The sequence below is a fragment of the uncultured Mobiluncus sp. genome, assembly GCF_902488535.1.
Classification (GTDB): Bacteria; Actinomycetota; Actinomycetes; order Actinomycetales; family Actinomycetaceae; genus Mobiluncus.
Genome location: NZ_CABTWO010000017.1, coordinates 1 through 45369, shown reverse-complemented (window position 1 = coordinate 45369; position 45369 = coordinate 1). Strand labels below are relative to the sequence as shown.

General features: G+C 58.2%; 39 protein-coding genes and 3 tRNA genes. 26 read left to right on the top strand and 16 right to left on the bottom strand.

Annotated elements, in window-relative coordinates; translation table 11 throughout:
* The coding region (locus RDL66_RS07065) for a histidine phosphatase family protein (protein ID WP_308536150.1) at nt 1–528 on the top strand (528 nt) is incomplete at its 5' end.
* On the opposite strand, the gene RDL66_RS07060 is transcribed toward RDL66_RS07065, so the two are convergent.
* The 12 genes from RDL66_RS07060 to RDL66_RS07005 all read right to left on the bottom strand — a co-directional run bounded on the left by RDL66_RS07060 (nt 518) and on the right by RDL66_RS07005 (nt 16473).
* On the bottom strand, nt 518–790 hold the full coding sequence (locus RDL66_RS07060; RefSeq protein ID WP_308536148.1) for a hypothetical protein: 273 nt from the start codon (nt 788–790) through the stop codon (nt 518–520). The two genes, RDL66_RS07065 and RDL66_RS07060, sit on opposite strands and share 11 nt — an antisense overlap.
* A 561-nt stretch (nt 791–1351) precedes the next feature.
* Nucleotides 1352–1424: transfer RNA gene (locus RDL66_RS07055), tRNA-Ala, on the bottom strand.
* A 581-nt stretch (nt 1425–2005) separates the two neighbouring features.
* The gene (locus tag RDL66_RS07050) at nt 2006–7018 is read right to left on the bottom strand and encodes an InlB B-repeat-containing protein (RefSeq protein WP_308536146.1); all 5013 of its coding nucleotides are present in this window, start codon (nt 7016–7018) and stop codon (nt 2006–2008) included.
* Between the two features lie 219 nt (nt 7019–7237).
* On the bottom strand, nt 7238–8794 hold the full coding sequence (locus tag RDL66_RS07045; RefSeq protein WP_308536145.1) for an ATP-binding protein: 1557 nt from the start codon (nt 8792–8794) through the stop codon (nt 7238–7240).
* 42 nt (nt 8795–8836) lie between these two features.
* Nucleotides 8837–9520 (bottom strand): winged helix-turn-helix domain-containing protein, encoded by a 684-nt coding sequence (locus RDL66_RS07040; protein WP_297724265.1) that lies wholly within the window; start codon nt 9518–9520, stop codon nt 8837–8839.
* A gap of 28 nt (nt 9521–9548) precedes the next feature.
* Complete coding sequence (gene phoU, locus RDL66_RS07035) at nt 9549–10214, bottom strand: phosphate signaling complex protein PhoU (protein WP_308536142.1); 666 nt, start codon at nt 10212–10214, stop codon at nt 9549–9551.
* 85 nt (nt 10215–10299) lie between these two features.
* The gene (gene pstB, locus RDL66_RS07030; RefSeq protein ID WP_308536140.1) at nt 10300–11103 is read right to left on the bottom strand and encodes a phosphate ABC transporter ATP-binding protein PstB; all 804 of its coding nucleotides are present in this window, start codon (nt 11101–11103) and stop codon (nt 10300–10302) included.
* Nucleotides 11104–11109: 6 nt separating this feature from the next.
* Entirely contained in the window at nt 11110–12177 is a 1068-nt protein-coding gene (pstA, locus tag RDL66_RS07025; protein ID WP_308536138.1) for a phosphate ABC transporter permease PstA, read from the bottom strand.
* Nucleotides 12174–13244 (bottom strand): phosphate ABC transporter permease subunit PstC, encoded by a 1071-nt coding sequence (gene pstC, locus RDL66_RS07020; protein ID WP_308536137.1) that lies wholly within the window; start codon nt 13242–13244, stop codon nt 12174–12176. The genes pstA and pstC overlap by 4 nt, the downstream gene beginning before the upstream one ends.
* 24 nt (nt 13245–13268) lie before the next feature.
* Complete coding sequence (locus RDL66_RS07015) at nt 13269–14195, bottom strand: phosphate ABC transporter substrate-binding protein (RefSeq protein WP_308536136.1); 927 nt, start codon at nt 14193–14195, stop codon at nt 13269–13271.
* A 150-nt stretch (nt 14196–14345) separates the two neighbouring features.
* Nucleotides 14346–15050: a TrkA family potassium uptake protein gene (locus tag RDL66_RS07010; protein ID WP_308536135.1), complete on the bottom strand. Its 705-nt coding sequence runs from the start codon at nt 15048–15050 to the stop codon at nt 14346–14348.
* 10 nt (nt 15051–15060) lie between these two features.
* A complete protein-coding gene (locus RDL66_RS07005) occupies nt 15061–16473 on the bottom strand; it encodes a potassium transporter TrkG (protein ID WP_308536134.1) in 1413 nt (470 codons plus the stop codon).
* 75 nt (nt 16474–16548) lie between these two features.
* Here RDL66_RS07005 and prfB point away from each other — a divergent pair, with 75 nt between their 5' ends.
* The 5 genes from prfB (at nt 16549) to smpB (ending at nt 21750) form a co-directional block, all read left to right on the top strand.
* A complete protein-coding gene (prfB, locus tag RDL66_RS07000; protein ID WP_297724288.1) occupies nt 16549–17679 on the top strand; it encodes a peptide chain release factor 2 in 1131 nt (376 codons plus the stop codon).
* A gap of 172 nt (nt 17680–17851) precedes the next feature.
* A complete protein-coding gene (gene ftsE / locus RDL66_RS06995) occupies nt 17852–18640 on the top strand; it encodes a cell division ATP-binding protein FtsE (RefSeq protein ID WP_308536133.1) in 789 nt (262 codons plus the stop codon).
* A complete protein-coding gene (ftsX, locus tag RDL66_RS06990) occupies nt 18640–19554 on the top strand; it encodes a permease-like cell division protein FtsX (RefSeq protein ID WP_308536132.1) in 915 nt (304 codons plus the stop codon). Before ftsE ends, ftsX begins: the two co-directional genes overlap by 1 nt.
* Nucleotides 19555–19653: 99 nt before the next feature.
* Nucleotides 19654–20985, top strand: coding sequence for a peptidoglycan DD-metalloendopeptidase family protein (locus tag RDL66_RS06985; RefSeq protein ID WP_308536131.1), 1332 nt, complete (start codon nt 19654–19656; stop codon nt 20983–20985).
* A gap of 225 nt (nt 20986–21210) precedes the next feature.
* Nucleotides 21211–21750, top strand: a complete 540-nt coding sequence (gene smpB / locus RDL66_RS06980; RefSeq protein WP_308536130.1) for an SsrA-binding protein SmpB — start codon at nt 21211–21213, stop codon at nt 21748–21750.
* 154 nt (nt 21751–21904) lie between these two features.
* Here smpB and RDL66_RS06975 read toward each other — a convergent pair whose 3' ends face one another.
* Nucleotides 21905–22888 carry an O-acetyl-ADP-ribose deacetylase gene (locus RDL66_RS06975; protein ID WP_308536129.1) on the bottom strand — a complete coding sequence of 328 codons (984 nt, stop codon included), beginning with the start codon at nt 22886–22888 and terminating at the stop codon, nt 21905–21907.
* A 246-nt stretch (nt 22889–23134) separates the two neighbouring features.
* Nucleotides 23135–23208, bottom strand: a tRNA-Ile gene (locus RDL66_RS06970).
* A gap of 131 nt (nt 23209–23339) precedes the next feature.
* Between RDL66_RS06970 and RDL66_RS06965 the strand changes: the two genes are divergently transcribed.
* Nucleotides 23340–23837 carry a hypothetical protein gene (locus RDL66_RS06965; protein WP_308536128.1) on the top strand — a complete coding sequence of 166 codons (498 nt, stop codon included), beginning with the start codon at nt 23340–23342 and terminating at the stop codon, nt 23835–23837.
* A gap of 62 nt (nt 23838–23899) precedes the next feature.
* Nucleotides 23900–23971, top strand: a tRNA-Asn gene (locus tag RDL66_RS06960).
* A gap of 565 nt (nt 23972–24536) precedes the next feature.
* On the opposite strand, the gene RDL66_RS06955 is transcribed toward RDL66_RS06960, so the two are convergent.
* Complete coding sequence (locus RDL66_RS06955) at nt 24537–25766, bottom strand: amidohydrolase (protein ID WP_308536153.1); 1230 nt, start codon at nt 25764–25766, stop codon at nt 24537–24539.
* 224 nt (nt 25767–25990) lie between these two features.
* Here RDL66_RS06955 and RDL66_RS06950 point away from each other — a divergent pair, with 224 nt between their 5' ends.
* Together RDL66_RS06950 and RDL66_RS06945 are read left to right on the top strand one after the other, a co-directional pair.
* On the top strand, nt 25991–27100 hold the full coding sequence (locus tag RDL66_RS06950; protein WP_308536126.1) for a DUF1524 domain-containing protein: 1110 nt from the start codon (nt 25991–25993) through the stop codon (nt 27098–27100).
* A 67-nt stretch (nt 27101–27167) separates the two neighbouring features.
* Nucleotides 27168–27539, top strand: coding sequence for a S4 domain-containing protein (locus tag RDL66_RS06945; protein WP_308536125.1), 372 nt, complete (start codon nt 27168–27170; stop codon nt 27537–27539).
* A gap of 147 nt (nt 27540–27686) precedes the next feature.
* Here the strand turns inward: RDL66_RS06945 and RDL66_RS06940 are convergent, their stop codons facing one another.
* Nucleotides 27687–28241, bottom strand: coding sequence for a hypothetical protein (locus RDL66_RS06940; RefSeq protein ID WP_308536123.1), 555 nt, complete (start codon nt 28239–28241; stop codon nt 27687–27689).
* A 29-nt stretch (nt 28242–28270) separates the two neighbouring features.
* Here RDL66_RS06940 and RDL66_RS06935 point away from each other — a divergent pair, with 29 nt between their 5' ends.
* The 16 genes from RDL66_RS06935 (at nt 28271) to RDL66_RS06860 (ending at nt 45295) form a co-directional block, all read left to right on the top strand.
* Nucleotides 28271–29680: a pitrilysin family protein gene (locus RDL66_RS06935; protein WP_308536122.1), complete on the top strand. Its 1410-nt coding sequence runs from the start codon at nt 28271–28273 to the stop codon at nt 29678–29680.
* An 88-nt stretch (nt 29681–29768) separates the two neighbouring features.
* On the top strand, nt 29769–30650 hold the full coding sequence (gene dapA / locus RDL66_RS06930; RefSeq protein WP_308536121.1) for a 4-hydroxy-tetrahydrodipicolinate synthase: 882 nt from the start codon (nt 29769–29771) through the stop codon (nt 30648–30650).
* Nucleotides 30651–30699: 49 nt separating this feature from the next.
* Entirely contained in the window at nt 30700–31443 is a 744-nt protein-coding gene (gene dapB, locus RDL66_RS06925; RefSeq protein WP_308536120.1) for a 4-hydroxy-tetrahydrodipicolinate reductase, read from the top strand.
* Between the two features lie 138 nt (nt 31444–31581).
* Entirely contained in the window at nt 31582–33276 is a 1695-nt protein-coding gene (locus tag RDL66_RS06920; RefSeq protein ID WP_308536118.1) for a ribonuclease J, read from the top strand.
* A 16-nt stretch (nt 33277–33292) separates the two neighbouring features.
* Nucleotides 33293–34228, top strand: coding sequence for a PfkB family carbohydrate kinase (locus RDL66_RS06915; protein ID WP_308536116.1), 936 nt, complete (start codon nt 33293–33295; stop codon nt 34226–34228).
* A 62-nt stretch (nt 34229–34290) separates the two neighbouring features.
* Nucleotides 34291–37029, top strand: coding sequence for a DNA translocase FtsK (locus RDL66_RS06910; protein WP_308536115.1), 2739 nt, complete (start codon nt 34291–34293; stop codon nt 37027–37029).
* Nucleotides 37030–37042: 13 nt separating this feature from the next.
* Complete coding sequence (pgsA, locus tag RDL66_RS06905; protein ID WP_308536114.1) at nt 37043–37642, top strand: CDP-diacylglycerol--glycerol-3-phosphate 3-phosphatidyltransferase; 600 nt, start codon at nt 37043–37045, stop codon at nt 37640–37642.
* 231 nt (nt 37643–37873) lie between these two features.
* Entirely contained in the window at nt 37874–38209 is a 336-nt protein-coding gene (locus RDL66_RS06900; protein WP_308536151.1) for a helix-turn-helix transcriptional regulator, read from the top strand.
* Nucleotides 38209–38475, top strand: coding sequence for a DUF3046 domain-containing protein (locus RDL66_RS06895; RefSeq protein WP_299295943.1), 267 nt, complete (start codon nt 38209–38211; stop codon nt 38473–38475). Before RDL66_RS06900 ends, RDL66_RS06895 begins: the two co-directional genes overlap by 1 nt.
* 97 nt (nt 38476–38572) lie before the next feature.
* Nucleotides 38573–40444, top strand: coding sequence for a proline--tRNA ligase (locus tag RDL66_RS06890; protein WP_308536112.1), 1872 nt, complete (start codon nt 38573–38575; stop codon nt 40442–40444).
* A gap of 30 nt (nt 40445–40474) precedes the next feature.
* A complete protein-coding gene (gene def / locus RDL66_RS06885) occupies nt 40475–40969 on the top strand; it encodes a peptide deformylase (protein ID WP_308536111.1) in 495 nt (164 codons plus the stop codon).
* Between the two features lie 143 nt (nt 40970–41112).
* Complete coding sequence (locus RDL66_RS06880; RefSeq protein ID WP_297724341.1) at nt 41113–41610, top strand: DUF3145 domain-containing protein; 498 nt, start codon at nt 41113–41115, stop codon at nt 41608–41610.
* An 89-nt stretch (nt 41611–41699) separates the two neighbouring features.
* Complete coding sequence (locus RDL66_RS06875) at nt 41700–42155, top strand: DUF3052 domain-containing protein (protein ID WP_308536108.1); 456 nt, start codon at nt 41700–41702, stop codon at nt 42153–42155.
* A gap of 141 nt (nt 42156–42296) precedes the next feature.
* Nucleotides 42297–43730 carry a trigger factor gene (gene tig, locus RDL66_RS06870; RefSeq protein ID WP_308536106.1) on the top strand — a complete coding sequence of 478 codons (1434 nt, stop codon included), beginning with the start codon at nt 42297–42299 and terminating at the stop codon, nt 43728–43730.
* Nucleotides 43731–43979: 249 nt separating this feature from the next.
* Complete coding sequence (locus RDL66_RS06865) at nt 43980–44588, top strand: ATP-dependent Clp protease proteolytic subunit (RefSeq protein WP_295028013.1); 609 nt, start codon at nt 43980–43982, stop codon at nt 44586–44588.
* Nucleotides 44589–44614: 26 nt separating this feature from the next.
* On the top strand, nt 44615–45295 hold the full coding sequence (locus RDL66_RS06860) for an ATP-dependent Clp protease proteolytic subunit (protein WP_374042911.1): 681 nt from the start codon (nt 44615–44617) through the stop codon (nt 45293–45295).
* Nucleotides 45296–45369: the final 74 nt, after the last annotated feature.

Genomic DNA, 45369 nt, shown 5'->3' with positions numbered 1-45369 from the left:
GCCAGAGACGCTGCAGCCGGGTTGGTTCGTTTTCCTTTCACAAGGGTGGTTTCCTCACCTTTAGGCCGCGCCCTCGACACCGCCCACGCGTTGGCCGACCGGCTCGGCTTGCCCGTCGAAGTCGACCAACGCCTGATGGAACGCGCTTTTGGGACTTGGGAAGGGCTCAACGCCACGGAAATCAAGGCGGGCTGGCCCGATGATTTCACCTCGTGGCGCGATTTCGGCGATCCCGACCCGGAAACCACCAAAGTGGAGCCGCGCCGCGAGGTTGGCTTGCGAGTGTCTCAGGCTTACCGCGACTGGGCTGACAAAATTGCTGATGGTGAAACCATCTTGTTTGTTTCCCACGGCTCTGCCACCACGCAGGGAATCGTGACTTTGCTGGGACATGACCCGGCTCAGTGGTACGGGCTGCGCGGTTTGGACAACTGCCATTGGGCGGTGGTTCAGTCCGAGCATCGCGCGCCATACTGGCGGATTGATTCGTATAACGTGGGCGTGTCGGATACCGCGGTTAAGGCGTAGTCGGCCGGGCGGCTAGCGCGTCTAGCATGTCTTGGTAGTATTCCTCGTCAAACACTGGTTCGAGTGCGAGGATTTCGTCAAGCAGTTCTGGGGGAATGGCATTTGGGTCATTCTGTACCACAGCGCTTATACCAGCCAGAGCAGTCAAAGTTCCGTCATACTTAATGGCGGTACACATGCCCGTAAACTCTTTTTCGCTGATTATCTTTTGCTCGTGCATATGCTGGAGAACCAAACGTATTTCCGCTTCGCCTTCATCCATGTGTAGCCCTCCAATCTGCAGAAAGTACTCACCTCTACTTTACCGCGGGAATGCTGTATTCTAACGTCTTAGCTCCGACTGAATTCGCCACGGCGATACTCGTGGTGTGTTCTACTGTTCCCAAGGGCGTTGGGGGAGGGCCTCACGTAACACGGCGCGAAACGTGGTACTAACGCAGGTTTCCTTATAACTGGCCTGGTTGCAGGGTATTTCGCGCTGAGCAAATGAGCGACAGTTCCAAGGTTGTGTTCTTTCACGGGGTTAGGTGAAACCCGGGACGCTTCCGGGCGCAGCTCTCTCGGGTTCGAATCCCCTATAGGGTTCTTAAATGTTTGAAAATCCGGGGACTTGTTGTCCTCGGATTTTCAAAATGTGGAGCATAGGGGATTCCACGATTTTCTGCGAAAATCGTGTCTCGCTCGGAATCTTCGATTCCTCGCGCTGGCACCTGAAAACGCTGTCGCGTTTTCGGGCGGTGCCAGCCCTCTCGGGTTCGAATCCCCTATCGGTTCCCTAAATGCCAAAATCGCGAAAACCAAAGGTTTCCGCGATTTCGTCACGTGGAGCATAGGGGATTCGAACCCCTGACCTCTTCCATGCCATGGAAGCGCGCTACCAACTGCGCCAATGCCCCGAAGTGCCTAAACAGTATATATAAACCGGGCGGTGACAGCAAATTAATGGCGTGCCTCACCTTTATCGACCGCACAAGGGGTGTGGGTGGGGTGCGGACGGGGGGAGGGAGCGTTGCGCGGGTCTGAATCAGAAGGGGGGTCGGTGGGGCGTAGGGTACGGCCGGGGGCAGGGGTGTCGCGCGCAAAGGCCAAGGGGGGTGCTGGCAGGGCAGGGAGTAAGGCCGGGGGGAGGGAGCGTTGCGCGCGCATGGATCAGAAGGGGGTGCTGGCGTATGTCCTAGACCAAGGGAGGGGTGTCGTTGTGGGTGAGGTGGGGGGTGCGGGCGGGGGCGAGGGGGCGTTGCGCGCGCATGGATCAGAAGGGGGTGCTGGCGGGGCAGGGGGTGCCACTCGCGCATGGGGCAAAAGGGGTGAGCTGGTGGGGTGTGGAGTAAGGCGTAGGCAGAGGGCGTTGCGTGCGCCTGGACCAAAAGGGGTGTGGACGGCGTCATGGAGGGCAGGCGCGGGTGGGTTGCGGCTGCCCGCCATGACGGCGCGACACCGGAGGTGTGCGCGTGGTTGTACGGCTCAGAGGTATGCCCTAGTCTTGGGCACGTTTCCGGTTGATTCGTAGCACTAAGGCACCGGTTAGGGTCAACAGAACCGCCGCATACAGGTAGAGCAGCGAATTGGCTCCGGTCGCGGGAAGTTTAGCCAAGTACGACTTGTCCTTATGGTCGGGACTGCTGGGCGCACTCGGCGAACCCGGCACAGCGGGGAATCCACTAGGTAAGCTCGGGGTTCCACCCGGTGTGCCAGGTGTACCGGGTGTGCCCGGGGTTCCCGGAGTCCCCGGTTTACCAGGTGTACCCGGTTTACCAGGTGTACCCGGTGTGGTGGGGTTAGGTGTTGGTTTGCCCGGGGTTCCAGGTGTGCCTGGGGTACCACCAGGTGTGCCCGGGTTTCCGCCCGGCTTACCCGGAGTACTGCTACGGGTAAATACTGGCTCGATAATCGTGTCTGCGGTGAACTTGTGACGCTTAGCAAAGTCATAAACTCCACCTGCAGCTTTATTATCATTTTGGGCAATCTGATCCGCTGTCCAGTGCTTGAAGCCGGAGGCGGCTTTTTCTTCAGGATCTATTGTCATTTCGGGGATATCTACCCAAGCCTTGGGGTTAACCCAGTAGGTCTTAGGTTTTAGACCCAGTTTAGTCGGGTTCACGGTCACCTTGACGTAGTTCCGAGTAGCGGTGTCCTTTAGTAGATTCACCAGGTCACCGCTAGGCCCGGTTGTGGCCGTTTTCAGCTGGTCAGGCATTTCGCCAGACGGCTTGGCCTCGTAGCGGTTCTTATAAACCCGAATCGGGACTGGCAATTCCCTCTCGGTTCCGTTCTTAAACAAAACTTTCGCCTTGAGTTTTATGACACGAACAGGTTCTTCCGTATCGGGCTTTCCGTTTTCCTTTACTAATTCGTAGATAGCATCACGGGTTGTGATTTCGCTGCCGTGTTCATCAAAGAGTTGAACAGTTGCGCCATCCGGTAAGTCCTTCCGCTCACCGTCTTCTTTTAGCCTAATAGATCCCTTTAGCGCTTCAAGAGTGGGCGCAAAATCATTGGTCCAAGTATTATTCGGATCCGCAAAGGATTCAGTGGTCACGACGCCGTCAGTGACGACGATAGGAGGCTCCTCAAACTGTGCGGTAAAGACGTAGGAAGCTTCGTCTGCTTTCTTAAGGACAGTTCCGGCAGGCAAGAGGATATTCTTATCCCACCTTGCGAAGCTATAGTTTTGATCCGGGGTGACGTAGTATTTACCAGTAACCGGATTAGCACCCTTTTCTTGAGGAACGGGAAGCTGATCCGACTTGGTGCCCTCCAAGACATCGTAAGTCAGTTCTTTGACGGAATTTCCATCTTTATCTGTAAAAGAGCCGCCATCGCTAGCCTTAAATGTCACTCTGACATAGCCTGTGGGTGTCTTACCAGTCTTTGGCACTTTGAGGATTCTCACGTCCTTATAATAGAAAGTGATTTCATCGGAACCGGTGCCGTTGATACCTTTGAATTCGTTGGTAGCTTCATCTACATCGTAAAAGAGCTGTTGCTGCGGCTTGGAGGTGAGCTTCCACCCTTTGATAGGCTTGTAGTTCCGAGCATCATAATGCCTGGCTTTACTCTCAACCCTCTCTTGGTCGAGGATGCGGTATTTATCAATAATTTTCTGCTTCTCAGCCGGGTCGTTGGTCTGTGCCAATTCAGCTTTGGCTCTTTCGTCCACGTAGTTAACCTTGTAGTTGCGGGTTCTAAATGGAACATAGAAGAAATGGAAGACATTGTTCTTATAATTGGGATTAGCAACCAACTTACCATTTTTCATGATCTTCTTTGGTTCGACCCGAAGCACTTGGAAATAGCCGTTATTAAATCCTAGGCGACCGTTATATTCATTATAAAGATCCTTGACCTTCTGATCTGGGGAATTTTCCAGTCCACCATGGGCAGCAAGAAGCCAGTCATCGTTTTGTGCAGCGAATGTTCGTACTAATTGGCCAGCACGTTGGTTCGGAATAGTTCTTGATATAGGGTTACGTTTCAGAGTTTTTTCAATATGGTATCCTTTGTCCAAGTAGTGGTGGTAAACAGTTACGTTTTCCAAGTTATTCGGAACCCAGATAGCCTTCAGATAAATCGGAGCCACCACATCGTTGCCGAAGCCATACAGTTCGGGAACGCGGTGAGTGGTGGTGTCCAACTCATCAGTGTAGTTGCCGTATTTGTCCTTCTTGTAATGCAGAACCTCCCAGCCACTAAAGCTATAGCCCTTCTTGGTCGGTTTGGCATTGCCTTGAAGTTCTACGAGCTTTTGGCGATGCAGGACGGTGAAAATTTGCTTGTCACCTTCATTAGCTTTTTTGACCGGGTAGGTGACGTTTTGTTTTTGACCAACGTCGCCCTCAGAGATAGTTTTTGTTCCCGTGGCTACCGTTGTGTCACTGATAGCAGGCAGCTTCCCGCCGTCGGGATCAAAGGTAACCTTCCACTTGAAGTCCTGCTCCTCCCAAATGGCGTAGAGGACAAGGGCATGGTGCGGCATGGTTTCATTGTTAGTTGAAACCATTTTCAGCCCGGCAGGGTCTAAAGCCCAGCCCTTGAATACCTTATTAGGCGCGAGTCCCTTTGGCCTTTTGATGCGAGTTTTTCCATCGCTATCCGTTTCTAAGAGATCAGTTAGACCCAGGTTCGACAAAGAATTAACATCATCGAGTCTCAGCTCCTTTAAAGGCTTTTGATAAAAGATTTTTGTTTGTTCTTTTGTGGTATATTCACTGTCGCCCTTTACTTTCGTGGGGTCGGTGTTGAAACGTAATGGATACTGAATGCGTTTGTAATGAAAGCGAATATAACCATTTGTTTCAAATGCGTCGCCGAATTCTGGGTCGCCAAATTCATCGGCGCGATTAAAGAAAGTATGCATAAATTGTATTTGACCCTTGTGAAGTGTATTTCCATAGATGTCCTCTATCTCTCCATCCGGAAAAGGTGTTGTGGCATTCCGCTCATCGTTAATTCCTTTAAGTTCATCTGCGGTCAGCTGTTCCGAAACTACACCGCCTGGCTCGTAGGGTTCAAAGCCTTGGATAACCGGAGGTTTATGTCGATAGGTGGTACTATTTGTATCAGACTTGCTTCTATAAAGGTCGTAGTCTATAATTTTCTTACTGCTCAGGCTTGGATTTTCTTCGAAGCCATCCATCCAAAAATCCATGTGGTGAGGAATCGGAATACTGCCTTCTCGGGTACCACCTCGTTGCTCGATACCAAAGGAAAGCGTCGTGAAAGTTTTTGGATCAGCGTTCAAATTAGCCTGTATTTTGACACTTTTGCCAGCATCAATTTCGCTGGTGTAGCCGCCATAATAATCATCGGAGTGTTCTATGTCTACGAACTCTTTAGCCGATAGCCGGTAGGGAGGAGTGTCGCGGTATAGCCAATGTGGTTTTGTGAAGTTCGGCCCCCACCCAAAACTTTGCTTGTCTTTATCAAATCCCTTGGTTTCTAAGGCGTCATTCGGCCACTCTACCATGCGCTGGTTAAATCTGGCTTTGAAGTGGTAGGGGTCTCCTGGTCCCCCTAATTTTTCGCCATATCGCCAAATTTCAGGATAGAAAGAATCCTTCTCAGTGTTGGATTTCGTAAAGTACAGGTCATAGACCTGCCGGTCGTAATAGATGTTATAGACGGTCTTACCGGTAGCGGAAACAGTTTTATCAGCGTTTCGTTCATCCGTTAACGTCTTATTGTAGGTGTAAAACTTATTGAGATATAGGAACTTGCCTCGATAAAATTTATCACCCTTCCAAATTTTATCTAAACGAGCTTGATCCAAATCGGGGAATGCCAGGCCATTTACTGGCTCATCCTCTAGTTTCGGGCGGGAGCCCACTTTCTGGTCCTTGTACACGCGAGTGCCCATGAATTCGTACTTATCCACCCGCTTAGCGTCCGCAGGGTGGTCAGCTTTTTCCGTCCAGAATTGAATCGCATAATCCGCTTTCTCTTTATCCTTCCAGACAGCGGTAAACTTTACATTACTAGCCGGCAGTATGAGTTTGGCATCCAGTTTCTTGATCGCGTTTCCGGAGTCATCTTTCATGAGTTGCCCCGCCGGAAAAGTAGTTTTCGTTCCGTTCACGGTGCCTTCAAGTTCCACAGAGGGCGTCCAGCCCACAAACGTCCCCCCAATTTTGGTGGGGACATCAGAATCCGCAAGCGGAGGAATAACTTGTCCATAGTAGAGGGTACGAGCCGGAATCGACGTGCCATCAACCGTGTTGTATGTGACATCAAAATGGGCAAGGTTGTACCGTTGGTCTACGATAATCGAATCTTTCGCAATCACAACTTTCATGTCCGTTTTTTCAGGCACAAAACCTTCTGTTTTTTTGTCAGGTAAAGGCTTGATAGGAACAAGGTCACCAACATTACCCGTTACCTTGGTGATAATGTCTTTTGTCTCGCCGGGCTTTTTGCCGTAACTACTGAAATCTTTTAAGTCTTGGAACACGTGCCTGACTTGAATGCTCCCGGATACTCCTTGATACAAGTACTCTTTGAGAGCATTGTGTGTGATACCATACTCAGGGTCGCCCGATTGTTTTCCCGCTTTTGCGGCATCAACAATTCCTTGATAGGTGATTTTGTAGTCGTTGATTGTACTACCACCGTCTTTTGGTTTGTCATAGCCTGCGAAATCGGGGAGCGTAATCGTCTTGCTAACCTTGCCTTTTTCAGCTGGGGTAGCGGCTTCTCCTACCGTTGCGACATAGGGTTGGTAGTTAATCTCTTTTTTACTATTCCCATCTTCACCTACTCTGGTAACTTTGTAGTCGTTACGCAAGGTGTAAATATCTGGCTGCGCCGGATTCTTTATGAATTCCTCCGCAGTTTTATCCGCTGGCACCTTTACCGGCTCCGCGGGGAGGGAGCCTGCATGGGTGCTGGTTTCAGCGGCGCCAGCCTCTAAGGGTGAGGAAAGAATCATCGCCCCGGGCAGTACTAGAGCCACTGCCAGTAGCCAAGACACGGTTTGCTTTACGGAAACTCTCATGGGGACTCCCTAATCTTTGAGCGAAACATTCAGTTTAGAAAGCTAAATGTTTTCCAGTTTAATCTCCACATCTCTGAGGAAAACTACCGAACCAAGTGTATCTGACACGACCCGGAAAGACCAGCTTACACACACTTTTAACTATGACAAGCACCAGAAAGTAGTGACATGGGCACCACGCGTCAGTGGCCATGTCTGTCACGCTAAGCGGAGCCGGATTCAGGCCGCGTCCGGGAAGGTCACTTCGATGCGCGTGCCCTGGCCCGGGGTAGAGTTCACCGTGATTTCCGCCGAGTGCAGGATGGCGGCGTGCTTAACGATAGAGAGCCCCAAACCGGTACCCCCGGTCTGTCGCGAATGGGACTTATCCACCCGATAAAACCGCTCAAACACGCGTTCCTGGTCCTCATAAGGAATCCCGATACCCGTGTCGGTCACGACCAGCTGGGGCCTGCCCAGGTGCGTCCCCGCCCAAACGTTCACCTCGCCACCCTCGCGATTGTACTTGATCGCGTTGTCTACCAGGTTATACACCATCTCACCCAGGAGCGGCTCCACCCCGGTGAGCGTCGTGTGCGAACCGGAGAGGGTCAGCTTCACATCGAAAGACGCGGCACGAGGCTGCAGCCGCTCCACCACCGTGCGGCACAAATCAAACAACTCGACCTCCCCCGCTTCTGACGGCAGACCACCCTCGTCCAGCCGAGACAGCTCCATGATGTCGCCAATCAGGTCCAGCAGGCGGGAGGACTCCTGGTGAATACGCTCGGCAAAACCCGGAATGTCCTCGTCTTTCACCAAACCGTTGCGGATAATCTCGGCATATCCAGAGATGGAGGTCAGCGGGGTTTTCAACTCGTGAGACACGTTAGCGGAAAACTCGCGGCGAGAACGCGCGGCCGCTTCCTTATCCCGATTCTGATGTTCCAGACGTTGCAGCAGCGGCAAGAACTCGGGGTAAATCGGGACCGTTTCGTGGTCCTTGCCGTAGGCCTGGAGCATAGCGTGGGGCAGGGGGGGCTCCGCCGACTCAGAATGGCTCGGCTCGTCTTCCGGTTTCGTGTCGGTGTAGGCTCCCGAACCGAAGACCCCGCCGCCGCCGAAAACGCTGGAGTTTCCGAACACCCCGGTGTGCCGCCCAATCTCGGGCAGCCGGTCGCGGTCATAAGGAGTGCCCGAGAGCGGATGGTTCAGGTCAATCTGTTCCAGCGGCTCGACGATGAGGCGGGCCTGACGCCGTGCAATCAGGAAAGACAGCCCGAACACACCTAGGGCAATGCCGCCCAAAATTGGCAACCCAGACAGGGCCGTGGCATAAAACGTGCGGACGGGACGCGCCACCCGGACGATTTTGCCCGACGGGATAGCCCGCGCGTAGTAGCACATATCCTCACTGAGAGTGTCAGAATCACGCACCACGATATCGGAGCCCAACCCGTGCGCTTTGCGTTTATTGGCCGAGACAATCTCAGGCCGGCTCGCGTGGTTAGCCATCTGAGCGGCGGGAACTTCGGAATCATAGAGAACCTCACCGTCACTGGCTACCAAGGTCAGGCGAACCCCGGGGGTCTGACGGTGAAAGTCGGTGAGCATCTGGGTCTGAATATCATCGGTATGGTGTTCCAGGCTCAGCGCCAACAGGTCGCCCTCTTCGGTCAGGGCATCCAAAATGTTGGTGCGATTGACCCCATAAAAGAACACGACAGAGCCGACATAAGCAAGCACCAGAGCTATGGCGGAAATACCTGAGATAGCCCCCAGGATCTTGCGTCGCATGAAATCTCCCTTGATTCGGTGGCGGCTGGGCTAAGAGCGCCTTTATTCGGAAATCTTATATCCAACGCCGCGCACGGTCTGAATGTGTTTCGCGGCCGCGCCGAGTTTCTTGCGCAGCGTGCGAATATGCACGTCAACCGTGCGTGTCTCGCCGTGGAAACTGTATCCCCAGATGGAATCCAGCAGTTTGTCGCGGGAAAACAAAATCCCCGGCTGGCTCATGAGTTCCTCCAGTAGCTGGTACTCCTTTAGAGTCAGTTTCACCTCTCGGCCCTCAACAGCGACCGTGTGGCGGGGAAGGTTTAGGTCAATAGTGCCGATGGTGAGGATTTCCTCATCCTCAGCAGCGGGGTCGGCGGGTCGAGACACGCGGCGCAACACTGCCCGGACTCGTGACACCAGTTCCATCATGCCAAACGGCTTGGTTATGTAGTCGTCCGCACCCAGATCCAAGGACTTGACCTTGTCGAACTCGGCGCCTTTCGCCGTGACCATGATGACCGGAATGCCCTCGGTTTCCGGGTTGGCCCGAATCCGACGCAAAATCTGGATGCCATCAACGCCAGGCAACATAATGTCCAACAGAATCATTTCCGGGAGCAGCTGTGCCATCGCTTCGCGAAATTCCCGATAATCAGCGAAACCCCGAGCGGTAAAACCGGTGGAACCGAGGGTGTAAACAACCAGATCCCGAATGTTGAGGTCGTCCTCGACAAAATAAATCACACTCCCATTATTCCAGGGAGCGCCCGATTCAGGCGGATTTTGTGTCGAAGATGACATCGTGTACCCCCGTAATTGCGAAATCCACCCACTCAGCGATGTTCGTGGCGTGGTCGCCGATACGTTCCAAGTATTTGGCAATCATGATGACGTCGATAGCCTTTTGGGCGTCCGCCGCGTCAGCATGCACAATGAAATCAATCATCTCGGTGGCGACCTCATCGAACATCCGGTCTACCGCGTCGTCCGCCGCTTGGGTGGCGGTAGCCAAAGCTAGGTCGCGGTCGACAAAAGACTTCACTGCGTCGTGGACCATCTCGGCAGTTTTCGCCGCCATTTGAGGGATTTTGGGGAATCCTCGCACCAGGGACATATCCGTAGACTTCACGATTTCCGCAATGTCTGCGGCCTGGTCGCCGATACGCTCCATGTCGGTAATCATTTTGAGAGCGGCGGAAACCTGGCGTAAATCCCCGGCCACCGGTTGCTGTTGCAACAGCAATTTCAGGCACAAGTGCTCAATGTCCCGCTCCATCTGATCGATTTGGGCATCAGCCCGGATCACTTCACGGGCGATTTCATCGCTGGAACTGGACAGAGCCACCATGGTCTGACTGATGGCCTGTTCGCAGAGCTCTCCGGTCTCAACCAGCATTTCGTTGAGCTGCATGAGTTGTTGATCGAATCGGGAACGCATTACCTCTCTACTTTCTGTTTCATAACTCAAAACTTTTTTCCCTGACGTACCCCGCGGAATCTGCCGGGCGCGCGAAACCACGGTGTTAGCTGAACCGACCCGTGATGTAGTCCTCGGTGCGCTTGTCCGAAGGCACGCTGAACAGAGTTTCCGTATCGTTGTACTCCACCAGTTCGCCCAGCAGGAAGAACGCCGTGTTGTCGGCGATGCGCGAAGCCTGCTGCATATTGTGGGTCACAATCACGATGGTGTAATCCCGAGCCAGATCCACGACCAGTTCCTCAATCTTGGAGGTAGAAATCGGGTCGAGAGCGGAGGTCGGTTCGTCCATCAAGATAACGTCCGGTTCGGTAGCCAAAGCGCGGGCGATGCACAGACGCTGCTGCTGACCACCGGAAAGTCCCACGGCGGACTTTTGCAAGCGATCCTTTAGCTCGTCCCAAATCGCGGCTTGACGCAGGGAACGTTCCACGATGTCGCTCAGTTCCCGATGATTGCGGATACCGTTGATGCGCGGCCCGTAGGCGATATTGTCAAAGACCGACTTGGGGAACGGGTTAGGCTGCTGGAACACCATGCCCACCCGCTTGCGCAGGGCGATGGCATCCATATCCTTGAAAATATCCGCGCCGTCGAGCAGTACCTGTCCGGTGATGCTGACGCCCTTGACCAGGTCATTCATCCGGTTCAAGGTTTTCAGGAAGGTCGACTTGCCGCAGCCGGAGGGGCCAATCAAAGCCGTAATCCGATGAGGCAAAATGTCGATGTTGACTCCCTTGAGAGCCTCGAAGTCGCCGTAATGCAGGTGCAGGTCACGTGCGGAAAACTTGGCGGTGGTGGAAATTTTGGGCGCTGCGGGGGACTCCAAAACGTTAGTTTGCCCAGTCATGAGTGGTTATTCCTTTCCTTTAGGGTGGAAACGGTCGGTGAAGTTCGACGCGTCAATAGTCGGTTCGGCATGGTTCACCGTGTCGGTAGTGGGGACGGGAGTGTCGGAGTTAGCCTTACGCCACTTGCCTTTGCCGCCCTTGGGAGCCTGGTCAGACAGGCCCGCCAGGCTGGCGTGAACCCGCTTGGTGATGGTGCGAGCCAAAATCGAGAACAGGAGGGCAATCAGCACCAGCACCGCGGCAGAGAAGTTAGCGATGTCCACCGCGTTTGGTTCCACCGCTTCGGTACGCATCGCCCACACATGCAGCGAAAGGGTTTCGCCGGGACGCATGGGGTTGAACGCGTTGGTGGGGGAGGTAATGTCTGTGGAGGACCAGTTGATGTTGGTGGACATACCGGCGGTGTAGAGCAGGGCGGCAGCCTCCCCGAAACCACGCTCTGCTGCCAGCACCACCCCTGTCATCAGGTGGGGGAGGGCCGCCGGGAGCTGCACCCGCACGATGGTGGTCCAGTGGGTGGCGCCCAAGGCCGCCGAACCATATTTCAGGTCCGAGGGCAGTGCCCGGAGAGCCGACTCGGTGGACGTGGTGACCAAGGGCAGATTCAGAATCGAAACCGCCAAAGCGCCAGCCAGCAAGTTCCACTGTTGGCCCACCATGAGGATAAAGACCAAGTAACCGAACAGGCCGACCACGATGGAGGGCAGGGAGGACAACGACTCGATAGAGATGCGGATGAACCCGGTCCAGCGATTTTCTGGAGCGTATTCAGCCATGTAGATTCCGGCGGGAACACCGAGGGCGACGGAAACAATCAGGGACAAAAACACCAGGTAAACGGTGTTGAACACCTGGTTCATGATGCCGTCACGGCTGAAACTGAGGAACACGGGGTCAAAACTCAGCAGGCCGCGAACCACGATGTAGGCCGCCAGCGCCACAATCAACATCAGGAAGAAACCCCCGATAGCGCCAAAGACACCGGTCATCAGGTTGTTGACGCTCTTGGCACGGCGAATACGGTGTTCCATCTGGGCGGAAAGACCCGAAGCGGTAGTCGTAGCGGTACTCATTGATTCTGCTTCCTTTCCGCGCCGATGATGTGGATCACAAAGATAAAGAACATCGAGATGAGGAACAGCAGCAAAGCCATGGTCCACAGCGCCGAGTTGTGTTCCCCGCCGTTGGTGGTGTTGCCCATGTCGGCGGTAATCGCCGTGGTCAGCGAACTGGTCGGAGAGAGGATGTCTGCGGGCAAGGCGCGAGTCTTGCCGATGACCATCGCGACCGCCAGAGCTTCGCCAAAAGCCCTGGCCAGACCGAGGATAATGCCGGTCAAAATGCCCTTCTTGGCCGCGGGCAGGACAATGTGGTAAATCGACTGCCAGCGGGTAGAACCCAAGCCGTAGGCCGCCTCGCGATAATCGTAAGGAACCGCGGTAATCGCGTCGGCGGAAACAGTGGTGATGGTCGGGAAAATCATGACCGCCAGGACGATGCCCGCCGCTAGGACCGAATAGCCGCCCAGGGGGGCGTGAAAAAAGTCACGAATAAATGGCACCAGGACGGTCAAGCCGACCCAGCCGTAAACCACGGAAGGGATGCCGAGGAACAGTTCCACCGCGGGACGGAACAGGCGCTCACCCGCGCGGGGAGCAATCTCTGTAATGAACACGGCGGCTCCCAACGCGAAAGGCGTAGCGATGGCCAGGCCCAGGAAGCAGGTCATCAGCGAACCCAGAATAAAGATGAGGGCGCCGACGCTGCCGCGCAGAGTCAAGTCCGGGCTGTCCTGCGGTTCCCAGTTCGGGGAAAACAGGAATTCCCCCACCGTGTGCTGGAACGCGGTAAAGGTGAAAGAACCTTTGTACAGCAGGAACAGGCCAATAACGACCGTTAGCACAATCAGGAAAACACCCGCAATCGCCACGGCAGAACCGCCGATTTTGTTTGCCAAACGGAAACGTTTGTCCGCCCCGCTCGAGTCGAACCGCGGCCGGGCCAGAGATGGATCCGCCGCGGAATTACGCGCCTGCGGGAGCGCTGAATCTGTGGATTCAAGACGAGTGGACACGTTAGGTTCAGTCATCATTGTTTCCGTCGATTCAGGCTCCCGCACCGAAGAAGCTGTGGTAGCCATTTGTTCAGTTGCGCCTGAGCCTCTTTAGGCCGCGGGGTCAGGGTGAGAAGCGGTGGCTTCCTTGGACATCTTAGAAGACACGCCGTAGCCCATCTTTTCCAGGTCGCCAGCGAACTTGTCGCCCATCATGTAGTCAAGGAACGCCTTGGTTACTTCATCAGGCTCACCCTTGGTGTACATGTGCTCGAAGCCCCACACCTTGTATTTGCCGTTGTAGGTATTTTCCAAGGTCGGTTCCACGCCGTCGATAGCGACGGGCTGAACTTCGTCCTTGCCAGCCAGGTAGGACAGCGCCACGTAGCCGATAGCGCCCTTGTTCTGGGTCACGGTCTGGAGCAGAGTACCGGAGTCGTCGGTCTCGAGGGACTGGTTGGAGGCTTCCTCGGCACCGTTCAGCGCCCAGGTCTTAAACAGGGCGCGAGTACCGGAGGAGGACGGGCGGGTGACCAACACAATCTTTTCGTCCGGGCCGCCAACTTCTTTCCAGTTTGTGGTCTTGCCGGTAAAGATGTCGGTCAACTGGGCGGTAGTGAGGTCTTTCACACCCAAATCCTTGTTGACCACCGGAGCCATCGTGATGGTGCAGACCTTGTGGTCGACCAAGTCGGCGGCCTGGGTCGCATCGAGCTTCTCAGAAGCGAAAACGTCAGAGTTACCGATGTTTACGGAACCGGCCGCAACCTGCTTGAGACCCTCACCGGAGCCGCCGCCGTTCATCGTGACGGTCACATCGGGGTTGTCTTTCATGAAAGCATCGGCCGCGGCTTTTGCCAGGGGCAGCAGCGCGGAGGAGCCGGAACCGGTGACGGTGCCGCTCAGGGTCGAAGTCGGTTCACTGGACTCGGTGTCAGTACCGGAAGCGGCCTTATCGCCACCGCCCCCGCAGCCGGTCAGCAGAGACATGGAAAGCAAACCAGCGCCAAAAATTGCGCCAATACGAGAGATTTTCATTGTGTTCCTTTCATACATCGAACTTTTACTCCCAAGTCAGATAGTAAGAAAGGATTGTTAAGGCTAGCGCGGGGCAGATGTTAAGAATACGTAAAACAATTTTACTTTACGGTTGTTACCCTATTGCTTTACGATTACATGGATTTTCCGTTAATCTTGGCGAGTGATTTTGGAGATTATCCGAGTCGGCGCCACCACCATGACCCGGTCTTCAGGGGACAGGATGGTTTTGGCGTGAGCGGTTTCCCAAGTGCCGGTGGGCGATTCAATCGCCACGATAGAGAATCCGTCGCGGCGGCGCACGTCGAGCTCACTGAGGGTTTTCCCGCAGTAGCGCGGCCCCAAACTGGTGATAACCAGGGCAAACCCGTGACCCAGGTCGATGTAATCCTCGAAAGACTGGGCGACCTGGTGGGCAGCGCGCAACCCCATATCAGATTCCGGATAGAACACGCGAGTGATGCCCATCTGGTTGAGGATTTCGCCCTGTTCCACGCTGGAGGCTTTCGCCCACACTTGGGGACAGTGCAGGGTCAGCAGGGCGGAGGCGCTCAGGATGGAGGCGGCGAGGTCGCCACCAATCGTGACCACCCCGCAGGCGTACTCGTCTACGGCCAGCTGGGCCAGCGCCTCCTTGTCGGTGGCGTCCGCCCGCACCACGTGGCGAATCAGTGCCGAAGCGCGTTGCACGACTTCTGCGTTACAGTCGATACCCAACACTTCCACGCCGCTGGCCTCCAACTCGGTAGCCATGCTCAAGCCGAAACGTCCCAAGCCGATGACGACCGCGCTTTGGGGATTACCTGCCTCATGGGCCGGGGATTGTGGGGAGGGTTTCTGATTAAACATATTCATTTGCGTTGTCCTAACCGATGAGGGGGTGGTCACGAGGAAGTTCGTAGGCTACCGGCCGTTTCCGGGTCGCGAGAGCCGCGGCCAAGGTCAGCGGTCCGACACGTCCCAGAATCATAAAGATTATTACCATGAATTGCGCCGCGACAGGCAGCATGGGGGTGATTCCGGTACTCAGACCCACGGTACCCAGAGCGGAACAGATTTCGAACAGGCACTGGTTTAAGTTGAAAGGTGTAAAGAGCATCAGCAGGAAAGTTCCCACCGCGACCAGGCCGGAAAACAGCGAGAGCACCGCCAAGGCTTGGCGCTGGGCCGAACGCGCCAGGCGCCAGCCCAGGATATTGATGGCGTGAGCCCCTCGAATCTCACCCCAGAGGGTCGCCATCACCACGGTCACCGTAGTGATTTTCAGCCCTCCCGCGGTACCGGCGGGACCCCCGCCAATCAGCATCAGCCCATCGGTGATGAGCCAGGTCTCCGGGTACTGTTGGGAAATGTCGAGGGAGTTGAAACCCGCGGTGCGCGGGGAAACGGAGGAAAACAGCCCGTTGAGGAAACGTTGCGGTACGGGCATCGCGCCGAGGGTATGGGGATTGTGCCATTCCAGAGCCGTGATGGCGACCCAGCCGAAAACAATCGCCACCGCGGTTCCCAGCAGCATGATGCGGGTAGTCATGCCCCACTTCCACCAGTGCAGGCCGTTGCGGTAGAGCATCAGCCAGACGGGGAAGCCCAAGCCTCCTATCACGATGAGCGCCGCCAGGCTCAACAGCAAGAAAGGGTCGGCGCTGAAACTCATCAGGGAGTCTTCGTAAGGGGCAAAACCGGCATTGTTGAAAGCGGAACCCGTGAGGAAAACCCCGTGCGCCACCGCCTGGAGCGGTGAGGCGGCGTGCCCGGAAAACCACAGATAGAGACTGTTAAAGACAGAAAACACCAGTTGCAACAGGAACGAGGCGACCACGATTTGCGCCACAGAATGGCGCACTTCGCGCGGAGTCAGGCCGAACCACACTTTGGCGATGGCACGGTCCTCGAAAGTGGCGCGTTTACGCAGAGCCGAGGCGAGCAGGGTGACCATGGTCATGGTGCCGATGCCGCCTAACTCAATGAGCACGAGGACGACAGCTTGACCGAAAGTGGACCAGTAGCTGCCCGTGTCCACCACGATGAGTCCCGTCACGCTGGTGGCCGAAGCGGCGGTGAACAGCGCAATCGACAGGGGAGCGCCGCCGGCGAACGCTGGCCCGAAGATGGGGACGCCGGTGGGAATAGTTCGGGGGGTGACGATGTCGAAAGTCGTCGCGACCGCAGCTCCGCTCCGGGACACCGGAAGCATCAGCAATACCGTTCCCACCAGGATAGTTATCAAAAATGCCGCCGAGATTTTGCGGCCGGGATTAAACTCGGAGATGCGAGCCACCGGATTAGTATAAACCAGACGCCACGCAGCGCAACTTATTTGAGAACCACACCGGATTACCAGTAAGGTAAAAAGGTGATTTCCCCCGATGATTTTCAGCCCCTGATTGAAAAACTGCGCGCGTCTTTCGCGACGATTTCGGCGGTGATGGACCCCGAGCTGCTGGAGCAAAAGATTGCCGACTTGACGAAACAAGCCGCCGCCCCGGACTTGTGGGACGACCAAGAAAACGCCCAGAAAGTCACGCAATCGCTGTCGGTGGCGCAGGCCGATTTGCAGCGTTTACGGGCGATGCAGGCGCGGATTGACGATATGGAAGCCCTGGTCGAGTTGGGGGCGGAAGAAAGCGGGGAGGACCGCGACGCGATTCTCACCGATGCGGAACACACTTATGAAACATTGAAACAGGACCTGGACGCGATGGAGGTGAAAACCCTGCTGAACGGGGAATATGACGAACGTTTCGCGGTCGTCACCATCCGTTCCGGAGCGGGCGGGGTGGACGCTGCCGACTTCGCGCAGATGCTGCTGCGGATGTACCTGCGGTATTGCGAACGACACAACTATGCCACGAAGGTGCTGGATACGTCCTATGCGGAAGAAGCGGGGATTAAGTCGGTAACGTTCCAGGTCGATGCTCCTTATGCGTACGGGATGTTGTCAGTAGAAGCCGGGACGCACCGGTTGGCGCGGGTCAGCCCGTTTAACGCGGCGGGCAAGCGCCAGACTTCCTTTGCGGCGGTGGAGGTCATTCCCCTGATCGAGACAACCGACCACATCGAAGTGCCCGAGAGCGACATCAAGATTGACGTGTTCCGGTCCTCCGGTCCGGGCGGCCAGTCCGTGAACACGACCGATTCGGCGGTGCGACTGACCCACCTGCCCACCGGTATCGTCATCTCGATGCAGGACGAAAAATCCCAGATTCAAAACCGAGCCGCCGCGATGCGCGTGCTGCAGTCACGCCTGCTAATGCTGCGTCACCAGCAAGAACACGATAAGAAAAAGGAGCTGGCGGGGGACGTCAAAGCTTCTTGGGGAGATCAGATGCGCTCCTACTTCCTCTATGGGCAACAGCTGGTCAAAGACCTACGAACCGGCTATGAATCGGGCAACCCGGACAGCGTATTTGACGGCGACCTGGACGGATTCATCGACGCGGCGATTCGCTGGCGCAAGCATCAGGAAAAGCACAGCGACCAGTAGGGGGCCCACCGCGACCAGGCCGGAAGGATTCCCCCCGCGAGCGCCCTTTTGCGCGGTAATAATCGCGTTTTTCCCCTGCGATTGCACTTCTGCGGGTGTCACTCCGTTTTTATCGTTTCGTTATAAATAGACTTAGTAGCGTATCTAAAACTGAACTGGGGAGCGGAAAAGGTTGATTACCTTCGACAACGTCACCAAAATTTACAAGCGGGGAGCGCGCCCGGCGCTGGACCACGTGGGGCTCACTATCGACCGAGGCGAGTTCGTATTCCTGGTCGGAGCCTCCGGATCGGGAAAGTCCACGTTCCTCTCGCTGGTGCTCGGCGAAGAGAGCGCCACGGAGGGGAAGATTCTGGTCCTGGGCAAGGACCTGGGGCGATTGTCGAGGTGGAAAGTGCCGGCGCTGCGCCGCCAAGTCGGAGTGGTGTTCCAAGACTTTCGCCTGTTGGAAAACAAGAACGTGTACGACAATGTGGCGATTGCCCTGCAGGTCATCGGCAAGCCGCGTCGCGTCATTCGTCGGGTCGTCCCCGAAGTACTGCAGATGGTTGGTTTGGGTGGCAAAGACAAGCGTTTTCCCCACGAGCTCAGTGGCGGCGAGCAGCAGCGCGTGGCGATTGCTCGCGCCATGGTGAACCGCCCACCCATTCTGTTAGCCGACGAGCCGACCGGAAACCTGGACCCCGGCACGTCCTTGGGCATTATGCGACTGCTGGACCGGATCAACCGGGCCGGCACCACCGTGGTGATGGCCACCCACGACGAAGAAATCGTGAACCAGATGCGTAAACGCGTCATCGAACTGGACGAAGGACGGGTCGTGCGCGACCAGGCTCGCGGCATCTACGGAGCCTCGGCCCCGAAAGGAACCGATGCCGCCGACGACCGCCCTTCTGACAGCGCGGGGGAGTTAGCGAAACCGAAAGGTGCGGGGGCGGCACGGAAAGGAGGCCGTAAGTAATGCGACTAACTTTCGTATTATCCCAGGTAGGCCAGGGTTTGCGGCGCAATCTGGCGATGACGGTCGCGGTGGTGATCGTGACTTGTGTCTCCCTGCTGTTTGTGGGGTCGGCGGTGCTGGCAGAGATGCAGATTGGCAACCTGCGCGATACCTGGTACGGCAAAATCGAGATTTCCGTGTCGATGTGTACCAAGGACGATGTGTCTCCCAACTGCAACGGTCAGGAGGCCAGCGAGGCACAGATCGCGGCGATTGACGAACAGTTGAAGTCCGAGCGGCTCAGCAAGTACATCGACAATGTGTATTTTGAGACGAAGGAAGAGGCTTTCGAGAGTTTTAAGAAGCTGGCCGGCACGGAACAGTATTACCAATATGTCAAAGCGGATATGATGCCGGCATCGTTTAGAATCAAGCTGAAGAACCCGGAGCAGTACCGCGTGGTCGTCGAGGAGTTGCAGGGACGTGACGGGGTCGCCCAGGTCATTGACCAAAAGCAGATTCTGGAAAAGCTGCTGACCGGGTTGCATCAGGCGACCTACCTGGCTATCGGGCTGGCGGTGGCGATGATTATCGCCGCGGTCCTGTTGATTACCACCACTATTCGGCTGTCCGCGATGAGTCGGGAACGTGAAACGTCCATTATGCGCCTGGTCGGAGCCTCGAACCTGTTTGTGCAGCTGCCGTTCATGGTGGAGGGCGCTGTCGCGGCGACGATTGGTGCCCTAGGGTCGGTGGCGATTCTGTGGGCCAGCGTAAAGTTCCTGGTCGGGTCCTGGATGTCGGGACTTTCCGGGGTCGTCCAGCTCATTTCACCCAACGATGTGTTGCTCATCGCGCCGTTCCTGGTGTTAGCGGCCATTTTGCTGGCGGTCGTGGCTTCGGCGGCATCCCTGAACCGCTACACCAGAGTTTAGGGTTCCGTTGGCAATGTTTCGGACGGGGAAAGTCGCGGTATTTGGCTAAACTTGAAACATCACGCTTTGCGGTGTGGCGACCGAGAAGGAGGTGAGCACGTGCGAAGGAAATTGACCGCCCTGGTGGGGGCGCTGGCGGCACTCGGGATCGCCTCGATGTCTACAGTTTCGCTCAGTTATGCCAACGCGGCGCTCACCCCCGCGAACGCTAGTGCGACCGCGAGAGCGAGCGCGACCGGCCTTGTGAAGGCTGACAAGAAATCCGACGAACGCAAGAAACTTGAGGCGCAACAGGCCGCCTCCAGAAAGAAGCAAGCGGAACTGGCGGCCCAGCTGGAGGGGGTTAACGCGAATCTGGTGCAGCTGGCGGTGTCCCTGGAGCAAACCAAGGCGGCTATTCCCGCGGCGCAAGCTGAGGTTGCCAATGCGCAGGCGAAACTGGCTGATGCGCAGGCGAAACATCAGCAAATCCAGAGCCGGTTAGAGATTGCGAATCGCCAGAAAGAGGAACTGCGCGAACAGATTGCGAAGGGCGAGGAAACCATTGAAAAAACGCAAGTCGCTATCGGTCAGATGGCGCGCATGGCTTATCGCGGGGCGATGCTGGAAACTTCGCCGCTTTCGCTGCTGCTAGATTCCCAGTCCCTAGATGAACTCACGCTGCGGGCACAGGTGGCAGCCACGGCGACCAAGTCGCAAAATCGTGCCATTGTGGAAGCTCAAGAGGCCAACGCGGCCAATAACAACGCTCGGGCTCGCCAGGAGGCCGTGACTGTGAAAATTGGGGAGCTGGAGACGCAGGCTCAGCAGGCGGTGCAAGCCGCCGATGAGGCTCGCGCTGAACAGCAGCGAAAGCTGGGGGAATTCCAGGATTTGCAACAAAGGCAGGTCGCCCAGCAAGGGCAGTTGAACAATCAGCGGGCGGCGTTTGAAAAACAGATTGCGGACGAACAGGCCACGCAAGCGGCCGCGGCGGCGCGAATTGCCGCGCTGAATCAACAGCCGAGCGGCATGCCGGCACGCTCCATTTCGGGGGGGATTTTTGGCGCGCCCCTATCGTCGCTGTCGGTGACCTCGCCTTACGGTTACCGGGTCCACCCCATCACGAAGACGCGGCGGCTCCATGCCGGGACGGACTTCGGGATAGGGTGCGGTACCCCGATTTATGCCTCTCAGTCCGGAACGGTGACTTTCGCTGGCTGGGATGGAGCCGGCGGGAAATCGACTTATATCAATCACGGCACCATCAACGGCTCCAAGTGGCAGACTACCTACCGCCACCAGTCCCAGTTCAAAGTTTCGGTCGGTGCTTCCGTGCAGAAGGGTCAGGTCATTGGCTTGGTTGGTTCTACCGGCGGTTCTACCGGGTGCCACCTGCACTTTGAAGTGTGGCAAAACGGGAAAACTATCAACCCGCTGGGGGTGCTGTAGGCGGTCGCCTCACGAGGGCGGCGTCACCAGAGTGGGTAGGCGAGCGGGCGGCCTGGTGATGTGTTCGTAACTAATCGGTAACCAATCGGTGACGAAACCGAGACGAAACCGTGGCGAATCCGTGACGAGTCCGTGACGGGCTGGCGGCCACCCGGCCTTGTGACGTCCGGGCAGCGCCGCAGGGAAAAGTTGGCAGACCGCGCTTTTGCGCTAAAATTGCACTCTATGGGTAAAAAAGCTGCTACGGGGGCGGGTCAGTCGGGGAAGCTGACCCCTTCTCAGCGTGCCAAAGCGGAGTCGGACGCCAAGAAAGTCATCGCCCGGAACAAGAAGGCCGCGCACGATTATTTTTTGGAGGACCGTTACGAGGCGGGATTGTCGCTGACCGGCACCGAAGTCAAGGCTTTGCGGATGGGACGGGCTTCGCTCACCGAAGCGTGGGTTGAGGTCGACCGCGGGGAGGCGTGGCTGCAAGGGGCGAACATTCCGGAATATTTTTACGGTTCTTGGACGAATCACGCTCCGAAACGCAAGCGCAAACTGTTGTTGCATAAGCGCGAGATTGCGAAACTCGAAGGGGCGGTCGCCGCGAAAGGCTACACGATTGTGCCGGTAGAGCTGTATTTCGTGGGCGGACGCGCGAAAGTGGAGATTGCGGTGGCGAAAGGCAAGCAGGAGTGGGATAAGCGTCAAACTATCCGCCAGCGCGAGGACGACCGCGAGGCGCAGCGGGCTTTGCGGGAGGCGAACCGGCGCTCCCGGTGAAGTGCGGGGCAGGGGCTGTTGCAGACTGGCGCAGACTGGCGCAGACGACCCGGCAGGAGCGCCGCGAGCACAGTGCCATATCGGATAAGGTTCGGCGGGCTGGCGAGGTTCGGTAAAAGCTGGCGTGCCGCCGGTTTGTCCGCGGGCAGCGGGGTTAGTCTGTCGGAGCCGACTTGAGATACTGATGCTCGGCGCGGATGGCTTTGACCAGTTCAGCATGGGCATTGGCGCCATATTTCGCCGAGAATTCCTGCCACTCCTGAACCGCTTGGGGATCTAAGTGCATCATGGCCTGGAGGTTGCCCGCGTTATCGCTGGCGGTGATGGCCTCGCCGTCCTCCGAGCCAGCCCATTCGCGAAACACCCGGTAGCCCTCGGCGCGGAACGCCTCCGTGTAGGCCGCGGCCGCCGCGTTGCGATCGGCTCGATACGAGGCGACTTCTTCATCAGGAATCCAATAGGCATCGACCAAGGTCATGCCGTTGCGGTGGGTTTTCGTGTCCCCCGGCGCCAACTCGAAGTCGTCGGGAGGCCAGGAGTCATCCTCCGGTTCGGTGCGGGCGATTTCGGCTTGAAACAGCTCCAGCGCGTCGGGGGAAAACAGCACGAAATACACGTTGTCTATCGGGGTTTCTGCGTTTTGGGAGGGGCTTTGAGCTGCGGAATCACCGGTCGGGTCGGTGTCACGAGAGGGGTGGGTACCGGCGGCCCACTCGCGTACGGCTGCCACGCCGATGCGCGCTACCTCGGCCATGTCCCAGCCGTAGACTCCGCCGGATATGGCGGGAAACGCCACGTCGTGGGCGCCCACCCGCGCGGCTTCACTCAAGGAGTTCGCAAAAGCGTCGTGCAGCAGCTGCGGGTCGGTTTGTCCGGCGTGACGGTTGGGCCCGACGGTGTGAATGACCCACCGCGCCTCCAGGTTGAACCCCCTGGTGGCGACCGCTTGGCCCACCGGCAGACCGTCGGGAAAACGAGTCTCGCGCAACTCGCGACAGGCCGCAAGCAGCTCCGGACCGGCCGCCCGGTGAATCGCCCCATCGACACCGCCGCCCCCCAATAGTGAGGAGTTCGCGGCGTTTACAATCGCGTCCACATTCATCTCGGTGAGGTCTCCGCCAATCGCGTGTATCTGCATTTTTGTTCCCTTTCGGCTAGGTTTACCAGTCTAGCGTGAAGCGGGAAAAACGTCGCGGGAAAGAGCTGATTTTCGCACAAAAAAGTGCCCTGTGCGGGAACCGAAGCGGGTAATAAGTCCTCCTACACAGGCAATGTAGACACAAGTCCCAGGCTCGAATTTCTCGCGAAACAATGGTCATACCTGGTGCCATACATGGTGCCAGAATAGTTATGGTTTTTAAGCCGAATATATGTGCAGGTCAAGTGCCCTGTGTGGGGCTTGAACCCACGACCAACGGATTATGAGTCCGCTGCTCTGACCGACTGAGCTAACAGGGCGTAAACATCCTAACAAGTTACCGAGCTCAGGTGGTATTTCTGAGCGCCGGGAATTCGAGGTTTCGGTGCCACCGCCCGAACCGGCGAAATGCCTGGGCGGGACAGCGTCGCCCTGTTATACAGTTGAGTTCATGGGCTTGAGGAAAAGCAAAATCCCCGCGGAACTGAAACCGCTGCTGCCCCGCGGTGGACGCAACTGTGTACCGCTGTACTTTGCGGACCATGACTTGTGGCTGTTTGCCGACCCTAGCGGCTTAATCAGGCGAGATAGCGAGGTGACTCGCTGGGAGTGGCACGAGGTGCAGCAGATTGGGTGGGACCGCGATACCGACACTTTGAGTGTGTCTTGGCCTGACCCGGGCAAAGCGCCGCTGCTGCTAAAGAACCCGGAGTCGACCATGCTCAAGGCCTTCGGGGACTACGCGCGCATGTACCTGCAAAAGTCCCAAATCTATACCCAGTTCTCGACACTGCCCTCCGGGACGAAAGTGCGGATTTCGGTGCGGGCCAAGGCGGACGGAAGCCGCTTTTCCGAAGTCGTCGCTTTCGGGGCGCTGGCGCCGGGTGACCTGCCCGCTCTGTCCAGCTTGGAATCCCAGGTACGCGACATGGCGGGCCTACCGGCCTAAAACCGGTAACCTCGCAGCGAGTGGACATTCGCGAAAAGGTTCTGTTAGAATCTTATCCGCAATCCCGCGTAGCTCAACGGCAGAGCGTCCGACTGTTAATCGGCAGGTTGCTGGTTCGAATCCAGCCGCGGGAGCTTTTTTGTATCCGGTATTTCGGCGTTTTTCGAGCCGTTTTTCACTGATCCGCCGTTGGGCTTTTGGGCCTTTTTCAGGTCGGTACGCGCCCCGCGCCCCGGGCGATTAGCCAGCCAATGGTCGATAGTGTCGGTAGACCAGCCGTTGGCTGTGACTTTTTCGCCCGTGCCTATCCTGACATCGGGCGCGGGCATATAGCCGCGCTGGGAGTACGCCTTTAGCGTGTTTTCGGAAAGACCGGTGTAGGCAGCGATGCCGCGCAGTGAAAGAAACATGGTAGCCCCTTTTTTTGGAGGAAGCCCCGCCCCCGTGAAGGGACGGGGCGATTTCCTAACTATCCTTCGGCTTCTGCACCTTCTCACGGATGAGAATCAGTGCTAGAATTGCCTCAGGCAAGGAAACCAGGATTTCGATGAATGCGATCATCTTAATCTCCTTGTCCTCCAGCCCCAAGATGCAACCTTGGGGCTTTACCTTTGTTAGAGCGGATGCCCTAACACCTCTAACTATACGCATATATAGGCGTAGCGCCAAACGTGGGCGTAATTTGAGGTAAAGGGGACATTACCCCTGTTCCGATTTCCCCAACCAAACCATCACCGCAGCTAGTACGGCTTCGATGCCCGTAGTTAGCGTGGGTTGCATGACCGGAGCGAACTTGGGGTTGTGGTTAGGAAATTTGGGGTCGTTGTCGCGGAAACCTCCTAGACCCCAATAGCAATAGGGAATCCCGAACGCGTCAGGGATAGTGCTGAAATCTTCGGAAGCGGGAACCTCGCCGCAATCGCCTACCCGCTCAGCACCAAAGTGGGCAATAAATGCCTGCGTCACTTTTTCGGTAGTTTGCGGTTCATTAGCGGTCAGGGGATAGGAATCATAAAGCTCGAACTCGGCAGGTTCCGGGCTGCCTGCCGCGGCGCACTCGGCGTTAACAATTCGTTTTATGGCTGTCAGTAGGTGTTCGCGCACCTCCATGTCATAAGCGCGGATATTGACCAAAAGGGTGGCGCGTTCGGGAATGATGTTTGACTTTGTGCCAGCTTGCACCGACCCCACGGTCACTACTGCCATCTGAAAAGGATCGATTTCGCGCGAAACGATAGTCTGCAACCGCAACACAATCGCCGAGGCAAGTACCACTGGATCAATGCCCATGTGAGGCATGGAGCCATGCGAGCCCTTGCCATGCAACGTAATTTTCAAGGACGCGCCAGTAGACAAAATCGCGCCGATATGGGTGCCGACTGAGCCGGCGGGCATGGGACCGGTCAGAACATGCTGACCGAAAGCAACGTCGGGGCGAGGAATTCTTTCGACCAGACCCGCCTCTATCATCGATTTCGCTCCCTCAGCGGTTTCTTCACCGGGCTGAAAGAGGGCGATATGGGTGCCACTCCAGCTATCGCGATGTTCAGCAAGCACTCGCGCTGCCCCCAGACCAGCAGTAATGTGTACGTCGTGTCCGCAGGCGTGCATCGCCGGTACTTCGTTTCCGTCCCGGTCACGTCGAGTGATAGTGGAGGCATAAGCCAACCCGGTCTCTTCTCTCACCGGTAGTCCGTCCATGTCGGCGCGGAAAAGCGTGGTATTACCCGTGCCATTTTGTAGTATCCCAACCACGCCCCCACCGATTATTTCAGTCTGATAGCCAAAGTCCTGCAGCTGTTTCTCAATAAAATTGCAGGTTTCTGTCTCTGCCATCGAAAGTTCAGGATGCCGGTGTAGCCATTGATAGGTTTCGTCCGGCCATGAACCTAGCTGAGCGACTGCGGCGTTTATATCCAGATTGTTCATCATAAACTCCTCTCAATTTCTTTTAACTCTGTTTTCCTTGCGGCGCAAAATCTCGCGCCGGGTGGGTCCTGATTTGGGGGTGTCATGAGCAAATGTGTAAGAAATCGGGGATTAAATCGGGGTAGGTGGTTATATAGACCGGCAACCCAGATTTAATCGCCAATTTGCAACAGGGGATGCGGCCCGTCGCTCAAAAAAGCCTGTCTGCGCTTTAAAATGAGCCTGTGAAAGGAATCCCGGCGCCGCCGAACAGACCGGCTCAGAGCTCACCCAAAACCAGCAAGACCAAGAAGCTGCTGGTGGGCGCGGGGGTGCTGTGTGCCGTGGTGGCTTGCGGCAACGTGCTGGGAAGCAAAGCCAGCGATTCTGAGCCTGCTGTCTCTGCTAGCCCAACCGTTTCCACCAAGGCGCCGCGAGTGACCGTGGAACCCACCCCCACGCCTTCTGACACTTCCCCCACGCAGACCCCAGAAAACACTGTGGAACCTACCACCGCACCCACGCCGGAAGCGACCGGGGACGCCGCGACTGTGCTGGCGACCTTGCCGGTGAAAGGGCGGGCGCCGAAAACCGGGTATCGGCGCGCGGAATTCGGCCAGAGGTGGCGCGATATCGACCGGAACGGCTGCGACACCCGAAACGACATCCTTAACCGCGATTTGACCGATAAAACCTGGCGCGCGAACACACGCGGATGCGTGGTGTTGAGCGGGATCCTGGCGGAGCCCTATTCCGGTGAAACCAAGTATTTTGATAAGTCACAAGCCTCGGCTATCCAGATTGACCACGTGGTCGCCCTGTCTGACGCGTGGCAGAAAGGCGCCCAAGCCTTGACCGCCGCGCAGCGCGAAACCCTGGCGAACGATCCGTTGAACCTGCTGGCGGTGGACGGCCGGCTCAACCAGCAAAAATCGGACGGTGACGCGGCGACGTGGCTGCCGCCGCACAAGGACTTCCGGTGCGCCTACGTTTCGCGCCAGATTGCGGTCAAAGCGAAGTATCGGCTGTGGGTGACTGAAGCTGAACGCGATGCGATGGTACGTATCTTGAGTAATTGCCCAGGTCAGGCACTGCCTGCCGATAGCGGGGTGGTCGTGTCCTCCGGAACCGTGCCGGCTTCTGTTCCGACAGAACCGCCGCCCCCGCCGCAGGACGCGGCCCCTCCCGCGGCAGAACCCGCACCCGGGGCGCCAGGTGGCTCGGGAGCCAGCTACGCCAACTGCCGAGAAGTCTGGGCAATCCTGGGCCGGCCCATCACCCCGCAGGATCCGGGATTCCGGGAAAAATTTGACGGGGATCACGACGGGATAGGTTGCGAGTCCCGGCCCCGCTAGGGTTCGCAGTTTCGCCGGATTACCCCGGATTTCAGCCGAAAATCCCGGCTGCGGGTAGACTGGAGGAATGGAAAAAATGCGCGTCGACGTGTGGTTGTGGGCGGTGCGACAGGTGAAGTCGCGCACACTTGCGACCGCGGCGGCGCGCGCCGGGCACGTGAAAATCAACGGAGTGAGCGCGAAAGCCTCCAGCACGGTGCGGGTCGGGGACGAGGTACGGCTACGGGTCGCGGGTTTCGACCGCGTCCTGAAGGTAAAAGCCCTGATTCCCAAGCGCGTGGGGGCGCCCGAAGCCGTGAAATGTTACGAGGACGTCACCCCACAACGCTTGACGAATCCCGCTAATGCAGCCGTCATCTATCGACCGCGCGGCACGGGGCGTCCCACCAAAAAGGAACGCCGCCAGCTCGACGCCTTGCGTGGGCGCACGTCCTTTTGAAGTAGTGTGCAAAAGCGTCCCCGGTCAGCCGCTCGGGTCGGGTTTAGCCCCCCAAAGTCGGCATCGGGGGGTGGCGGTTGCAGCATGGTGGTCGGAAAAAGCCGTGGTTCCGGCTCGGTCCCGCGAGGTTGGCCGCGGGCGCAATGCCTAGTCCCAGTCGCCCAGGAAATGGCTGCGTTTGGGGAACTGGGCGCGGTAAGCATCAGCGCGCCGACCCAGAAAGTATCCCGGCACGCATAGCACCAGGAGCGCCACGCCGAACACGAAGCCGGGCGCGACCTGCATTCCTGCCACAACGAAGGCCGCCACCGACAGCACCACACCCAGACCAGCCCCAATGGCCCACAACACTTTTGCGGACACAAAAAACGCCAGGTGAACCAAGCCCACGGTGGCAGCCAGGACACAAGACCCGGCAATCATCAGCGTGACGGTCGCCCCGGTGGTCAGCGAGTTCGGCTGTTCGTAGGCCGAGCCGGCGTAGGTCAAAAAGTACGCCGCCAGCGCGAACCCGAAAGACCCCACTACGAACGGCCACACGTCAGCCGCGGTGCGCCACAGGGATTGTTTCGGTGTCGGGGCTTTTCCGGATTTGTCGCGAGGATTTTTTCCCGCACGAGGTTCCCCCTCCGGTTTTGCGTTCGCGGGAGACTGGTCGGGGTCATCAGGTTTTTCCTGTTTGCCAAGGTTTTGCGAGGACATGACTCCTAGTCTAGTAAGATTGGGTCACTATGACTGACTTGAAATCTGTTGCGTGTCCGCTTCCGGCGCTGCCCGCAGATGCTCCCGGGGCGGACGTGACCCTGGAGGACGGGGCGATTCGCCGCACCATTTTGCCCGGAGGAACGCGGGTTATCACCGAACATATGCTGGGCACCCGCGCCGCCACCGTGGCGCTGTGGGTCGCGCGCGGCTCTCGTGACGAGGTCGAAGGGGCGCGGGGCTCCACGCACTTCTTGGAACACCTTTTATTTAAAGGGACTCCGCGGCGCACCGCCCATCAGATTGCTATGGAGTTTGACGCGGTCGGGGGCGATTCCAACGCCGCTACCGGCCGGGAGTGCACCCATTATTACGCCGAAGTTTTGGGCGAGGACGTGCCCATGGCCATTGACGTTTTGATGGATATGCTGTGCGCGCCCTTGCTCGATGCCGCCGATTTCGAGATAGAACGCGGCATTATCCTCAACGAGCTAACGATGGAGCTGGACAACCCGGGCAAACAGGCTTTTGACGAATTTACCCGCCGGGTCTTTGCGGAGCACCCGCTGGGGCGTCCCATTGGCGGCACGATTGAAGCGGTGAAAGCCGACACTCTGGAGGCAATAGTGGCTCACTACCAGGCTGGATACGCTCCGGATCGCCTAGTGGTGGCGGCCGCGGGAGACGTCAGCCATGACCAGGTGTGTGAACTGGTGATGCAGTCTATGCACCGTCCCGATTCCCCGTGGCCGCAATGGCAATCCGCGCCCGACCCGGCCCAATCTGCCTTAGACTTCAACACCGTGGCAGCCCTCCCGCTGGGCAACCCCGCCGACCGCTGGACAAACAGTCTCAACGCGGCTGGTCAGGGCGCTTGGAAACCCGAATCCGGGGTTTTCAAAGTCGCCGGCAAGTTTGAACAGAGCCGCATCATCATCGGCGGACCGGGACCGGGGGTAGCGGACGCGAACATGCCCGTTATGGACGTGATGAACGCCGTCTTGGGCGGGGGGACGAGCTCACGTTTGTTCCAAAATATCCGGGAAAAGCGCGGTCTGGCCTACTCCACGTACGTGTTCAACTCGTCTTACCGGGACGCGGGTAGTTTCGGCGTGACCGCGACCTGCAATCCGGCGAATACCGATGAGGTAGCGGCGCTGCTGCGTACCGAACTGGAGGACATCGCCGCCAACCCAATCCCTGAGGATGAGTTAGCCAGGGCCAAAGGCCAGCTGCGCGGTGCCACCCTGCTGGGTCTGGAGGACAATACTGTGCGCGCCAATCGGCTGGCTCATGCCGAAATCCTGCGCGGGGCCTATATTCCGCTGGCGGACAAGCTGGAACAGATGCAGGCCGTCACCGCTGCACAAGTGCAGGATTGGGCGGCTGAACTGGCGAAACGTGCCACCATTGAGGTGCGGTTGGGGCCGGAGGAATAAAGCCGTCACCGCAGTTTCACCACACCCCCTTGCGTCCACATGGCGGACGGGGTTTCCATCATGTGAACAAAGTGCCTAAGATGACTGCATGAGTACTTTTGGGCGTTTTTCAGTAGCAATGGTGACTCCTTTCCACGCGGACGGCTCGGTGGATTACGAGTCCGCCGCCCGCTTGGCGAAGCACCTGGTGGACAACGGCTGCGACGCCATCTTGGTTTCCGGCACCACTGGGGAAGCTCCCGCCACGCACCTGGACGAAAAAGCTCAGCTGCTGCAAACTGTGCGCCGCGCGGTAGGCCCAGACATCAAGCTCATCGCCGGGGTCAGTTCCAACGATACAGCGCACACGGTGGCGATGGTGCGCTCGGCGGCTCAGAACGGCGCCGATGGATTGCTGGTGACCGCGCCCTATTACAATCGGCCCTCCCAAGACGGAATTGTCGCCCACTTCCAGGCGGCTCACGAGGAAAGCGACCTGCCCATTCTGGTCTATGACATTCCCGGTCGCACCGGGGTGCATATTGCCCCCGAGACGATGGACCGGCTGGCACGGCTGGAACGCGTGAGGGGCGTGAAAGACGCGACCGGCAACGTCAGCGCCGGAATCCAGGCCATGCGGCGCACCGGATTGGAATGGTACAGCGGCGACGACGCGTTAAACTTTTTCTTTTTAGCGGGCGGCGCCTCCGGGGTCATTTCAGTAGTGGGACACGTAGAAGGCAAACGGATTTCAGCCCTGCTGGATGCCGTCGCCGCCGGCGACTTGGCCCGCGCACGGGAATTGGATGCGGCGCTGGAGCCATCGAATCGTGCCATCATGGGCGCCGGTCAGGGGGCGACTTACGCGAAACAGGCCCTTTACGCTTTGGGGCTGATTGAGTACCCGCGCCCGCGCCTGCCGCTGGTCGAACCCAGCGAGACCGAAATCGCCGAGATTCGCCAGGCTCTGGTGAACCAAGGTTTGCTTTAGAAACAGCCAGCGCGGCCTGACGCCACGCCACGAAAAGGAGGACCCGGAAATGTTGAAAGTCGCGGTAATCGGGGCCAAAGGCCGGATGGGCAGCCAGGTTTGTGCTGCGGTCAGCGCAGCGCCGGATATGGAGCTGGTCGCCCAACTGGACCGCGACGACGACATCACCGCCAGTTTGCGCCGCGCCCAGGCCACCCACGCGGTCGATTTCACCATTCCGGCCAGCGCGGAAGCCAACGTGATGGCGTCCCTGCAAGCCGAAACGCACGTGGTGGTCGGCACGACCGGCTGGAGTGATGATGCCTACGCCCGGGTTCGCCAAGCCGCCCAGGCCGCCGGCCGTTCCGTGCTGATTGCCCCCAATTTTGCGATTTCTGCCGTGCTGGCCATGAAGTTTGCGGCCGCGGCAGCCCCGTACTTTGAATCCGTGGAAATCCTCGAAATGCATCATCCTGACAAACTCGACGCCCCCTCCGGCACCGCCATCGCCACCGCGAAAGGCATCGCCGCGGCACGCGAGGCAGCCGGCACCCCCGCCTTCCCGGATCACACCGAATCGGATCCGCAGGGGACCCGCGGCGGTAAGGTTGCGGGCGTGCCGATCCACGCCGTGCGTTTGCGCGGCCTGTACGCTCACGAAGAAATCCTTTTGGGTAACCCTGGTGAACAGCTGGTGGTGCGCACCGATTGCTTTGACCGCGTATCTTTTATGCCTGGAGTGTTGCTGGGGCTGCGCAAAGTCGCCGCTTTCCCCGGTCTCACCGTCGGCTTGGATCCGCTGCTGGGGCTCTAGGCGCGCCTTTCCGCTTTCCCGTTCCTTTTCTCGTTTTCCTCCCCGTCACAAGGGTTGAGCCGGACTTTGTTCGCTCGGCGGGCGTGATCGGGCGGGTGGGTCAGCCCAGGGGGAGAGCACAACCGCTAAGATGGGTGCGTGAGTGAAGATATTTTTCAACTGCCACTGCCTGGCCCCGCCAAACCAGATGTCTTGCGATTAGTACCCTTGGGCGGTCTGGGCGAAGTCGGCCGCAACATGACCGTTTTGGAAACCGAAGGCAAAATCCTGATTGTGGATTGCGGGGTGCTGTTTCCCGAAGAAATCCAGCCCGGGGTGGACCTGATTTTGCCGGATTTCACCTATATTCAAGACCGGATGGCGGACGTGGTCGGCGTGGTGCTGACCCACGGACACGAGGACCATATCGGAGCGGTGCCCTATCTGTTGAAACTGCGCGAGGACATTCCTGTCTACGGTTCGCACCTGACGATAGCGCTCGTGGAACCAAAACTTATGGAACACCGCCTGTCCACCACGAACCTGCGGGTCAAAGCAGAGGGCGAGCGGCTCGACTTGGGACCGTTCCACCTAGAGTTTTGCGCCGTAAACCACTCGATTCCAGACGCTCTGGCAGTCATGGTGCGCACGAAAGCCGGTTCCGCGCTGATTACCGGGGACTTTAAGATGGACCAGCTGCCCCTGGACGGGCGCATCACCGACCTGCGTGCTTTCGCGCGTTGGGGGGAAGCCGGGGTCGATTTGTTCTGCGTGGACTCCACGAATGCCGAGGTTCCGGGCTTTATTGCCTCCGAACGGGAAATCGGACCCGTCCTCGAGGACGTATTCCACCACGCTACCGGCCAGATTGTAGTGGCTTCGTTTGCGTCCCACGTCCACCGGGTGCAGCAGGTGTTGAACGCCGCCGCGAAATCTAACCGCAAGGTTGCCCTGGTGGGGCGCTCTATGGAACGCAACATGACCATCGCCGCGGAGGCCGGCTACATGACCGTGCCGGACGGGGTGCTGATTGACCTCAAGGACGTCAATTCCCTGCCCCCCGAACGCCGCGTGTACATGGCTACCGGCTCGCAGGGCGAACCGATGGCCGCCCTGTCGCGGATTGCCAACCGAACTCACCGGACGATTTCCATCGGCCAGGGCGACACGGTGGTGCTGGCGTCCTCGCTGATTCCCGGCAACGAAAACTCGGTGGGGCGCGTCATTAACCAGCTCATTCGTCTGGGTGCGCAGGTCGTTCACAAGGGTAATTCGAAAGTTCACGTGTCCGGTCACGCCGCCACGGGCGAACTGCTCTATGCCTACAACATCGTGAAGCCAAAGAACGTGATGCCCATTCACGGCGAGATTCGCCACTTGGTCGCCAACGGTAAACACGCCGTGAAAACCGGGATCGATCCGCGCCACGTCATGCTCGCTGAGGACGGGGTGTGCGTGGAGGTTAAGAACGGTGAGGCCCAGATTGTGGGTCAGGTGCCGTGTGACTTTATCTATGTGGACGGCACTTCTATCGGGGAAATCGGGGAGTCCGAACTCTATGACCGCCGCGTGCTGGCCCAAGAGGGGTTTGTGGCGGTTTACGTGGTCATGGAGATGAGTACCGGAACCATCCTCGCTGGTCCGACTGTTATTGCCCGCGGGGTGGCGGAAAACGATGATGTGTTTAGGGACATTGAGCCGGCCATCGCTGACGCGTTGAGCGCGGCGGCGGCAGACGGAAAAGCCAGCGTGCGGGACATGGAGCGGGTCGCTCGCCGCACCTTGGGACGTTGGGTGTCCAAGCGATTGAAGCGCGCACCCATGATTGTGCCCCTGGTGCTGGAAGCTGACTAGCTCAGGGAGAATCGCCGTGGCTCGTTTCATTTCTACTCAGTCAATCAACCTGGAGCTGCCATTGCGGGTTGATCACCTGCCCAATCGGGGTACCGAAGTCCGCGCCTCCATCATGGAAGGGACGGTCGTGGCCGGAGGTTTCTTTGTGGTCTCCACCGTGGCGCGGCAAGGTGTCTCCGCCTGTGTGACGTCCCCCCTAGGAACGGGCCCCAACTCGATTCAGGCCCGTCACTCCTTGGGACGAGAAGGAATTTCGGTGCTTTCCCGCGAAATTGTGGGCGATATCGGGCTGCGGATAGCGGCCATAGATTCCGAAGGAGTGCGCAGCATCATTACGTCCCCCGGGGTCGAAGTCGAGCCTGACCCGCGCGACTTGGCGGGGATAAATCTGCGAGAAAATGATTATATTTTTGCCAGTCTCAACGACCTGGCTTACCCTCAACTCGCCGAGATTCTCACACAGTGGATCGAACGGCTGCCGGACAATCTGTTCCTCGCGGTGGCGGGGGGGCCGTTGGTCGGGGAAGTCGACTTGGACGTGATGGTAAAAGTCCTGGGAAGGGCGGATTTACTGACATTGAATAAGCACCAGGCCGATACGGTGCGGATGCGGTTGGGCCGCGGTCCCATTGTCGAGGTGTTGCGCCGTTACGTGAAGCCGGAGACTGTACTGGTGCTGCGTGACGGGGCAAACGGGGCGGCAATCCAGGAATTTGCGGGGCAGGTTCCGCGGGGAGTGCCCGCTTATCCTACTGATTTGGTGGATACGACCGGGGCCGGAGAGGCCCATACCGGGGTCCTGCTGGCCTCGCTCATGATGGGGACACCCCTGGATCAGGCTTGTGAGCGGGCGAACGCGGCGGCTTCGCTGGCGATGGGGCGGCGGGGCTACTACCGAATCCCCACTGCTTCCCAGATTGATAACTTCCTGGCGGAGAACTCGCGACTGTAATGCCACCTTTTTCGGCGTGGGAGCGCTAAAAAAACCCTACGCCCGGATAACCTAAAAGCGCTATGAGTGCGACCAAAAAACAAGTGAAAACCGGCCCGTCGAAACGCGGGTCTGGTGCAGGCAACCGAAAAACCGCCCGACCGGTCAATCGGGATGAGCCGCCCCGCTCCGCTTTGGACCCGCAAGTCAAACGCGACATTTTGGGGTTGTGCCTCATTGCGCTGGGGATTTTGGTCGCTTTGCGGGAATGGTTTGGCCTTTCCGGTACGGCCGGGAACGTGATTCACCTGACTTTCGCGGGACTTTTCGGTGTGTTCGCGGTCATTCTGCCCCTTGCTCTAGGGTTCCTCGCCATACGTTTGTTCCTGCGGGGTCGTTTCCTTCCTGACCCGGAAAATGACGGTGTCACCGAGGCAGAAGCCGCGGAAGTCGCAGCGCTTCGCGGCTCGCGGGAAACCCGGATTCTGGTGGGACTTTCGGTCATCTTGGCGGCGCTGGCGGGAATGGTACACGTGGCCAAGGGCTTGCCCTGGCCCTCCACCGGTTTCCCCGAAATCATGACGGCAGGAGGGCTGTTGGGCTGGTTCTTCGGTCACCCCATCGGCGTGCTGTTTTCGCCGTGGGGAGCGTTCCCGCTGCTGGTCATCCTGATGCTGATTGGAGTCCTCATCACCGGGGGAATTCCGGCGGCAACCTTGGTGTCGCTGATTCGCCAGCGTTTTTCCCGACTGTCCCCCGGCCGCGACACCAGCGATGACGAGTCGGAGGTAGCGGACCTCACCGGCGCCACTGAAGTCATGGCGCCCTCGCGAATGCCTTGGAAACGCCCTCGTTCGCAGTCAGACGCGGAGGAAACCAAGGTTATCGAGCCGAACACGCCCCCGACCGCGCAGCCCATAGACCCCGGCGTGACTCAGACCCTGCCAGAGCCCACGACCGGCGCCACCGAGCTTTTGCAGGCACGGAAACAAACCGCGCGGCATAAGGCCGAGCGTCAACCGACCGAGGCGACGCCCCAACCCGGACCGTCCACCAAGACCGCGGATACCCTGCCGGAACGCGTCCACACCGGCTTGGGACACGACATCGACTACCACCTGCCCTCGCTCGACCTTTTGAAAGTCGGGCCTGAACACGTGAAACGTTCCCCGGCTAACGACCGCGTCATCGAGTCCCTGACCGATGTGTTTCAACAGTTCGGGGTCGCGGCCGAGGTCACCGGCTTTTCGCGCGGGCCGACGGTGACCCAGTACGAAGTCACACTCGGTCCGGGGGAAAAAGTCTCTAAGGTAGAGGGGCTGTCCAAGGATATTGCTTACGCCGTGGCGTCCCCGGAAGTGCGGATTTTGTCTCCCATCCCAGGGAAATCCGCAATTGGGATTGAAATCCCCAACGCGGACCGTGAAAACGTTTACCTCGGTGACGTGCTACGTTCCGAAGCGGCCTCGCGCCTCACTCATCCGCTGGTCACCGGGGTCGGCAAGGACGTGGAGGGCGATTACGTCCTGACCAACATTGCCAAGACCCCGCACCTGCTGGTCGCCGGCGCGACCGGGTCGGGTAAATCTTCGTTTATCAACTCGATGATTACCTCCATCATGATGCGAGCCACCCCGGAACAGGTCCGGCTCATTCTGGTCGACCCGAAACGCGTGGAACTCACCGCCTACGCCGGGATTCCCCACCTGGTCACGCCCATTATTACCTCGGCAAAGAAAGCCGCGGCGGCGCTGGAATGGTGTGTCAACGAGATGGATATGCGCTACGACACCCTGTCGAACTACGGATACCGTCACGTTGACGATTTCAATCAGGCGCTGCGCGCCGGCAAGGTACAAAAGCTGCCCGAGTCGCGTTTCGAGCCGGAATGGATGCCATACTTGCTGGTCGTGGTGGACGAGCTGGCCGATTTGATGATGATTGCGCCGCGGGATGTGGAAGCCTCCATTCAACGCATTACCCAGCTGGGTCGCGCGGCGGGGATCCACCTGGTGTTGGCGACGCAGCGTCCTTCCGTGGACGTGGTTACGGGCATTATCAAAGCTAACGTGCCCTCCCGGCTGGCTTTCGCAACTTCCTCGAACCAGGATTCCCGAGTGATCTTGGATCAGTCCGGGGCGGAAAAACTTATCGGTCAGGGCGATGCCCTCTACCTGCCCAGCGGGGAATCCAAGCCGCAGCGGGTGCAGGGAGCCTGGGTTTCCGAGGAAGAGATTGTGCGGGTCGTCGCCCACGTCAAGGCGCAGATGGAGCCCGTGTATCGCGAAGGCGTCACGAGCGAACAGGGCAGCGAGGAAGCCAAGGTTCCCGAAGAGATCGGCGATGACTTGGACGACGTGCTGGCCGCCGCCGAACTGGTGGTTTCCACCCAGTTCGGTTCCACTTCGATGATTCAACGCAAACTGCGCAAGGGGTTTGCCAAAGCGGGACGGTTGATGGATATCCTCGAAACTTACGGCGTGGTGGGTCCCTCGGAGGGCTCCAAGCCGCGCGAAGTTCTGGTCACGAACGAGGAACTGCCCGCCGTTCTGGCAACGCTGCGCGGAGAAACCGAGGCCGTGCCGGACCTCCCACCGGAAGTAGAGGAGCCGGAAGACGACACCGAGGAACCTTTTGACGACTCTGCTGAGGACGAGCCCTCGGAACAGGTCCCTGAACCCGACGATGCCGACACCCGCCCACTCGACACCACGTTGGCATTTTCCGATGAGCCTGACCCGGCGACTCCTGCTGACCCGGCGACCCCCGTGGGACGCCAGGAGCTATACGATGGGGACGACACCGAGCCTTTGCCTTTCTGACTAGGATGGATTCATGACCGCAAACCCGCAGGACGTGCCCCAGCCGGCCGCACCGCCGAACTTTAACATCGCCAACGTGCTAACGGTGATTCGCCTGATTTTGGTGCCGGTATTTATTTGGTTGATGCTGGTGCCGACCATGAAGGCACAAGTGTGGGCTTTTGTGGTGTTCGCCGTGGCTTCCGCAACCGACAAGTTGGACGGAACCCTGGCGCGCCGGCTGAACCTGGTCACCGATTTTGGCAAACTCGCGGACCCTATCGCCGATAAAGCCCTGGTGCTCAGCGCATTCGTGCTACTCAGCCTGCACTGGCCGGTGTTTTGGGTGGTGACTGTCCCGGTTTTGGTGCGGGAACTGGGGATTACCCTGATGCGCCTGGTTTTGGCGCGTCGGGGGCGGGTCATGCCCGCAAGCCGCGGCGGCAAGCTGAAGACCGTGACCCAGATGGCGTTGATTTTGCTGCTGTTGATTCCGTGGGAAGCCCTGGTTCCCGCGGCGTGGCCGGTGGTGCGCGTCGTGGCGATAGTTCTGTCGGTCCTGGTCGTGTTCATTACGGTTTTCACCGGGATTGACTATGTGCGCCAGGCTCTGCGCCCGGCTGAACAGCACTAGCCACGTTCCCGAGGTGTCGTGCTGGGGGTGGCAATCAGTCCTGGGGATGAGATTTGCGGGAATAAAAACCTGACAAAGTTGGTTAAACTTAGTGTGATGAACAAAAAAGATACCTTTGCCAACATGAAGTTGCCTTACGCACTGCGTCCGGGGATGAGCCCGGAGCGTTCGGTCAGGCCGGTGAATCGTGCGGGGGTGCGAAGCCTGCCTAAAAAGCGGTATTCTGAATCCATGATGCACAATCCTCCAGTTGACAAAGCCTCCACGCCTGTTTTACGGCGTGAGCTCGGTGAGGTTTTGCGTCAACTGCGCCAAACTCGCGGTCTGACTTTGCGTGATGTTTCGGCCAAGGCGCGCGTGTCCTTGGGCTACCTTTCCGAGGTGGAACGCGGTCAAAAGGAAGCCTCCAGCGAGTTACTGGCCTCCATCTGTTATGCGTTGGAAGCGCCGGTTTCTTTCGTACTCCATGAAGTTGCGGATCGGATAGCTGTGGTCGAGGGCGTGGTGGTTCCCGAGCTGGTTCCCGATGAGCTGCTGGACAGCATCGACTGCGCCCCAATTTCCTGATGCCTCAATTCCAGGGCGGTCCGGTGCAGCGAGGCATGACGCGCTCCCAGTTTAAGCAAGCGCTGGCTGAAGTGTTTCCACACGGTTTAGGTGAAACTCTGGCCAGCGACCAAGTACTGACTGAATGGGGCATGACCGCGCTGCAGGCGTTGGAACGCGGCGCAGATCCCCTCGCGGTGTGGCAAGCCCTGCTGCGCGCCACCGATCGGGACACGGAGGAAAACCTGTTCTGGCATCGCCGGGATTTACACGCGTCGCGTCACTAACCGCGACCCGCGACCCCCTAACGCTACTGGCTGGCGGGCAAATCCCAAGGTCGGGATGGTTTTAATCTTTGACCTGGTTTCGCGGTAAAGTTGAGGAATGCTTACAAAAATGTCCTCTTTCTTTGTCCGCACCCTGCGTGAAGACCCGGTAGAAGCCGAAGTGGAGTCCCACAAGCTACTGGTGCGGGCGGGCTATATTCGCCGCGCCGCGCCAGGGATTTATACCTGGCTGCCATTGGGGTTGAAAACCTTGCGGCGCGTGGAAAACATTGTGCGTGAAGAAATGAACCGCATTGGAGGACAGGAACTGCAGTTCCCGATGTTGCTGTCCAGCGAACCTTACGTGGCGACGAACCGCTGGGAAGAGTTCGGCCCTTCACTGTTCAAGCTCCAAGACCGGAAAGACGGGGATTACCTGCTGGCTCCCACCCATGAAGAAATGTTTACCCTGGCGGTAAAGGACCTGTACACCTCGTACAAAGACCTGCCGGTCATTCTGTACCAGATGAAGGAAAAGTACCGTGACGAGGCTCGTCCGCGGGCGGGGATCATTCGGGGTCGCGAGTTCGTGATGAAAGACTCCTATTCCTTTGACCTCACAGATCAGGGGTTGGAACATTCCTACGCCCTGCACCGCGGAGCTTACCGGCGGATCTTTACCCGTATCGGGTTGGATTACGTCATTTGTCACGCTTTGAGCGGTCCGATGGGCGGTTCTGCCTCCGAAGAATTCCTGTTCCCCTGCGCTATCGGTGAGGACACCTTCGTGAAGTCTCCCGGAGGCTACGCCGCCAACGCGGAGGCCGTCACCACCATCGCGCCACAGCCCCTCCCTTATGACGACGCACCCGCTGCGGAAGTACGGCCGACCCCGGACTCCACCACGATCGAAACGTTGGTGGATCAGGCGAACAAACTCTATCCGCGCTCGGACCGGCCTTGGGAAGCCAGCGACACGCTGAAAAACGTGGTGGTGGTCGCCGACAACCCCGACGGACGCAAAGAAGTCCTGGTCATCGGCGTGCCCGGGAACCGCGAAGTTGATATGAAACGCTTGGAGGCGAGCCTGTCTCCCGCTGACGTGCGCATGGCGGAGGCCAAAGACCTGGAAGCCTACCCGGATTTGGTGCCGGGCTACATCGGCCCGCAGGTCGTCGGCCCGAACTCACCGAAACGCACTACGGATGCCGAGGGCAATCCTGTCGGTTCCCCGCGCTACCTGATCGATCCACGGATTGTTCCGGGCACGCGCTGGGTGACGGGAGCCAACCAGGCCGGGATGCACGTGTTCAACCTGGTGTGCGGGCGCGATTTTACGGCGGATGGCACCATCGAAGCTGCGGAAGTCTTGGAAGGCGACCCGGCTCCTGACGGTTCGGGGCCGTTGACGTTGGAGCGCGGCATCGAAATCGGACACATTTTTGCGCTGGGACGCAAGTACGCCAAAGCCCTGGGGTTGAGCGTGCTGGATGAGAACGGTAAGGCACAAGTCGTGACGATGGGTTCCTACGGTATTGGTGTGTCGCGCCTGGTGGCGGCCATTGCCGAAGAAAACCACGACGATCGGGGGCTGATGTGGCCGCTGAATATCGCGCCTTTCCAGGTTCACGTACTGGCCACCGGCAAAGACCCAGAGATTTTTGCCACCGCCGAAAAGCTCGCGCGTGAACTCGACGCGGCCGGTATCGAGGTGCTGTATGACGACCGCCCGAAGGCTTCCGCCGGGGTGAAGTTCAAGGACGCAGAACTGTTGGGGATGCCCTTTGCGCTGGTCGTGGGCAAGGGATTAGCTGAGGGCAAGGTCGAGATTCGCCAGCGCCGCGAGGGCACAACTGAGGAAACCTCCCCGGAGACTTGTGTGGAGGAACTGTTGCAGGCCATTGCGAACGAGGCCGCGAAAACAGCTTTCTCCCTCAGCTCCACCGAGCTGATTGGCGAACCCGACCAGTGGGAAAAGGATCAAAACTAGGCGCCCGGGCGGCGGCAAAGAGAGGTCAACATGGCATTTCGTGAGATACGCGTGGTGGGGGATCCCGTGCTGCGCACCCCTTGTGACTGGATCGCAGACCCGCGCGACCCCGGCGTTAAGCAGCTGGTCGAGGACCTGTTGGAGAACGTGGACGAGGAAGGGCGCGCTGGGTTGGCGGCGAACCAAATCGGGGTCAGCCTGCGGGCATTTTCCTGGAACATCGACGGGGAAGTCGGCTACGTTTTGAATCCCAAACTGGTCGCTACCAGCGAGGACGAATTCCAGGACGGCGACGAGGGCTGCCTGAGCGTGCCGGGGCTGTTTTACCCGACGAAACGCGCTTGGTATGCCCGCGTGGAAGGCATCGACCTGGACGGAAAACCGCTGGTGGTAGAGGGTGAAGAACTGATGGGGCGCTGCCTGCAGCATGAATGCGACCACTTGGAGGGGCATTTGTACCTAGACAGATTAGAACGGAAATACCGCAAGGAAGCGCTGCAGCAAATTCGGAAAATGGGTTGGTAGACCCCAGATAGACGTGCAACCGCGGTCGGTTTAGCGCATAATAGAAATATAAGTTACCTCGTTGTGATTCGGTGTTCGGAGGGGAAGCCGCAACACCGGCCTGTTGAGCTGTGGCTCAACCTCAAACACAACAGGAGGTAACCATGAACCAATACACGCGAGGTGTCCTGTTTATTCACACGGCGCCTAGGGCGTTATGTCCCCATATTGAGTGGGCGGCGGGGACGGTTTTGAACACCGAAGTCAGTTTGGATTGGACGGTCCAAGAAGCTGACCCGACGTTTTTTCGCGCCGAATTCTCCTGGGTCGGAATGGCCGGAACCGGTGCCAAGTTGGCTTCAGCCCTGCGTGGCTGGGAACACCTGCGCTATGAAGTGACTGAGGACGCGGCTCCCGGCACGGACGGCGGACGCTGGTCCCACACTCCTGAATTGGGAATTTTCTATGCCCAAACCGATAGCGTGGGCAATGTGGTGGTGCCGGAAGGCCGGATTTTGGCGGCGTTGGAACACGCGGATAATCCGTTGCAAATGCGCCGTGAGCTGGACTTAGCCTTGGGCCGCGCGTGGGACGAGGAGCTGGAGCCGTACCGTTGGGCGGGTGTCGGCGCTCCGGTGAAGTACCTGCACAAGGTCGTGTGACCCCTTTCTCGGGGTTGTCAACGTTGCCATTACGGGGAAAATTCGGTGTAAATTCCCCACGGAGGCTCGGTTTCATATATCCTGAAACTATGACGAACAATGCTTCCGTCCACGCGGAACAATCTCAAAAGGATCGCTCAAACAAATCTCAGCTTGGTCTTGGTTTCGATAAGGGGTCGATTGTCCAAGAATTTTATTATGACGATGACGTCGATGAGACCCTGCGTCGCGCCATCGAGGACTTCCTGGGAACCGAGCTGGTAGACGAAGATTACGGGGATGTCTCTGACGGGGCGCTGATTTGGTGGCGTGCCGAAGACGGCGAAGTTGATGATTTGGCTGATTTGTTGGTTGACGCGTCTGGAAACCTCGATGATGGCGGGCTGATTTGGGTCATGACTCCCGTGTCCGGTAAGCCAAACTCGGTGGATACCCAGTTCGTCGAGGAGGCCGCAAAAATCACTGGTCTGCGGGTCATGTCTTCCTCTCATGTGAGCCCGGATTGGCTGGGAATCAGCCTTATGGCACGCGGCACGAACCGCTGAAATCGGCCGTAATAAAACCCTGCCCGCCCCTGCCTTAAGTTTCAGAAAAAGGGGCTAATGTCGTAAGATTTAGGGGCTTATGAAAACCACGCGGACCGGACTGGCCGGCAGACCGCAAGAACAAACGATTTTGGAGACAAAGTGAAGAGCACTGTTGAAAACCTCAACCCCACTAAGGTCAAGTTGGCAATCGAGGTTCCCTACGAGGAATTCAAGCCAGAGATGGACAAGGTTTTCAAGGAATACGCCAAGCAGGTCAACATTCCCGGTTTCCGCCGCGGACGCGTCCCGGCTCGCGTGCTGGAATCTTACATCGGCCGTGGCGCGGTCATTGAGGATGCGGTCAATCACGCGCTGCCGGAATACTACGGCAAGGCGGTGCAGGAACATAAGATTGCTCCGATGGGTCAGCCTGACGTGGATGTGACCGATACCCCCAACATCGAGGGCGAAGCCGGCGGCGATTTGAAGTTTACGGTGGAAGTGGAAGTGCGGCCCGAGGTCGAGCTGCCGGACTTTTCAAAGCTGAGCTTGGAAGTTGACGCGGTTAAAGACGACCCGAAAGCCCTGGACACCGAGCTGGACAACTTGCGGCGCCGCTTTGCGACTCTGAAAACCGTGGAGCGTGCCGTCAAGCAGGACGACTTCGTTACCCTGGACCTTAAGACTGAGATTGACGGCAAAGAGGTCGATTCCCTGAACCAGACCTCCTACCACGTTGGTGCCGGCGGTTTGGTCGAGGGCCTGGATGAGGCTTTGAAAGGCCTGAAAGCCGGAGCAACCAAGACATTTGAGACCCAGCTGAAGTCTGGGCCGCACGGGGGAGAAACCGCCCAGGTTACCGTCACTGTGGATTCCGTGAAGGAACAGGTTTTGCCGGAAGCTGACGACGAGTTCGCCATGATGGTTTCCGAACACGACACCATTAAGGAACTGAAACAGGAACTTGCGGAAAACGTGGACCGTCAGGCTCGCGTAGCCCAGGCTATGTCGGCTCGTGACAAGCTGGTCGAAAAGTTGCGTGATGAGCTGGAGTTCCCGTTGCCACAAGGGGTTTTGGACGAGGCCGTGGCAGCGCAGGTCGGTGAGGATGCCAGTGAGGAAGATAAACAGAAGGCTCAGGAAGCTGTCGAGCAGGATCTGAAGGTACAGATTATCTTGGACGCGGTGGCCGAAGAACGCCAGATGAATGTGTCTCAGCAGGAACTGCTCGAGTTTGTGCTCCAGACCGCGCAGGCTTACGGCATGGATCCCTCCATGCTGCTGCAAAATGCGGAACAGAACAACCGGATTCCGGCATTTATCCAAGAAATCGCCCGTAACAAGTCCATCGCCTCAGCCCTCGGAGAGGTCGAGGTCAAGGACACGAACGGCAAGGTTGTCGACCTCAAGGAATTTATCGGCCAGGAGTCGGCGGAAGACGAGGACGCTGAGGAAAAGCCGGCCAAGAAAGCCCCGGCAAAGAAAGCTCCCGCTAAGAAGGCGGCGGCAGAAAAGGCTCCCGCCAAGAAGGCCCCCGCTAAGAAAGCTCCGGCAAAGAAGGCTCCGGCAAAACAGGACGCCGCGGAAAAGTAAGTTTAGAGCGCAAGGCGGGTTTCGGTACTGACCGGAACCCGCCTTTTGCTGTCAGTTGCCCCCGCACTGGCGAGGTGAGGGAAAACCCGCCGGGGGAGACTTGTGAATAAATCAGAAAGAAACCGACCGACACCGCCAGGGGACGCATCCGGCCAAAGTCGGGATTAGCCCATAGCGAAACCGGGGGAATGAAGCGCGAAGGACGCGCGGTTTTCCGTTAGGGTTAAGTGAACCAAGCGAGGAGGAAACGTGACCGTAGTTAATCGCGACGAAGAAACGCCCGATGTACCCACGGGTGGGTTTATTTATAAGCGCTTGCTGAAAGAGCGCATCATTTGGCTGGGCGATGAGGTCAGCCAGGAAAATGCCAATGCGATTTGCGCCCAGATGCTGCTGTTGGCGGCCGAGGACCCGGATTCTGACATCTACCTCTATATCAATTCACCCGGCGGCTCCGTCACCGCGGGCATGGCTATCTATGACACGATGCAGTACGTGAAACCCGACGTGGTGACCGTGGCGATGGGGATGGCGGCCTCGATGGGGCAGTTCCTGTTGACGGCCGGGACGAAAGGCAAGCGTTTCGCGACCCCGCACGCCCGCATCCTCATGCATCAGCCTCTCGGCGGCGTCCAGGGAACGGCCTCCGAAGTGCGGATTAATGCTGATTTGATTCTGGCGATGAAGCGGGAACTCGCTCAGATTACCGCCGAGCGCACCGGTCACACGCTGGAAGAAATCACCAGGGACGCCGACCGTGACCACTGGTTCACCGCTCAGGAAGCCTTGGAATACGGCTTTATTGACGCGGTGGTAGAGAACGCGGCCGCGGTACAGAGCTCGAAGAAGGGGGAGTAATGAGGCATTATCAAGGTGATTTAGGGATGTCTGGGGCAGGGTTTGCTGCGGTTTCGCCCGTCAGTGCGTCTGTCCCCGCGGGGGCGGCTCCGGCGTTGCCCAGCGCGCGCTATATCCTGCCGACTTTCGAGGAACGCACGGCTTACGGCTACAAACGCCAGGACCCTTATGCGAAACTGTTTGAGGATCGGATTGTGTTCCTGGGTAACCAGGTGGACGACGCTTCCGCGGATGATGTGATGGCGCAGCTGCTGGTGCTGGAAAGCCAGGATCCCGATTCGCTCATTACCATGTACATCAACTCTCCGGGCGGGTCTTTTACCGCGATGACGGCGATTTATGACACGATGCAATACATCAAGCCCGAGATTCAAACGGTTTGTTTGGGTCAGGCGGCCTCCGCGGCGGCGGTGCTGCTGGCGGGTGGTGCTCCGGGCAAGCGTCTGGCGCTGCCCAACGCGCGGGTACTGATTCACCAGCCGGCCATTCAGGGCGCTCAGGGTCAGGCCACCGATTTGGCGATTATTGCTGAGGAAATCGACCGGATGCGGGCCTGGCTGGAGGAAACGCTGTCGAAGCATTCCAACCGCAGTGTGGAGCAAATGCACGAGGATATTGATCGGGATAAGATTCTCACGGCTCCCCAGGCGCTGGAATATGGCCTGATTGACCAGGTGCTGGAGCCGCGCAAAGGCAGCTCGAGTTAATTGTGACTTGCCATCAACGTGGCTTCACGCTTTGATAGCGTGGAGCCACGTGATTTTTTGGCTGTGTTTAGCCT

Excerpts from the sequence above, each read along its gene's own strand:
- RDL66_RS06965 (WP_308536128.1), top strand. The coding sequence starts at position 23,340 with ATGGGCTTGAGGAAAAGCAAAATCCCCGCGGAACTGAAACCGCTGCTG.
- RDL66_RS06975 (WP_308536129.1), bottom strand. The coding sequence starts at position 22,888 with ATGCAGATACACGCGATTGGCGGAGACCTCACCGAGATGAATGTGGAC.
- RDL66_RS07010 (WP_308536135.1), bottom strand. The coding sequence starts at position 15,050 with ATGAATATGTTTAATCAGAAACCCTCCCCACAATCCCCGGCCCATGAG.
- RDL66_RS07050 (WP_308536146.1), bottom strand. The coding sequence starts at position 7,018 with ATGAGAGTTTCCGTAAAGCAAACCGTGTCTTGGCTACTGGCAGTGGCT.
- ftsX (WP_308536132.1), top strand. The coding sequence starts at position 18,640 with ATGCGACTAACTTTCGTATTATCCCAGGTAGGCCAGGGTTTGCGGCGC.
- pgsA (WP_308536114.1), top strand. The coding sequence starts at position 37,043 with ATGACCGCAAACCCGCAGGACGTGCCCCAGCCGGCCGCACCGCCGAAC.
- RDL66_RS07045 (WP_308536145.1), bottom strand. The coding sequence starts at position 8,794 with ATGCGACGCAAGATCCTGGGGGCTATCTCAGGTATTTCCGCCATAGCT.
- RDL66_RS07015 (WP_308536136.1), bottom strand. The coding sequence starts at position 14,195 with ATGAAAATCTCTCGTATTGGCGCAATTTTTGGCGCTGGTTTGCTTTCC.
- pstA (WP_308536138.1), bottom strand. The coding sequence starts at position 12,177 with ATGAGTACCGCTACGACTACCGCTTCGGGTCTTTCCGCCCAGATGGAA.
- dapB (WP_308536120.1), top strand. The coding sequence starts at position 30,700 with ATGTTGAAAGTCGCGGTAATCGGGGCCAAAGGCCGGATGGGCAGCCAG.
- RDL66_RS06880 (WP_297724341.1), top strand. The coding sequence starts at position 41,113 with ATGAACCAATACACGCGAGGTGTCCTGTTTATTCACACGGCGCCTAGG.
- RDL66_RS06895 (WP_299295943.1), top strand. The coding sequence starts at position 38,209 with ATGCCTCAATTCCAGGGCGGTCCGGTGCAGCGAGGCATGACGCGCTCC.
- RDL66_RS06945 (WP_308536125.1), top strand. The coding sequence starts at position 27,168 with ATGGAAAAAATGCGCGTCGACGTGTGGTTGTGGGCGGTGCGACAGGTG.
- RDL66_RS06900 (WP_308536151.1), top strand. The coding sequence starts at position 37,874 with ATGATGCACAATCCTCCAGTTGACAAAGCCTCCACGCCTGTTTTACGG.
- smpB (WP_308536130.1), top strand. The coding sequence starts at position 21,211 with ATGGGTAAAAAAGCTGCTACGGGGGCGGGTCAGTCGGGGAAGCTGACC.
- RDL66_RS06875 (WP_308536108.1), top strand. The coding sequence starts at position 41,700 with ATGACGAACAATGCTTCCGTCCACGCGGAACAATCTCAAAAGGATCGC.
- RDL66_RS06955 (WP_308536153.1), bottom strand. The coding sequence starts at position 25,766 with ATGAACAATCTGGATATAAACGCCGCAGTCGCTCAGCTAGGTTCATGG.
- dapA (WP_308536121.1), top strand. The coding sequence starts at position 29,769 with ATGAGTACTTTTGGGCGTTTTTCAGTAGCAATGGTGACTCCTTTCCAC.
- RDL66_RS07060 (WP_308536148.1), bottom strand. The coding sequence starts at position 790 with ATGGATGAAGGCGAAGCGGAAATACGTTTGGTTCTCCAGCATATGCAC.
- RDL66_RS06860 (WP_374042911.1), top strand. The coding sequence starts at position 44,615 with ATGTCTGGGGCAGGGTTTGCTGCGGTTTCGCCCGTCAGTGCGTCTGTC.
- phoU (WP_308536142.1), bottom strand. The coding sequence starts at position 10,214 with ATGCGTTCCCGATTCGATCAACAACTCATGCAGCTCAACGAAATGCTG.
- RDL66_RS06910 (WP_308536115.1), top strand. The coding sequence starts at position 34,291 with ATGAGTGCGACCAAAAAACAAGTGAAAACCGGCCCGTCGAAACGCGGG.
- RDL66_RS06890 (WP_308536112.1), top strand. The coding sequence starts at position 38,573 with ATGCTTACAAAAATGTCCTCTTTCTTTGTCCGCACCCTGCGTGAAGAC.
- def (WP_308536111.1), top strand. The coding sequence starts at position 40,475 with ATGGCATTTCGTGAGATACGCGTGGTGGGGGATCCCGTGCTGCGCACC.
- RDL66_RS06935 (WP_308536122.1), top strand. The coding sequence starts at position 28,271 with ATGACTGACTTGAAATCTGTTGCGTGTCCGCTTCCGGCGCTGCCCGCA.
- pstB (WP_308536140.1), bottom strand. The coding sequence starts at position 11,103 with ATGACTGGGCAAACTAACGTTTTGGAGTCCCCCGCAGCGCCCAAAATT.
- pstC (WP_308536137.1), bottom strand. The coding sequence starts at position 13,244 with ATGGCTACCACAGCTTCTTCGGTGCGGGAGCCTGAATCGACGGAAACA.
- RDL66_RS06940 (WP_308536123.1), bottom strand. The coding sequence starts at position 28,241 with ATGTCCTCGCAAAACCTTGGCAAACAGGAAAAACCTGATGACCCCGAC.